A 56,897-nucleotide genomic window follows, 5' to 3' on the forward strand; every position below is an offset into this window, starting at 1 on the left:
GGCAAGACGCGCTGCACTGATCTTTTCCTGCACCGCCATGAAGCGGGCGCGGCGTTCTTCTTTCACCTCTTCCGGAACGTGATCCGGCAGGGCGTTGGCCACGGCGCCCTCAACTGACGAGTAGGCGAAGCAGCCGACCCGGTCCAGCTGCGCTTCCTGAAGGAAATTCAGGAGCTCTTCAAATTCTGCTTCGGTCTCACCGGGAAAGCCAACTATGAACGTGCTGCGCAGCGTGATGTCCGGGCATGCGTCCCGCCAGCGCCTGATACGCACCAGATTATTCTCGGAACTGGCAGGCCGCTTCATCGCCTTCAGAATGCGAGGACTGGCATGTTGAAACGGCACATCGAGATAGGGAAGAATCTTCCCTTCAGCCATAAGCGGGATCACTTCATCGACATGCGGATAGGGGTAAACGTAATGCAATCTTACCCAAACTCCGAACTCACCCATAGCGCGCACCAGTTCGGTCATGCGCGTCTTCAGTGGCCTGCCCTGCCAGAACCCGGTGCGGTATTTGACATCGACCCCATATGCGCTCGTGTCCTGGGAAATGACCAGCAGTTCCTTCACGCCTGCGTCGACCAGGTTTTCTGCTTCCTGCATCACCTGATTGACGGGACGGCTGACCAGATCGCCGCGCATGGATGGGATGATGCAGAAAGTGCAGCGGTGATTGCAGCCTTCGGATATCTTGAGGTACGCGTAATGTCTGGGGGTAAGCTTTATTCCCTGCGGCGGAATCAGGCTGGTGTAAGGATCATGTGGCTGCGGCAGATGCATATGAACTGCCGCCATGACTTCCGGCAGGGCGTGCGGCCCCGTCACCGCGAGCACCTGTGGATGCGCCTGCTTCACGACGTCACCACCTTCTTTCGCGCCGAGGCATCCCGTGACGATGACCTTGCCGTTTTCCGCGAGGGCCTCGCCAATGGCATCCAGGGATTCCTCCACTGCGCTATCGATAAAACCACACGTATTTACGACCACCAGATCAGCGTCGTCATAGGTAGAGGACGTTTCGTAACCTTCGGCGCGTAGCTGAGTGAGGATTTGCTCCGAATCCACCAGGGCCTTGGGGCAACCGAGCGAGACAAAACCGATTTTGGGAGGCTGTTGTTTGAGAGATGACATGCAGTTGGCTATGGATGAAAAGAAGTACCGAAGGACATATTCCTGGAAACAATAAACTTCCGGCTCAAAGGCACTCGAGCTTCTTGAAGCTCATGCGTGATGGGCGAACAGGGTGCCCGCCAGCCAGATGGAGCTGATACCGAGCGTTATCAACGCAACCTGCTGAATAGTTGCGTCGATTTCCGGACGCTTGTGCAAGCCGGGAATCAAATCCGACATTGCGACATAAATCATGCTGGCGGCGGCCAGTCCCAGCAGGGAGGGGATGAGGTGATTCATATCCTGCAGCATGAAGTAGGCGGCCATGCCGCCGAGCAAAGTAGCGAAGCTCGAGAAAAGATTGAAAAGGAGGGCTTGGCGTCGAGTATAACCGGAATTGAGCAGAATCAGAAAATCACCAGCTTCCTGCGGGATCTCATGGGCGATTATGGCGATGGAAGTGACAATACCCAGTTGCACGTCCGCCATGAACGCTGCGGCGATGAGTATGCCATCGACAAAATTATGAAAAGTGTCGCCCAGCATGATCATCATGCCGCTGCGGCCATGGTCATGCTGATCCTGGGCCGGGGCCGCAACCAGTGCCGTTCCTTGCAGAGGATCATGCGCCTCGCATTCTTCCGCGTGGCAGTGGCGCCACAACACCAGCTTTTCCAGAATGAAGAATAACAGGATGCCAAACAGTACCGTGGCAGTCATCCGCGCGGGATCTTTCGAGAGTTCCAGCGCCTCCGGCAATGCATTGAGAAAAGCGGCTCCCAACAGTGCGCCGATAGCATATGAGACCAGCATTTGCACCCACGAGGCCCGCGTGTTAAGCGTCAGCGCAGCGGCAAACAAAACGCTTAACGTACCGCCGAACAGGCTGGTTAGAATAATCCAGGTGAGAATAGACATTAGCAGCGCGTCGTGGGAAAGGCGGGATTATACGCTCTTGCAAGGTGCTGCTTGAGGCGATAATGCGATAGCAATAGGACGTGGTGGCATTGATGCGTATTCATGAGCCGCGGCAATACCACGAAGTTCAAGTGTTGTCTTGCTGAACCAGCCAGATCAATCCTGCCATCCGTCCGGTAAGGCCATCCCGGCGATAAGAAAAGAATCTGGCCGGGTCGCTAAAGGTGCAATACATTCCACCGTAGACCTCGGTTACGCCAACGCTTGCCAATCGTTGCCGCGCCAGCAGAAAAAGATCGGCAAGCCATTTGCCCTCATGACAAGGATTGGACGGAACGAAGGCCAGGGCGGCGTTCTTGTCGTGTGAGATAAACGCTTGGCGTACCTCTTCGCCAACTTCGAAGTGATCGGATCCGATTGCCGGGCCGAGCCATGCCATGATGGGGGTATCCAGGGGACCTATCGCCGATATTGTGCGTTCGATGATTCCGTCGGCCAATCCGCGCCAGCCCGCATGGATCACGCCAACCAGGGACCCGGCGTGATCGCACAACAGTACCGGCAAGCAGTCGGCTACGAGTACTGCGCAGACATTTTCCGGGCGCCGGCTGAAGGCGGCATCACCCTCACCGGGGGCCGTGCAATCATCCTCATCGACATTGACGGAAATCGTGCCGTGCACCTGTTTCAGCCATCCAGGTTCGGCTGGCAGAAACCGTCGCAGGAGGGCGCGGTTTTGCTTGACGGTCAACGGGTCGTCACCAACATGATCGCCCAGATTGAGACTGGCATAAGGTGAGGGCTGGCTGCCTGCGCCCCCATTACGCGTGGTGAACAGTGCTTTGACACTGCATGGTGCAGGCCACTCCGGAATGATCCAATCGTTCATGTTTTTGCCGGATGGATGGAATGGAGTTTTCGATCGCGATTCTCGCGCAGCATCAGTAGAAGGCGGTTCATATCTTCAGGCAACGCCGCTTCCCACGCCATCCTGACGTCACGTTGCGGGTGGCTCAATTCCAGCCTTTGGGCATGCAGTGCCTGCCTTGGAAAGCCAGGGAGCGACGGTCCGGCATTCTGGATAATCCTTTTCGGCTTGCCTCCATATACCGCATCTCCCAGAAGCGGATGACCGATGGAGTGCATGTGCACCCGAATCTGATGCGTGCGCCCGGTTTCCAGACTGCACCGGAGCAAAGTACAGTCATCGAATTTTTCCAGTACCTCGTAATGGGTACGCGCTTCCTTGCCGCTCGCGACAACAGCCATTTTCGTGCGCTGTACCGGATGCCGTCCTACCGGCGCATCAACCCATCCGCCAGCCGGCACCCGGCCCAGCACAAGCGCAAGATAATCGCGTTTCACGGTGTGTTTTTGCAATTGCCGCACCAGGCTGGTTTGGGCTTCCAGCGTTTTCGCCACAACCAGCAAACCGCTGGTATCCTTATCCAGGCGGTGAACAATACCTGCACGAGGTATTGCGCTCAATTGCGCGGCGTGATGCAACAACGCATTCAGCATGGTTCCCCGCCAGTTTCCGCTGCCGGGATGCACCACCAGCCCCGCAGGTTTATCAATGACAATGAGCGCTTCGTCTTCGTAAACGATATCCAGTGAAATGGCTTCCGGTACAAAGCCGGTTTCGATGGGATGGCGCGCGGGTTTGACCTCGATCTTTTCTCCGCTCCATACCTTTTGTTTGGGAACGGCTTCAGTTCCATCGACTCTGATACGTTTCTCCCGAATCCAGGTCTGCAGGCGGCTGCGGGACCAATCCGGCAGCAGTTGCGCCAGAGCCTGGTCGAGCCGTGCGCCGGCATGATTCGAGGGAATGGTCAGTTCAATGATGGTTTCAGCAGGTTCAGGCATCAAGGGCTTTGCGCTATAATGGTCAAATCTATTTTTACCAGCAGACGAATTCATTATGTCGCGTAGTGTAGCTTTATTTCTGCTGTTGTTGCTATCCGGGTGCGGGCTCTTCCCGAAGGAACTGAAGGATTCCAAGAGTTGGTCCGCCAGCAAGTATTATTCCGAGGCAAAGACGGAATTGAATGAGGGGAATTACCAGGCCGCCATCAAATTATTCGAAGCACTGGAAGCCCGTTACCCCTACGGGCGCTATGCGCAGCAGGCGCAACTCGAGGTCGCCTATGCGCATTACAAGGATGGTGAACCGGCCACGGCTATTGCCGCCGCTGACCGGTTTATCAAGCTTCATCCCAATCATGCGAATGTGGATTACGCTTATTATCTCAAGGGCCTGGCAAATTTCAATGACGACCTTGGGTTGATGGGTATTGTGTCGGAGAGAATTCTCGGTCAGGACATGAGTGAGCGAGATCCGAAGGCATCCCGCGAATCATTTGAAAATTTCAAGGAACTGGTTACCCGTTTTCCCAAAAGCAAGTACGCGTCCGATGCGGTGCAGCGTATGAAGCATCTGGTTAACGTGGTGGCATTGAACGAAGTGCAGGTCGCGCGTTACTACATGAAACGTGGCGGCTATGTGGCCGCCGCCAACCGTGCCCAATATGCCCTGAAGGAATACCCGCAAACCCCCGCGACAGAAGAAGCACTATTCATCATGGTCAAAGCCTACGATGCGTTGGGAATAACCAGCTTGCGCGACGACGCTGACCGGGTGATGAGAAAGAATTTCCCCGGCAGTCGATTCTTGTCCGATTCCACCGGGTCGGATGGTGAGCCCTGGTGGAGATTCTGGTAAGAAGAGAGGTGGCAGGCGGATGGTTACAGGCCCCGCGGGAGAGTATTTTTTACCAGGATGTGCGGTCTCAAGGATTCAAGCTGAAGAACCAAGCGCGGCTTTTTCCGTCAAGGGCTCGTCTTCCGCAGCTTCATCCTGCAAGCGGATTGCCATGACATCGCACTTGGCGTGATGCAGGACGTCACTTGCTGTTGACCCGAGCAATAAGGCGAGGCCATGGCGTCCATGTGAGCCAATAACTATCAAATCCATATGCTCCTGCTCCGCGAGGCGAACAATTTCCTTTCCCGGCACACCCCACACCATCCATCGGCACTCCGCGTCGACCTTCAGCTGGTCACCGATTTGCTTCAACTTTGATTTTTCCGTTTCCAGCAATTCGTATGTCGAACGTTCATTCAGAGGAATTACGGTTCCATAAGCGGTGTCAGGCATCGGGATATTATCCAGCACGTGAATAATGCTCAATTTCGCCCGAAATATTCGGGCTAGATGCGTCGCCTTGCGGATGACATGATTTCCATGTTCCGAAAAATCCAGTGCAATTAAAATATGATGATAATTATCCATTTTTCATTTCGGAAAACAAGAATGAAGATAGCTCAGTAGAAGACATCAAGCCGGAGAGAGTACAAGATCGGATAAGACCGGTTGTTCCACGATGCCGCCAACAAGTGCAGGCGGGATACAGTGAAATATAATGCTTGCAGACAGTTGGATAGCAGATCAACGTACGGCCTTGGGAGTTGCGCTACGCGCAGAGCCATCTACAAGCGTCTGCTGAGGTTCAAGCATCGTTTTCAAAACTTTCCAGACATTTTCCGCGATTTTTTCTTGTGCCTGAGCCGTAGGATGTATTCCATCAGCCTGGAAAAATTCTCGCTTGTTACCAAAGCCGTCCAAAAGGAACGGTACCAGCTTGACTCCATAGCGTTTGGCCAGCTGCGGGTAAATATCCTGAAACTTTTGCGTGTACGCCATGCCATAATTGGGCGGCAGTTGCATGCCGGCCAACAGCACCTGGGCTTTATTTCGCTGGCAGGCTTCGATGATGGCCGCGAGACTGCCGAAAATGGACTCAATGGAGGCCCCGCGCAACCCATCATTGCCGCCAAGCTCGACAATGACGATATCCGGGCGATGGGTTTTGAGTGCGTGCTGGATGCGGGTCCGCCCACCGGCAGCCGTTTCGCCACTGATGCTGTTGTTGATCAACTTTGTCTGCGATTGCGCTTGCACCCGCTGTTTGAGCAGATCGACCCACCCCGCATCGCGAGGCAGGCCGTAGCCAGCGGACAAACTGTCCCCAAACACCATAATAGTAGGGGTTCCGGATGCGGTAGCAGGTCCCGGTGGGGCTGCTGCGCCTGAGTTGGCGCCAATACTTGACAGGATAAAGAGAATAACCAGGAAACTTTTCATGACAGATAACCTTGTTGTACGGCCCATTGTGCAGGCAATCGGGTTGACCAAGCAAGTAAGCACCGGTGATGAGCAGCTTACAATATTGGAGAATATCAATCTGGAGGTAAATGCAGGTGACTCCGTTGCCATAATCGGAGCATCGGGTTCAGGCAAGTCTACTCTGCTGGGGTTGCTGGCAGGATTAGATACTCCTTCCGAGGGGAAGGTTCATCTTGACGGCGAGGATATTTTCTTGCTGGACGAAGATGCCCGGGCCGCGTTGCGCGGACGCATGCTGGGGTTCGTGTTCCAGTCATTTCAACTGTTACCTGCATTGACCGCGATTGAGAACGTAATGTTGCCCCTCGAGCTAATTGGCGCCGGCAATGCAAACGCCGCCGCATTGGAACTGCTCGAGCGCGTTGGACTCGGAATGCGCCTTAAACATTATCCCAGACAGCTCTCCGGCGGAGAACAGCAGCGTGTCGCCATTGCCCGCGCATTTGTGACTCAACCGCAGTTGGTGCTGGCTGATGAACCGACCGGCAACCTGGATTCCGCTACCGGCGCGCAAATCATAGAACTCATGTTTGAACTGAACCGCGAGCGCGGCACGACACTGGTTCTGGTTACTCATGACGAAGCCATCTCAAGCCGTTGCGCGTGGCGCATTCGGCTGGCGGGTGGAAAAATCGCCGATTGACTCACTGCAAGAAATCTCGACTCGGCAGAAGAGCAATAATGTTGCGCCCCGTGGTATAACGCTTCATTTCTTGCCCAGCTCGAGCTTGGGTAATACAAATCCAATGGAAGCTATTCCTCGAACAAAACCAGCAGAACCGGCAAGCCGTCGTCTCCGCTTTGTGACGGTAGGCGTTTTGCTTGCCGCAGTGATTGCGGCCAGCTGGGTCTGGCGCAACCATGGCGCGACTGACGCCAGGAGCAAGGCAGTCGAGGCCATTCCAGTCATCACTGCTCCGGTTGCGCAAAGTGACGTACCCGTCATACTTGCGGCGAATGGCACGGTATCGGCTCAGCAAACCGTTGCGGTGCGGCCACAGCTTAGCGCCGTGATCAGCGCGGTGCATATCAGGGAAGGGCAGTTTGTGCAAAAGGGCGAGAGACTATTCTCTCTGGATGCGCGTACCGAGGATGCGAATCTTAACAGAACTCAAGGGCAACTCGCGAAATCCCGGGCCGACCTGAGGAATGCAGAGCGCAACCTCGAGCGGCAACGCGAGCTCTTCCGGCAGAACTTTATTTCGCAAGCCGCGCTGGATGTGGCCGAGAATCAGGTCGATGCCCTTCGGGGTCAGCTTGCGGTGGATGAGGCCACGGTTCAGGCGAACCGCATTGCTCGTGGTTTCAGCGAGATTACAGCGCCTATTGCCGGGCGCACCGGTGCCGTGCCGGTGTACCAAGGGAGTCTGGTGCAGCCAAATGATGTTCTGGTGAGCATCACGCAGATCAACCCGATCAATGTCAGTTTTACCCTTCCGGAACGCGAGCTTGTGCCATTGCAGCAGGCGCGCGCAAAAGGCGAAGTGCCCGTGAATGTGGAGCTTGTCGCGGGAAAACAAACCAGAACGGGCCGGCTTGTATTTATCGATAATGCAGTTGATACGGCGAGCGGCACAATCGCACTGAAGGCGGAGTTTCCCAATGCGGATAAAAGTCTTTGGCCCGGCATGTACGTTACCGTGACGCTCGCGGCGCGGGTGCTGGCGAACGCTCTGACGGTTCCGGTACAGGCGGTCCAGAATGGTCCGGAAAACAAGTTTCTATACGTCGTGGGTGGGGATGGCCAGGTAAGTTCTCTTCCGGTCGATGTGGTCCTTATCCAGAATGGATTTGCGGTAATAGAAGGAGAAGCGGTTACTCCAGGGCTGCGTATTGTCGTGGAAGGCGCGCAGAATCTCAGGCCGGCCAGCACGGTGACTGAAGCCAGGGCCTACGGCACGGAGCCTGGAGCCAACGGCACTGATGCAGGTAGATGAGAAAGGCGGCCTGCCAGCGCATTTCCGGCACAAGCGTCAAAAGTGGCGAATAAACGATGAATCTGTCCGAGTTATGCATCCGCCGCCCGGTAATGACGGTACTGCTGTCAGCTTCCGCTGTCGTAGCCGGTATCATTGCTTACGGAGGCTTATCCATAGCCGCACTGCCAAGTTACGATTCTCCGACCATTTCCGTCACTGCGGCCCTCCCGGGCGCCAGTCCAGAAACCATGGCTTCTTCCGTGGCAACGCCGCTGGAGCGGCAGTTTTCGATGATCTCCGGCCTTTCGGTAATCAGTTCGACAAGTACGCTGGGCAATACGGCGATTACCCTGGAATTCGATCAGGACCGGGATATTGATAGCGCATCCATAGACGTCCAGGCTGCCTTGCTGCGCGCGGAGCGGTCGCTCCCGATGGAGATGACCATTCCGCCATCCTATCGCAAGATTAATCCCGCAGATTCCCCAATCGTTTTTTTGGCCTTGACTTCGCCATCCATGTCGCTGTCGGAGTTAAACAGTTTCGCCGAAGACCTCATTGCTCCCACGCTGTCGACGCTGACTGGCGTGGCGCAGGTACAGATCAACGGGCAGAAAAAATACGCGGTGCGCGTACGGGTAAACCCCGAAGCGCTCGCTGTACGCAACTTAACCCTCGATGATATCGCCGCAGCGCTGAGCACAGCCAACGCCAACTCTCCGATCGGTACCCTGGAAGGGCCGCGTCAGACGCTTACCATACAGGCCAATCGCCAGCTCAGTGATGCCGCAGCGTTTGCAAAGCTCATCGTTGCGACATCTCCCAGTGGAAATCCGGTAAGGCTTTCCGAAGTGGCACAGGTTGAAGACAGCATACAATCGCTCAAGACGGCGAGCTGGGTTAATGGGGAGCGTGCGATCACGCTATCGGTGCAGCGGCAGCCGGGCGCCAATACCGTATCGACGGTTGACGCAGTCAAGGCTGCAATACCCGGACTGGTGGCGCAGATGCCTTCTTCGGTTCAGCTCAGGCTGACCAGTGACCGCTCGGTTTCCATCCGCGATTCGATACATGATGTGCAGGTAACGCTGGGGATAACGATTATCCTCGTTCTGCTGGTGATTTTCCTGTTCCTGCGAAAGGCTTCCGCCACACTGATCCCCGCGCTATCACTGCCAATTTCACTGCTGGGAACAGTAGCGCTGATGCGTGTCCTGGGATACAGCCTGGATAATATTTCGCTGCTGGCCATCACTCTCGCGGTCGGGCTGGTGGTGGATGATGCCATCGTGATGCTCGAGAATATTGTTCGTCACATCGAGCGGGGAATGCCGCCTCTGCAGGCCGCGCTACAGGGTTCAAAAGAAGTCAGCTTTACCATCATTTCGATTTCACTCTCGCTGGTGGCCGTTTTTATCCCGATTTTTTTCATGCCCGGGGTGATCGGTTTGCTTTTCCACGAGTTTGCAGCTGTCGTAGGAATAGCTGTTCTGATGTCGGCTGTCGTATCGCTTACCTTGGTGCCGGTGATGACGAGCCGCTACCTTGCGCCGCAAGAGACCGAAAGCTTCAGTCTGAAATGGACGGAATGGTTCGAGCGCGGGTTCGCTCACCTGCTCGCGGCGTATGAACGCGTACTCGATCGGGCGCTGATTCACCACCGTCTGGTGCTGGGTATTGCGTTTGGCACCTTTATCGCCACCGGCATACTTTTCATGGTCCTGCCCAAAGGTTTTTTCCCTAACGAGGATATCGGTCAGGCGCTGATCACAGTGGATGCTGTCGAGGATATCTCCTTCCCCGCCATGACCGAGCTATTGCAACGTACCGATGCTGTCATCCGCACCAATCCTTCAGTCGATACCCTGATTGTTTATGCCAGCGAAAGCAATAGCGCGCGCCTGTTCATGACCCTCAAGCCGCGTAGCGAGCGCCCGCCCATGGACAAGATAATGGAAGACCTGCGGCGCGACGTGCGCACCATCCCCGGTGTGAACGTCTTTATAAACCCCATACAGAATCTCAGGTTGGGCGGGCGTACCAGCAAGAGCCGCTATCAGTACGTGATGCGCAGTGTGCGTGCCGAAGAGTTGCGTTCCGCGGCAGATGGTTTGATGGCCCGCATGCGTAAAGATGCCATATTTCGGGACGTCACCAGCGATTCGCAATTGAAGGGTTTACAGGCACGGCTGACCATCGATCGTGACAAGGTTAATCTATTGGGCGTGCAAATGGGCGATATCCGTTCGGCGCTCTATAGCGCCTTCGGCGAGCGCCAAGTGTCAACGATATATACTTCCAGCGATAGCTATCAGGTCATCCTCCAGGTCGCCGCTGAACATCAGTACGATGAGCGCGCGTTCAACAAGATTTATCTGCGCTCCAGGAACGATGCGCTGGTACCCTTGTCGAGCGTTGCGACGGTCGAACGCGAGGTGGGCCCGATTGCAATCAATCATGCAGGCCAGCTCGAAGCGGTGACAATATCGTTCAACCTTGCTCCCGGCGCGGCACTGGGCGATGCCTCCGTCCATCTCGACCAATTCAAGCAAGAGCTGAATCTGCCAGCGAGCATTCTGACCAGCTACGCGGGCGATGCTGCGGCTTTCCAGTCTTCGCAAGCGAGCCAGGTGATCCTGATTGTCGCTGCGCTGCTGGTTATCTACGTACTGCTTGGCGTGCTGTACGAGAGTTATATTCATCCGCTCACGATTCTGTCCGGGCTGCCCTCTGCTGCCGTTGGTGCGCTGGCCATGCTGTGGTTGTTCAATCTGGAATTATCCATCATCGCGATGATCGGCATTTTGATGCTGATCGGCATAGTCAAAAAAAATGCAATCATGATGATCGATTTTGCGCTCGACGCACAGCGCAATGAAGCCATGGCTCCGCGTGAAGCGATCCGGACCGCTTGCCTGTTGCGTTTCCGGCCGATCATGATGACTACGCTCGCCGCGTTGATGGGCGCACTTCCCATTGCGCTCGGGCTTGGGGCGGGAGCCGAGTTGCGACAGCCGCTGGGGCTCGCCGTGGTGGGAGGGCTGCTATTTTCTCAGGTGATCACGCTTTTCATTACGCCGGTGATCTATCTTTATCTGGATCGCTATTCTGGCAGCGGCCCCCTCAAGCTGGAGCATGACTAAACCGCGTTGTCAGTTCATTTCACGCCCTTAAAGGACGGCAAGGGCGCTGACAGGCGTTTATTCCTGTTTATTCCTTGTATTTTCAGGGAAGTCTGCTAAAAAGTTAAATGTGAGCGTACCGATAACCGTCATTTGCCAGTCGAAGAGTTGGACGGCTTGATCAATAAGGAGACACGATAATGAGGCAGATTTACCATCGCAGCCCCCGGCTCTTCCTCCTAAGCCTGCTAGTCCTGTCCGCGACTTCATGTGCAACACCTGAACGCGCGGCACTGGTCGAAGCTGAGCAAGCCGGCCCGCCGGCTGCTTTCCAGAAGCATACACTGGCCCTTACACGTGACGCGCTTCGATTGTTGAAGGAAGATCTCATAAAAAATGCAGTGGTTCCAGACAATAGAGTGACGCTGAAAATTGATCCCGATCGTGCTTCTTGCACGGCAAAGTGCGGAGGCGGGACATCGCTGACTTGCAATAACATGCAGTGTGGCGCTGTTGACGGTGCGGGCTGCTGGGACGAGGGCACCAAGGGTCAACCAACATTCAAGCTTTGCGTAAGCGTCGAGCCGCCGCCGCAGTAGATGAATACGGCTGAGCCGGTCGGTTATCATTCGCGAATAATAATGATTTGATTTTTCTCGCTCCAAGCCAGATCGGCTGGTGGGCTGGACAGCGGCGCGTAGTGCGGGGACATGGCTGGATCAGTAAAATCGGTTCCTCAGCAAAGACTTACCCGTGATACAGTGTCATCAAGCGTTTTCGGGCTGGTAGCGGATTGGTATCAGCCAGTATTGCGGACGTTTTGCCGGGAATGCGGAAAGCGTTTCGGAGATTCCGGCTGATATCGCCGTATCATTATTTCACTTTCATTCCCGGCTGCGCGCCTTCATCCGGAGAGAGCAGATAAGGCCCTTCCCCGTCACCTGCCGCCAATACCATTCCTTCCGATATACCAAACTTCATTTTTCTGGGGGCGAGATTTGCCACCATGATCGTCAAGCGACCCTTGAGCTGCTCGGGATCATAGGCGGATTTAATGCCGGCGAATACCGTCCTCCGGTCGGATCCGGCATCAAGGGTGAGCTTGAGCAATTTATCGGCGCCTTCGACGTGCTCGGCGTTGACAATTTTTGCGACTCTGAGATCGATCCTGGTGAAATCATCAATTGTTATCATGGCGCCCGCAACGCTTTTTTCGCGGCCTCCCTCTTCTCCCGGGGACGGGGCGACGACAGGACTTTTTTCCATGGCTTGTACAGCCGGTCCGGCTTGCGATGGTGACACTGCAGATTGCAAGCTTTCCTTATTCGCCTTGACAAGCATATCGATCTGCAGGGGATCGATACGGGTCATGAGGTGCTCGTAATCGTTGATCTGATGCCCATCGGGCAATAGCCTGTTTTGCGAATTGGCGTCTTTCCAGGTAAGCGTATCGAGACCAAGAAACTGCTCCGCATTTCCGGCAAGCTCTGGCAGAACCGGCTTCAGGTAAACGGTGAGGATCCGGAACATGTTCAGCGCGACACTGCATACTTCATGCAACTCCCTGTCGTTCTGGCCATTTTTTGCCAGTATCCACGGTTTCATGCGGTCCACATACTGGTTGGCAACGTCCGCCGCCTGCATAATTTCCTTTATTGCCTTGCTGAACTCCCGGCGTTCGTAGAAATTGGCAATCGAGATATGGCGGCCCAGGAAAGTATCGCCCTCGCCAAGCTGGCAGAAAAGGAATTGATTGAACCATTTTCTGTTTGCCTCCGAAATGGTGTGCGTGAGCTTGCCGTCGAATTTCTTGATGATGAATCCCGCGCACCTGCTGGCTATATTGACGTATTTTCCTACCAGATCGCTATTGACGCGGGCAGTGAAATCATCGAAATTCAGATCGATGTCCTCCATGCTGTCGTTGAGCTTCGCCGCATAATAATAGCGCAGCCACTCCGGATTCAATCCTTGCTTCAAATAGCTTTCCGCTGTGATGAATGTGCCGCGCGACTTGGACATTTTTTGCCCGTTGACGGTAAGGAATCCGTGAGCGTAAATCTGGGTTGGGGTGCGGTAGCCCGAGAATTCCAGCATGGCCGGCCAGAACAGGGCGTGGAAGTAAAGAATATCCTTTCCGATGAAATGCACCATTTCAGTGCTGCCCCCGGGCCTAAGAAATTCGTCGATCTCCGCTTGAGAACGATTTTTCTGCCTGAAGTAATGTTTGAAGCTGCCGAAGTAGCCGACGGGAGCATCCAGCCACACATAGAAAAATTTCTTGCGGGCGGTGCCCGGGATGGGGAAGCCGAAATAGGGCGCGTCCCGTGAAATATCCCAGTCGGTCAAACCTGCTGAAAGCCATTCGTTCATTTTATTGGCGGCCTCGGGTTGGAGCCGCGGCTTCATTTCCAGGCTAACGCCGGACTGGCTCGATAATGATTCGAAGACCCATTCTTTTAGAAAAACCTTGCAGCGGGGATCCGAAAGCTTGAAGAAATGGTGTTTTGAAGCGCGGCGTTCCGGCTTTGCTCCGGAAACGGCAGAGTAAGGGTCGATCAAATCGGTCGGTGAATACGTGGCGCCACAAGCTTCGCAGGAGTCGCCGTATTGATCCCTGGCGTGACACTTCGGGCATTCGCCTTTGATATACCGGTCAGGCAAGAACATCTGCTTGACCGGATCATAAAATTGTTCGACCGAGCGTTTGGCAATCAGATCCTTCGCTTCAAGCTGGCGATAGATGTCCTCACAAAATTCCTGATTTTCGGGTGAGTCCGTGGTGTAGTAGCTATCGAAATCAACGTGAAAGCCGTCAAAATCAATTTTATGCTCCTGCCATACCCGGTCAATCAGTTGCTTGGGCGTAATGCCTTCCAGTTCGGCGCGCAGCATGATCGGCGTGCCATGGGTGTCGTCGGCGCACACGTAATGCACCTCATGCCCTTGCATTTTCTGGAAACGAACCCAGATATCCGTCTGTATGTACTCAACGAGATGCCCGAGGTGAATGCTGCCGTTGGCATACGGCAAGGCTGAGGTGACGAGAATTTTTCGCTTGGTCATCAATCGTCTATAAACAGGTGACAAACATCATTGTATCAAACTGTGGGGTCCGTCAGTCTGACGAACAAGGAAACGGAGGCGATTGACGAATGGCGCGTCGTTGTTCCGCCTTTTCCCGGGCGGCAAGGGGCTAGTCGAGCCGCATGACCCGGACGTGCGCGCCACATGCATCTTCATGTCGTCAGACTCTATCCCTCGATATTTGTTAATATCGGGGTCATCATTGGTGCCGCAGATAAAGGAGTACAGAAGTGCCGATAACCGAACAGCAAATACAACAGGCCCTGAGGGAGATTACCGATCTCAGCACCGGCAAGGATTACGTAAGCAATAACGAAGCACGTAATATCGTTATAGACGGCGATAACGTGTCGCTGGACGTCGTGCTGGGTTACCCGGCAAAAAGCGTAATAGACAGTATCCGCAAGCAGGTGGTGGACAAGCTCAAAGGCATTCCCGGTGTTGGAAGCGTGAATGCCAACGTAACGAGCAAGATTGTGTCGCACAGCGTGCAGCGTGGCGTAAAACTCATTCCAGGGGTAAAAAACATTATTGCGGTGGCATCAGGCAAGGGCGGTGTGGGTAAATCTGCCACGGCGGTGAACCTGGCGCTCGCGCTGGCCGCTGAAGGCGCATCCGTCGGTCTTCTGGACGCCGATATCTATGGGCCTTCGCAGCCCCAGATGCTGGGTATCACCGGCCGCCCCGAGTCGCCGGATGGCAAGAGCATCGAACCGATGAAAGCGCATGGGATCCAGGCGATGTCCATCGGTTTCCTGATCGACGTGGAAACGCCCATGGTTTGGCGCGGTCCGATGGTTACCCAGGCCTTGCAGCAGCTGCTGAACGACACGCGATGGGATAATGTGGATTATCTTATTGTGGACATGCCGCCCGGGACGGGCGATATTCAGTTGACGCTCGCTCAAAAAGTCCCTGTTACCGGCGCCGTTATCGTCACCACTCCACAGGATATTGCGCTGCTGGACGCCCGCAAGGGGCTGAGGATGTTCCAGAAAGTGGGTATCCCCATCATCGGTATTGTCGAAAACATGAGCACCCATATCTGTTCTCGATGCGGCCACGAAGAACATGTTTTCGGCACTGGTGGAGGGGAAAAGATGTGCAGGGACTATGATGTCGAATTTCTGGGTGCCTTGCCTCTCGACATAAAAATCCGTGAGCATACCGATTCCGGTATCCCTACGGTTGTCGCGGAACCGGAGGGACGGATAGCGGAGATATATCGCGGTGTCGCGCGCCGCCTCGCCGTCAAGATAGATGAATTATCGCTGGATCATTCTGCGTTATTCGCGAAGATCGTGATTGAGGATACCTGATTACCTTGAGTGAGCGGGCGTCAGGTGGAGGCTAAAAACCCTGCAGTTGCGCCAAATCGCGCGTGGCAATAATGCGAAGGGATTTGCATATGGCGCAATGCGCCTTGCGTATTGACGCCTCACGCTTTGAGCAGAGCCAGCGAAATCACGTGCGGGCGCATGTGCTTCGCCAGCTCATTCATGATTGACATTCACCTGGCCTTCTCCTCCTTAAAAAAATGACTATAAAGTCGGACAAATGGATACGCCGCATGGCGGCGGAACAACGCATGATCGAGCCGTTTGAGGCCAATCAGATCAAGTATACGAACGGGCATCGGATCGTGTCATACGGGACCTCGAGCTATGGCTATGACATTCGCTGTTCGGATGAATTCAAGCTGTTCACAAATATAAATTCCGCCATCGTCGATCCCAAGAATTTCGATTCCAATTCCTTTGTTGACGTGAAGAGCGATGTGTGCCTCATCCCGCCGAATTCGTTCGCGCTCGCCCGTACCGTTGAGTATTTTCGCATTCCGCGAAATATACTTACTATTTGCCTTGGGAAATCCACCTATGCCCGTTGCGGCATTATCGTGAATGTCACCCCGTTTGAGCCGGAGTGGGAAGGTTATGTCACCCTGGAGTTTTCCAATACCACCCCGCTTCCCGCCAAAATTTATGCGAACGAAGGAGTAGCCCAGGTGATTTTCTTCGAATCCGATGAAGAATGCGAGATTTCATATAAGGATCGGGGGGGGAAATACCAGGGGCAGCACGGGGTGACCTTGCCCAAAATCTGATAGCGATACGGCTCATGCGAGCGGTTGAAAGCAGGCTGGCGCCATGCATTCACTTCATGTTCGGCATTTTGTTAAAACCACAACTGTTGGTTGATAAAGTCCTGTCACTCCCCATATATATTCATTATTCTCGCTGAAAACCGAAAATGACCAAGCGGTACATGGTGGTTTTCGGACAGAATTTCGGGTGAGCCCGCAGTTTTTTTCCGGCTGGAAAAAAAACGCTTGATTCCAGCGAAATCAAGTCTATAATCCGCTTTTTTTCGGTACGCACAATTTCATAGAGAACAGGAGGTCATCATGACAAGCAAAGCAAACTATTTCGTCCCCGCTGATCTGGTAAATATCCATACTCCCGTAACGTAGCGCCTCCTACAGAAAGGATGACTCTCATGCAAATGCGTACCACCGCTCTACGGCGCAACGTAGAAGCCGACGAAATATTCGACACCCACCCCGAAGTCACTCTCGATTTTGAACATGTCCAGGCAGCCCTGAAAAAAGGCTATAGCAAGCCGTTCCTGCTGGTTGACACCAACATTGTTCGAAACAAAGCCCGCCGCTTCAAAACAGCCATGCCAAAGGTGCAGCCGCATTATGCGGTGAAGGCGAATCCCGATCCGCGCGTGCTGCGAACCATGATCGAGGAAAGCGTCGGATTTGAAATTGCCTCCATTTCGGAGCTGGACCTTCTGCTCGGCCTTGGAGTGCCCGCAGCGGATATTTATTACAGTAATCCCATGAAGTCGCGCGCTTATCTGGAATATGCGGCGTCCAAGGGCGTGGAGTGGTATGTGCTGGACAGTGTCGAGGAACTGCGCAAGATCGTGAGCGTCAAACCGGATGCAAAAATGTATTTGCGCATTGATACCCCCAACATAGGGAGCGATTGGCCATTGGCGGGCAAATTCGGTACGCATACCGCCGAGATCGAGGGCATCGTTAATGAAGCCGCTAAACTCAAGGCAGATCTTGCGGGAGTGACATTCCACGTGGGTTCGCAATGCCGTAATCCGCAGAACTGGCGGGTGGGCATCGAGCGGGCAAAAAAAGTTTTTGCGGATATGCGCCAGGTTGGGTTGACGCCGCGTTTGCTCAATATCGGTGGCGGCTATCCCGTGCGTCATGTCAAGCCCATTCCATCAATAGAGATAATAGCGGAAGTCGTAAATGCCGCGATTGCAGATCTGCCGGAGGACATTCGGGTCATGGCCGAACCAGGACGCTACCTTGTATCCGATGCGGCGTATTTCGTTTGCCGCGTGGTCGGCACGGCAACGCGTAACGGCAAACGCTGGATGTATTGGGACGCGGGTGTATTTGGCGGCGTAATCGAAGTCACGGAGGGCTTGCGGTACGAAATTCTTTCCGATCGCATGGGGCAGAATATCCCCTGGTCCATTGCCGGGCCAACCTGCGACTCGGTGGACATTCTCATGCGGGACGAAATGCTGCCGGAAGATATCGAGGAAGGGGACTTCATCTACATTCCGAATGCCGGCGCTTATACCACTGCGTACGCCAGCAATTTCAACGGGTTTCCACTACCGGATGTGGTGGTTTTGTAAGGAATCGCAGTAGAAGTCGCGACATGAAAGATGGCGGAACCCAAACGGCGGGTTCCGCCATTATTTTTTCCCGACCACCTGTCGTGTTCGTCAAACATCCGAGTGTTGTTTCCGGTCAAGCACCACAAAGTGATACGCCAGTCCGTCGTCATCCCAACGGTGCTTTTCGCGCGAGGTTTCGTCCCATTCTTCCCGATTGAATTCAGGGAAAAGCACATCGCCGTCGAAATCTTTCTGAATCTCGGTAATGTATAGCCGGTCGCACAGTGGCAGCATCTGCCGGAATATTTCGGCGCCGCCGATAACAAAACATTCAGTATTCGCGTATCCAGTGTCCGTGCCCGCGCGTATATCCTTGCCCTCCTTGTCTGTGTCTTTCCCCGACCGGCAACACGCTATCAGCGCTTCGGCTATGGAAGGCACAACGATGGCGCCCGGGACTTCATATTCAGCTTGTTTCGTGAGGATAATACAGGTGCGTCCGGGAAGCGGCTTACCGATGGATTCAAAGGTTTTGCGCCCCATGATCATGGGATGTCCCATGGTCAGGGCCTTGAAGCGCTTCAGATCAGGCGGCAAGCGCCACGGCAATGCATTATCCCTGCCGATGACGCGATTCTTCGCCATGGCTACGAGGGCGCAGAGCCTTTGCGTCATACAGCGACCAACGCCCTGATTGCGGGATAAGGGTCATACCCTTCCAGCGTAAAGTCTTCGTATTTGAAATCAAAAATACTGCTCACCGCCGGGTTCAATTTCATTACAGGCAGGTCTCGCGGTTCTCGGCTTAATTGTTCTCGCGCTTGCGTCAAATGGTTAAGGTAAAGATGAGCGTCGCCAAATGTGTGCACGAAATCCCCGGCTTTCAGATTACAACTTTGCGAGACCATTAGCGTAAGCAGGGCGTAGGAGGCAATGTTGAATGGCACGCCAAGGAAGATATCGGCACTGCGCTGGTAAAGCTGGCAAGAAAGCTTGCCGTCAACCACATAGAACTGAAACAAGGCATGACAGGGCGCCAACTTCATCTCATGCAACTCGCTTACATTCCAGGAAGAAACAATCATCCGCCGTGAATCTGGCGTATTCCTGATCTGTCCTATCACTTGCGCGATCTGATCGATATGGCCTCCGCTTGAATTCGGCCAGGACCGCCACTGCCTCCCGTACACAGGACCCAGATCGCCGTTTTCGTCTGCCCATTCATTCCAGATGGAAACGCCGTTGTCCTTGAGGTACTGGATATTGGTGTCGCCGCGCAAAAACCATAGCAATTCATAGATGATGGATTTCAGATGGCATTTCTTCGTCGTTACCAGCGGAAAACCCCGGGATAAGTCAAATCGCATCTGGTAGCCGAATATCGAAAGCGTACCTGTGCCCGTGCGATCTGATTTCTTATGTCCGTGCTCGAGCACATGTTGCATGAGTTCAAGATACTGGCGCATTGCGGGGTCGAGGGAATGACAGGAAATATAGGAGGTGGAGAGCCAAGCCAGCAGAAATCCCTGCCGGCAAACCTATTAAGGATATCAGATGTATTATAGTATCATTTTCCCCACTAATTTAAGGTAGCCAATGCTCGCGTCTCTGATACAAAATGCTGGTCCAATAAGTACGCCAAAAAAGCCCACGCACATTCTGGTCGTGCTGCCTCGGCTGGATGCTTTGGGGAAGGGATCGTCGGATAAGTCATCAGGCAAGCGTCAGGATAAGCCGGATTTTTTTGGCAAGGGCGTACTTGAAATTTTATTATCGCGGCGAAAAATGCAGCTTGGGGAAATGGCCGGCTCACCGCTGGCGGCCAATCTCGAAAATGGTTCTCTATGCGTGTGGGTGATGGTGGATTTGAGCGAGCCCCCATTCGAGCAGCAAACAGTCATACGAAAAGCCCTCCAATTACTGCTGGAGGAAAATCCCGCAGAAATACATCTTGCGATTTATGGCAGCGACAGTCAAAGGGGGCCACTTGCGCAGTTGGCGGTGTATGCTGCCTGGATCAACGGTCCAGTTTTGCCATCGCGAAAAACGGGCAAGAAAAACACGTGCAGGCAGGCGCTCACCGGAATCGTGCTGCATGGATATGAGGACGCGGACAATTTCGCGCTGCTTCATGCCAAAGCGGAAGGCAATCTGCTCACCCGGGAGCTCACAGTATTGCCACCCAATGAATTGACCCCTTCGTTTTATCGCCAATATGTCAAGAAACTTGCAGCCAGCGAGGGCTGGAAGCATCAGGATTTCGATGTGAAGGCACTGCGTAAAATGGGGGCAGGGGCATTTGTTGCAGTGGCCCAGGGCAGCGATCCGGAGGATGCGGCTATCGTGCATTTGAAACGACGGGTCAAAAGTGCAAGCAAAAGTGTGGCTCTGGTGGGAAAAGGCATTTGTTTTGATACGGGAGGTCATAATCTGAAGCCGGCCCGTTACATGCAGGGCATGCACGAGGATATGAATGGTTCGGCTGTCGCTCTGGGTTTATTACTGGCTGCAACGCGCGCCGCCCTGCCGCTGAATATCGATTGCTGGCTTGCCATCGCCCAAAACCACATCAGTCCTCGCGCTTACAAGCAAAACGACGTTATATCCACGCTGAACGGCACCACCGTCGAGATCATTCATACCGATGCGGAAGGACGGCTGGTACTGGCGGATACGCTGTCGCTCGCGGCAAAAGAGAAGCCGGATGTAATGATCGATTTCGCAACGCTGACAGGGAGCATGCATACAGCGCTTGGGTCGCATTACAGCGGTATTTTCGGCAATCGCGACGAGTTGATTCAAAAGGCGTTAATAGCGGGAAGATCGTCTGGGGAGCGTACCTGTGCATTTCCGATGGATGCCGATTATGAGGCGGAGCTGGAAAGCAAGATTGCGGACACCAAGCAGTGCACCCTGGAGGGCGACGCAGATCACATTCTTGCGGCACGATTTCTCAGCCGATTCGTGGACGGCATACCCTGGTTGCATATGGATCTCTCAGCTAGCAGCCACAAGGGCGGGTTAGGCGCGGTTGGGAGTGACGTCACCGGTTTTGGGGTTGCATGGGGCATTAAAATGCTGGAGGAGATTCTGGCCTCGGAATAAAATCCTTCCAGTCTTATAAGCCATTCGCGAGTGGATCCATAAAATACCAGGCGCAAATCGGCTCAAACTATCTGTAGCACGATTTTGCCCGTGGTATGACCCGCTTCGATCAACTGGTGCGCCTCTGAGGCGCTTTCCAGTGGAAGCGCAAGGCCGATATGAACCTTGAGGATGCCCTGCTCGAACAGCTTGGCTCCACGTTCAAGGATACGAGTTTGCATGATACGGGCTGGATGCAGACCGAAATAGAGCGGTGCGGCCATTTGCACATAACCGATGCACAGGTTGCGCAGCCTTGCCGTGTTGATTTGCTGGGCGGTGCATGTGGTCGAGAGCAGCGTCACCAAGCGGCCATACAGCCGGGTTGCTGCAAAGGATTTGCAAAAAGTTTCTCCGCCTATCGTGTCCAGCGTGAGTCTCACTCCCAGGCCATCTGTCCAGTTCAACGTCGCTTCAACAAAATCTTGCGCGCTATAGTTTATTGCCAGCTCCGCGCCGAGCGATTGCACAAGCTCTGCCTTCCGCGAATTGGATATGGTCGTGGCTACCCGTGCATTGAAGTAATGAGCGAGCTGAACTGCAATATGGCCGACCCCCCCGGCACCGGCATGTATCAGAGTGGACTGGCCATCCCTCAAATCGCCGCGGTTTACCAGTGCTTCCCAGGCGGTAATCAGCGCCAGCGGTATGGCCGCCGCTTCCAGCATGGAGAGATTACCGGGTTTCAATGCCAGATAGTCTTCCTGTACCACCGTATATTCCGCATACGTTCCCGGCCCGTTGCCTAAGCCATTATTGAAAAAAAACACTTCACTGCCTGGTCGTACGCGGGTAACCGAACTGCCAACCGCTTCAACCACCCCTGCACCATCGCAGCCCAGAATCGAAGGCAGCTTATCCGGATAGTACATATTAAGCTTGCGTACCTTTGTATCTATCGGATTCAAGCCGGCAGCATGCACCTTGACCAGCGCGTCATATGGGTTGGTCAAGGCGGGTACGGGAATATCGGCGGCAATCAGCACATCAGGTTCCCCAGGCGCATCCATCAGGACGGCTCTCATGATCTCCCCTTGTTCTTGCCCCATGCCCAGCGGGTAATCTGCCGCCACCGGCTGACCGCTTGCCTGGGTTCATGCTGTGTGCTATCTGCCCGATCGCCCGCTGTACTCAGCTTTACCTGCGCATGGATCTCGTGCAAGGTCAGGCCGCCGGGACCTCTGAGTGCATTCGCTTCGGGCTTGCCCGGGTTGTCTGGGTCGGGTTTTTCCATGATCAGATTACGTACGACTGGCCGGGCTCGCGTGGTAGAAGCAATATGTTAAACTCGAGGCCTTGATTTTGCGAGAAATAAAATGTCCGGGAATACCATTGGCAAGCTTTTTTGCGTCACCTCGTTTGGCGAGTCTCATGGCCCAGCTATTGGTTGCGTAGTCGATGGTTGTCCTCCGGGGATGGAACTATCCGCTGAGGATATCCAGCGGGATCTGGACAGGCGTAAACCCGGTACTTCGCGCTATGTGACCCAGCGGCGCGAATCAGATACGGTAGAAATTCTCTCAGGGGTATTCGAGGGCAAGACCACGGGGACGCCTATTGCCCTCCTAATTCGCAACGAGGACCAGCGCAGCAAGGATTACAGCAAAATCATGGAGACTTTCCGCCCCGGTCATGCGGACTATGTTTACTGGCAAAAATATGGAATACGCGATTACCGGGGGGGCGGGCGTTCCTCGGCACGGGAAACAGCTGTGCGGGTTGCGGCTGCGGCCATTGCCAGAAAATGGCTACACGCGAGGTATGGGGTGGTAATACGCGGCTTTATGGCACAATTGGGGCCCGTAGAGATTCCCTTCAAGCAATGGGATGCGGTAGACAAGAACCCTTTTTTTGCCGCTGACCCCGATCTGGTGCCCACCCTGGAAGAGTTCATGGATAAGCTGCGCAAATCCGGCGATTCGATTGGCGCGAAAATTTGCGTAGTGGCGGAAGGCGTGCCGGCCGGCTGGGGCGAGCCGGTGTATGACCGTCTGGATGCTGAAATTGCTTATGCCATGATGAGCATCAATGCGGTAAAAGGCGTGGAAATCGGCGCCGGGTTCGCCGCTGTGGTTCAAAAGGGAACAGAGCATTCCGATGAGGTCACTCCGGAAGGGTTTTTGAGCAACAACGCGGGCGGAATATTGGGCGGAATTTCCAGCGGTCAGGATATTGTCGTAAATATTGCCGTGAAGCCGACTTCCAGTATCCGTTTGGGGCGACGCTCGATAGATAAGACCGGCGAACCTGTAGTGGTGGAAACGCACGGCCGGCACGACCCTTGCGTAGGGATCCGCGCCACGCCCATAGGCGAGGCAATGCTGGCTCTGGTTCTGATGGATCATGCCTTGCGCCACCGCGCGCAAAATGCGGACGTCGTATGCGCTACTCCGAAAATTCCTGCCAAGGCCGGCCTGGAAGAAAACCTCGCATCCGGTGTCCCGGGCTTGCAGTCGTTTGCGGAAAACCCGGAGCCTGATGAAGCCTGAAGCAGGACATCCGAATTTCGGTCATGCTGTCTGCGAAGTTGGCCGTTCGGCATTGCTCAGGCATCGCGAGCTCTTGAAGTGAACCTGACCGCGAGACTCCCGTTCACCCCTTCAAGAAATCCCTGAATGGCGTATCGTCTGCCGGGATGGGCGATCCTATCAAAAAACCTTGCGCGTAATCTATTTGCATGTTTTCCAGGATGGAAAGGGTCGCAGCGTTTTCCACGAACTCGGCCGTTGTTTTTTTGCCGAATCCTCTCGCTACGTCACATAAGGCCTTTACCAGTATTTGATCATCCGGGTTATCAGCCAGGTTCCGTATAAACGAGCCGTCGATCTTCACCACGTCGATCGGGAGTTGCCTGATGTAATAGAAGGAGGAGAAGCCGACCCCGAAATCATCCAGCGTGAAACTGCAACCCAGCTTTCTGATCTTCTCCATCAGTTCCCGGGCGGCAGGCAGATCCTCAAGGGCCGCGGTCTCGGTTATTTCAAACATGAAGTTTGAGGGATCCGCGCCATACTGTTCGAAAGCGGCCCTCAGGATCGGCAGCAACTCGGGATCATGAAAGGCATGGGCCGAGAGGTTGATCGAGAAACGGACATGGTGGCCTCCGTGCTGAATTTTCGCTGATTGCGCAATGGATTTTCGTAACACCATATGATCGATTGCGTGAATAAGACCGGTTTGTTCTGCCGCGGGTATGAAAAAGTGCGGGGCAAGTATGGTTCCGTCATCGTCAAGCATGCGCAGCAGTACTTCGTAATGATCGATGGTCTTATTCCCGATATGCATAATGGGTTGGAAGTAAGACAGGAACCGTTCGTGCAGAAGAGCATGCTCGATCTTCTCTTTCCAGTACACCAGCGTATGCATGCGCTCGCGGGTTTTCTCCTCATTGGAAAACAGGTGCCAGCCCCCCCGCCCTGCTTCCTTCGCCTGATACATGGCGAGGTCCGCTGCCGCCAATAGATCGTGTACGTTGTTCCCGTGCTCGGGAAAAAGCGCAATGCCAACGCTGGCTGAAGCTTTATGTGTCCGGTTGTTTATCGCAATCTTTTCCTCGTTCAGGCAGGCAAGCGCATTCTTCGCGACTTCTATCGCTCCATCCGCAGTAGTTTGCGGCAGTATCACCGCAAATTCATCACCTCCCAGGCGCCCGAGTATATCGACGCTGCGTATACTGCCATGCAACATGCCGGCTACCATCTTCAATAAGGCATCGCCGGCCTGATGCCCACTGGTATCATTTATATATTTGAACTGATCCAGATCGAAAAAAAGCAGGGCGCCGGAATGCTTGTAGCGTGCGGCCAGGTTCAGCATCTGCTCCAACTCTTCCTGAAAACGCCGCCGATTGAAAAGGTCGGTAAGTGGATCGTGGTCGGCCAGCCAGGCAAGCCGTTTTTGTGTGCGCTTGTGTTCGGTCATGTCGAGACCTACGGATAATATCGAAGGGTCATTCTCGGTATGCCGCGTAAGGCGGGAATGCAACCAGAGAATATTTCGTATCGATGCATCCCTGCATATGACGTTGGATTCGTGACGCAATTGATCCCTTCGCTCGGAACGCACTTCCCTCAAATGACCGGGGAGGTCGTGCAAGTCTCCATCAAGCGCAAGAAGATCGATGAAGGATTTTCCTTGAAGTTCTTTTTCCGTATATTGAATGAGCATTTCCCCATGGGCATTGAGCGTAAGAATTTCGCCGTTGACGTTTTGTGTGATCACGATCACCTGGGCAATATCCAGCAGATTTGTAATGAAATCTCGTTCCTTGCTTAATTCATCCATCTTTCCGTCTAATATCCGCGTCCGGTCCGCAACCTCTTCCTCCAGTTTTTCCAGCTGATAAGACAGGGCAACCGCTGTTTCATCAAGCATGTCAATTTCATCTTTCAGCCATCGCTTCTCGGCGCGGGAATGAAGCTGGGAGCGGAAATCCTTGAAACTGCGGCGGGCCAGGAGCGGCAAGGTGAAGACAATGTGCTTGAGCCGCGACAATGGCTTTGTGAGAATGATAAACAACAATATCTCGGAGAGCACTAATCCCGCCAATCCTATTATCATATTCTGCTGGGTCGAGTTGCGGATGGTCTGGATGGTCGAGGTGATATCGGTCACGACAATAAACAGCGCCTGACCGGTTGTATTCATTCTTTCCACCGAAAGCGGTTCGATGTGCAGATGCTGGTTGCCCAGTGAAACCTGAACTCCATTCTTAAGATGATTTGTGTCGGGATACTGCTTCGAGACCTGATCGAGAATCGCTACATTCATTTCCCTGCTGTGGGCCGCCACCTTGGCTCCCCAGCTTGAAATTTTCATTTCCTTGCTTTTCGGGGCATCGCCTTCTTCCTTGACAAGCAGAGCGATATCGGCGCCGGAGATATGCTGGAATTCCAGAACGGCGTCGACCAGAGGTACGCCAATGACAACAACACCAACACGGTTACCTTCTACCAGCAAGGGCGCGACGGCGAATTGCATGCAGCTTTTCTGACACATGAGAGGACTGGAAGGTTGTTCTCGCTCATTGACCTGGCGGACCCAATCCAGCATTGCAGCGTCATGCGCACCAGACTCGGAAGCGCCCCAGCTTGCCAGCAGCTGATTTGAATGATCATAAAAACGTATCAGTTCGATGCCCTTGTTGAGCTGCAATGGTGCCCAATAGGGTTCGAACGTCTCGGCGATTTTTGTTCCATCATTTGCCAGAAGGTCGGTACCCATTCCTTCCAGAAAAGGTATCAACTCTGCAAACTGATGCAGATTTTTCGATATTTGATCTATCAGGCCTTCCACTTCGCTGGCGTAACGCCGATGTTGCACGCTTCTCTGACTTTCAAAATCATTCATCAAGCTCACATAGGTAATTCCAGTGAACGAAGCGACAATTGCGATCAGTATCAGGCTGCTCAGCACCAGAACTTTTGACTTCAGGCCCCAGAATTTGCGCGATCCGGCGCCGGTGGAGTCACCGTTTCGAGCCTTGTTAGTGTGGGGATCCTGGTTCATCAGAGGTTACCGTTAGAACCGAAATGAGCCAAGGATCGAAAAAAGATCCCAGCGCTGAGACATGTCAGCAGGGTTGGGATTATCCAGGGTAGAAAGCCAGCCAGTACCGTTCACATGGTGATATTCCGCCCGCAGCATAAACTCGGGTGTAATGTTCCAGCGAAGACCGACAGTAATGTCCTTGGCGAAGCGATTGTGTGCATGCCGACCATCCCCGGTCCCCGAAGCCGCCCACTTTCTCCCCTGGCGGTCATTGCTATCCATATACAAAACATCGTAACGGGCAATCGCCTCCCACTCGGGTGTTAGCCGATAGACACCTTGAAAGTAATAGCTTTCCCCCGAAATATCCATATCTGGCATCGCGCCAAAATTTTTGTACTGGAGGTTGCGGAAGGCATATTCGGAGGTAAGGCTCCAGCGCTCGGCGTTATATTGCGCGGAGAAGATAACAGGAACGAAGTGAATAGAACCTTCCCCTGGAGAGTAGCTCATATTCAACTGAGTTGCGCTTGCTGCGAACCGTATGCGCCCGCCATCCAGTTCGTAGTTCACCCTGCCGATATATGACATCTCCGGCGCCAAATGGCCCTGCACTAACTGGCCGAACACAGCCGCCTCTGCTTCATCGCCCCTGACCAGTGGACGCGCAACCCCGGCCTGGAAAGAAATATCGCCCATCTCCGAACGGCGCTCGCCATACAGGTGCACGCCATCCGCGGCCAGCGCAAGCTTACGGGTGCGGTCAAAATAGATCGATTGCGGTAATAGAATGCTGGGCCGTGTAAAAGGCACATCCCGGGTATCGTTGTAGAAGCCGAGCGGGTTTTTCATTCTTCCCAGGCGTATCCCGAATTGACTGGTTTCGCCGGAGAAAACGGTATAGTCAATAAATCCATAATCGAGCCGGATATTGCCCTCGCTGCCTTTGCCTGCCCAGCGTGACAACATCTGGGCGGAGAATTGCAGCCTGGGTAACGGCCTCATGGAGGCGTTCAGCCCCAATTCACGGAAATCAAAGCTGCCGCTACCAGAACTGCTTTTACCGAAAACGTTATTATCCGAACTCATTAGCCACGACTGGCTTGCGAAACCATGAATCTGCAGGTTGTGCGGCAATTTTTCGGCCTCGGCCGCACAAGACCACAGGAGAACCTGCCCCATAACAAGCGTGGCAGTCCATCGATGGCTGCGAGCGCCGTTATTTGATCTGGAGTACATTGACTCTGCCATCCGTCCTGGATTTATTCAAATAGCCAATTGCCCCGGGTGTTGCTGCAACCTTGGCGAGCATTTCCTCGGAGGTGCCTACTGTATTGGGCGCTTGACCTGTGCCGGAGAAGACCAGGCGGTCCTAGGCCGAGCGAAGCTGATAGGGAAAGACATTCAACTTTTCCTTGGAAAATGCGGCATGCGAGGCCGCATCGTCCGGCATCACGAATACTTGTATGGCTGTGCCGTCCGGCCATGCATGGAGGCGCATGCCGAAAATGGCGCGCAAGGAACTTTTGGATATCGTTTTCTCGCTAACGCCGGGGTGCACCACGACCTCATATTGATCCGTTGCATGAGCAATGCCTGTACCGCATGCCATGCTGAGCAGCAAGCATGCGAAAAAGACAAGACGGCCAATATTTTTTTTAATGGTCACGATTTACTTTATTCATCACCATCTGCGCGCCGGGTTGATGGCTGACTGGAGCCGCTGGTGGAGAGGCAGAGAATGGGCGGATGGAAATTTCGAAGCGCAGCGGTCGTGGCATTGCGGCGGGAGGTGGCTCGCTTCCAAGCGATTACCGCCCTGGGTCTGAATTATTAAAATTTTCTTGCTGATACTTGTAAGGAGTCGTCCTCTGGTCCTATCCGGATTTTGCCAAAATCCGTCATCAGTTCCCAAAACTCTTTATTGTTTATGTACATCCTGTCCAGTAATTGGATCAAATTGATATAGTAGGGCCGGCGCGGACCATGATGATTGATTAGCGGGCCAATGACGTCGAACTGCAAGCCGAAGTGGCCCAATAGTCTGTTCAATGAAGGCTCCATTACCGAAAGGCATTGAGTGACATTATTTTTGGAAGACATGCGTATTATGCCAACCACAAGCGCGAGAACAGGATGGGGAAACCGTCGTTGTTTTGTAGGAGCCCACCCTTCGATATTTACGGCGCTCTTGTAGGCATGGAGCAATTCGTCACGGCGACGAGTAAACCGGCGTACAACGACCAGGCGAGATATCTCGGCAGTGTTTTGGCGCGTCAACTTGCTTCTATCAATGAGGACCGGATCAATTTCCATATGCTTTTCAGTCGGGAAGAGCCTTGCTGGATCGAGTGGGTCCTGCAGGATCAAACGCGCGGTACCCACAAATTCGCCAGTTGGACGATGCCGCAACAGTATATGAGATGAATGGCGGTCATATTCGTCGCTTTCCATCTCGTCAGGGTAATTCGAAGCTTCGAAGCCCGGAGCACGCTGCTCGATACAATACACCTGGTATCGCAGATGAAATACCTCGCGCAGCAATGCCGGGGAATCAGCGTCGACCACCTCAAAGTATTCGTTAAACGCGGCCACCACGTCGTTTGTCTGGATGAGCTCAGGTGACTTTAATGGAAATTGTAAAACTCGAAAATCACTCATTTTCAATCCATTATTTAGCTATATGCAAGTTGATCCGCTTGTAGTCGTCTACTTGCCTGAAGGGATAGACTGCAGGATGATCAGTATCGCGGGAAAGGGTCATTTATTACGATTGCATAATGAAAGTATTTAATCTCGCGCCATCCGCACCGAATTGGCTCGCCTCACGTGAAAAATGACAACAGGCCTTCACTTTCTCGTTACTTATCGAAGTTGCAAATCTTGTCGGCCGCATGCCTCCAGGTACTGGATGTTTCTCCGAGGAGATCAATGATTAACGGCCGGAATCCGCTCCACTTTACTGCAGCACGATGCGTGGAATTTCTTGCCTGCAATTTTCGATTCATGGCCGTCTTGCGGCAATAGTTCCCGTCTCACTTGTCGAGGGGGAGTGAAGAACTTGTTAAATCTGGCTTCCAGCCATTTAATTCCGGGCTATCAACGGTGTGAAGGGCAAAACTCGCAGGTTCGACCGTTATTTTGACTTGAGTTTATCGATTACGCTATAAGACATTGGATCCATCTTTATGCATAGCTGTAAAATTGTACAGCTAGAAATTAGCGGAATCAGCGGCAATCGGTGTCGTGGCTAGTTTAAAGACAGAGGATGTTCGTTTCGCCTTGGTATTCCAGAAAGAATCTCTGAAACCGGTATATTTTCTCTGATAAAAATCTGACCACAATAAGCCGGAGCGAATGGCCGACCCACGCAATGCGGCACAAGGTTCTTTCCTTGAAAACCTAAAGCTGGATGAACTATCTTCGCTGGCTGCTATAATGAATAGCGGGTATAACCGAAGCAGGGATTTTCAGGTTGACATCAGAAGTTCAGAAGTTTTCATGTGCCGCAGCTTGACCCAGGCTGTGATCGAAGTACAGGCGTATGAGGAAATGGCGTAGAGCCACCCTCTGAAAGGATCTGGAGTGACCCCGCGCCGGAAGATCCGATGCGAGAATTTGCATGGTGCCCAGAAGAGGACTCGAACCTCCACAGTGTTGCCACCGCTAGGACCTGAACCTAGTGCGTCTACCAATTCCGCCATCTGGGCAATGGTGAATCTTGTCCGGATATCAGACAGAGGCGCAATTTTATAGGAAATTATTGCTTTGTCAATTAAGAAGAAACGCAAATTACGCGATCTTGACCCTCAGCTTGAGCGTGAAAAGGCTCGTTACGGCCACGCATTGCCCAGCAGGGAATTCATACTCCAGGCCCTCGAAGATCAGGGGGTCCCGGTCAACGAGAACGTCCTGCAAAACCTGCTCGAAATCACTGAAGAAGAAACCGAAATTTTCGGCCGCCGCGTGTCCGCCATGCTACGCGAAGGCCAGATCATGCGTAATCGCAAGGGTGATATCTGCGTGGTGGAGAAGCTCGATCTCATCAGGGGGAGGGTTCAGGGTCACCCCGACGGCTTCGGCTTCCTGATACCCGACGATAGTAGTCCGGATTTATTTCTGAGCGCCAAGGAAATGCACAAGGCGCTGCATGGCGACAGGGTGATGGTGCGCGAAACCGGCGTGGACAGGCGGGGACGCAGGGAAGGAACCATCGTCGAAGTGCTGGAGCGCGCCGTTACACAGTTAGTCGGACGATTGCACGCCGATCACGGAATTCTGTTTGTAGAGGCGGAGAACAGGCGTATCAGCCAGGATATTCTGATACCTGGAGAAGAGTCCATGGGCGCCCGGGCGGGCCAGGTAGTAATGGTCGAAATCATCCAGCAGCCAAGCAAACACGCCCAGCCCATTGGTCGTATCGTCGAAATTCTGGGTAACTATACATCGCCCGGGATGGAGATCGAAATCGCCTTGCGCAAGCATGAATTGCCTCATCAGTTTCCGCCTGAGGTGGACAAACGTTCCGCCAAATTCCCGGACAAAGTTCTGAAAGCAGATCTGAAGGAGCGGGAGGACATCCGGCATTTGCCGATGGTGACGATAGACGGCGAAACCGCGCGGGACTTCGACGATGCGGTGTATTGTGAGCGCGACGGAAAGGATTACAAATTATATGTCGCCATCGCTGATGTCAGTCACTACGTGAGTTCCGGCGATGCGCTGGACCGGGAGGCATTCAATCGCGGCAACTCCGTGTACTTTCCTCGCCGCGTTATCCCGATGTTGCCTGAGGTGCTCTCCAATGGCCTGTGTTCGCTTAACCCGCAAGTCGAGCGCTTGTGCATGGTATGCGAGATGAATCTCGACACGAAGGGCGGTTTTCGTGAATACCGCTTTTACCCGGCGGTAATGTTTTCCCATGCCCGCCTCACGTATACCAAAGTTGCCGCAATGCTGGAGAATCCCAAGGGCGAGGATGCACAGCAATATAAAAATCTTTTGCCGCACATCAAGTTGCTCTACAAACTATTCAAGGTATTGTTGAAGGCGCGAGGCAAACGGGGTGCGATCGATTTTGAGACTATTGAAACCCAAATGATTTTCAACGATCAGGGCAAAATCGAGCGTATCCTCCCCGTGAAGCGCAACGATGCTCATCGGCTGATCGAGGAATGCATGCTTGCGGCCAATGTATGCGCCTCGGATTTTTTGCAGAAGCACAAACAGCAGACGCTCTATCGCATTCATGAAGGCCCTACACCCGAAAAGCTGCTTGCATTGCGTGATTTCCTGAAGGAATTCGGCGTGCAGTTAAGCGGGGGCGACGAGCCCGGAGCGAAGGACTATGCCAAAACGTTGACCAGAATCAAAGACAGGCCTGACGCGCAGCTGCTGCAGACGGTAATGTTGCGATCCTTGCGCCAAGCGGTTTACAGCCCGGACAACGTAGGGCATTTCGGCCTTGCATACGAGTCCTATACCCATTTCACGTCGCCTATCAGGCGCTACCCCGATCTGCTGGTGCACCGCGCAATCAAGGCAGTGTTGAGCGACACGGTGTATTCTCCCGGCAACTGGCATGAACTGGGCGAACATTGTTCACAGACAGAGCGCCGTGCGGACGATGCCACCCGCGATGTAGAGACATGGCTTAAATGCTATTACATGCAGGACAGGATTGGCGAATGCTTCGATGGCGTTATCAGCGGCGTAACCGGCTTTGGCCTGTTCGTCGCGCTGGATGGCATTTATGTGGAGGGCCTCGTACATATTTCGGAGTTGCCCAGTGACTATTTCCACTTTGATGCCGCGAAGCATATGCTGCTGGGCGAGCGTAGCGGCAAGCGCTATCGTCTTGGGGACCGGCTCAGGGTCAAGCTGGTGCGCGTCGATCTTGAAACAAGCAAGATCGATTTTGTTCTGGACGGAAATGGTGCGGCAAGTCGCACAGCCGAGAGTTGACCGGAAGAAGATGGTTTCGAGTCTCCGATCGGTCTGAGCTGACGCTCCCCCCTTTCACCTATTCAATTCCCCCGTTTGAATGTCCAACACTCGCCTTATATTCGGGTTTCACGCCATTACCAGCCGTCTCCGGCAGAATCCCGCGAGCGTCACGGAAATCTTTCTTGATGCCGGACGACGTGACCAGCGTGCGCGTGACCTGGCGAAGCTTGCTGAAACCCAGGACGTGCGGCTGATTCCGTGCGATGACGCGAGGCTTGCGGGAATGGCGGGTGGTGCGCGTCATCAGGGGGTTGCCGCTTGTATAGACGCTTCTCGCAGTTATATCGATATCGAAGACGTGCTTGACACTCTTGTCGAGCCGGCTCTGCTTCTGGTATTGGACGGGATACAAGACCCGCATAACCTGGGCGCATGTTTACGCGTCGCGGATGCCTTCGGCGTTCATGCCGTCGTCGCGCCTAAAGATCGCGCGGTCGGGCTCACCGCTACTGTTCACAAGGTCGCGAGTGGAGCAGTCGATGCGGTGCCATATATTTCCGTTACCAATCTGGCCCGTACCTTGCGGGAACTGAAACAGCGCGGCGTATCGATACTTGGAGCCACCGCGGATGCGGATAGCAACCTCAACGCTGCCATTCTGGATGGACCGATCGCATGGGTCCTGGGCGCGGAAGGGAAGGGCATGCGCCGCTTGACACGCGAAACCTGCGACCAGCTTGTCTCCATTCCCATGCTGGGCAGCGTCGAGAGCCTCAATGTCTCCGTGAGCGCCGGTATCTGCCTGTTTGAGACCCGCCGGCAGCGCAGTGCCAAAGAGCCTTGAATAGAGACGCGTCGAACGCGTGCTTCATCCGCTTGGACTTGGTAGCCGCATTCAGGATAAAATTGATATTCTCACCCCGGTTCAGTATAGTACTGGCCTCATCAACCCTTGCCTCACTGTGTTCGCATCACAGGAGGCTTAACCCATAAGGAGACTGCATGCGACATTACGAAATCGTTTTTATTGTCCATCCTGATCAGAGCGAGCAGGTTCCTGCGATGATCGAGAGATACCGCAGCATAGTGACCGCCAGGAATGGCCAGGTTCATCGACTGGAAGATTGGGGACGCCGGCAGCTCACCTACCTGATTCAGAAGGTTCACAAGGCACATTACGTGCTGATGAATATCGAATGTGATCAGGAAACACTGGATGAACTGGATCACTCGTTCAAATTCAACGATGCGATATTGCGTCATCTCACCATCAGGATGGACGGGCCGGTAACTGCTCCATCCCCCATGATGCGCGAAGAAAAGGCCAGGCCAGCCGCGCCGGCGGCAGAGGAGCTTAAAGAAACCACGCTTGCAACATAAGCTGGCAGCTTAGTTGGACTGCAACCAGACTGTCATTTGCGGCAAGATCATCGAAATCGGCGGTCTACGGTATACACCAGCGGGAGTGCCGGTCACCGAGTTCAGGATCATTCACGTATCGCGTCAAATCGAAGCAGGTAAGCCGCGCCGGGTAGAGTGCGAGGTTGCCGCAGTGGCGTTGGCCCATATGGCTGAAAGCATATCCCGCACAGCGCCCGGCACGATGGTGAAACTGGGCGGTTTTCTGGCAAAAAAAGGCCGCATGAGTTTGCAACTGGTGCTGCATGTGGACAAGATCGATCTTATTGAAATTTAAATATAGAGATCATTTAAAGGGAACAGGAAAAAGTTATGGCTCGTTTTACATCAAGACGTAAAGATGGGAAGGATAAAGACAAGGACAAGAAAGCAAACCGTCCGTTGTTCAAGCGCAGAAAATTTTGCCGTTTCACTGCAGAAGGCATCACGACAGTGGACTATAAGGATGTCGAGTTATTGAAAGATTTCATCAACGAGAACGGCAAAATCATCCCTGCCCGCATCACCGGGACAAAATCGCGCTATCAGCGTCAACTGGGTATAGCGGTTGAGCGTGCTCGCTTCCTGGCATTGCTCCCTTATACCGATTTACACTGAGGGTGATGATATGCAGATCATATTGATGGAAAAAGTCGTCAATCTCGGCCAATTGGGCGATGTTGTCAAAGTAAAAAACGGGTATGCGCGAAATTTTCTTATTCCGACAGGCAAAGCAAAGCGGGCAACGCCGTCAGCCATTGCCGAGTTCGAAGCAAGACGTGCTGAACTGGAAAAAACTCAGGCGGAAGTATTGTTTGCTGCTCAGGCTCATGCCGCCAAACTGGATGGATTGATGGTGCAGATTACCCAGAAAGCCGGTGTGGATGGCAAACTGTTCGGTTCGGTCACCAACGCCGATATCGAGGAGGCGCTTAAAGCCCAAGGGTTTGAGATTGAACGAGCAATGATACGGATGCCCGAAGGACCCTTGAAACAAGTGGGGGATCATGCGGTGGCTATCGCGTTGCACAGTGAAGTAGTGGCCAATATTGTTGTGTCCGTTCTGGGCGAAGCGACTGCCTGAAGAACCAGTTCACAAGACAGCGAAAAAGGGCTGCTGGCAGCCCTTTTTTGTTTTTCCATATCGCCATACCGCCCGGGTGGTAAAATCTTCATCCTCTCGTAACAGATCTGGATTCCATGGCTCAATTCCTCACCGCGGCCACCAGCGATCAATTGCTTGAATCGTACAAGATGCCGCCGCATTCGGTTGAAGCGGAGCAATCCGTGCTGGGCGGGTTGATGCTGGATAATTATGCCTGGGACAAGGTGGCTGATGTTATCACCGAGGATGATTTTTACCGGCAGGACCACAGACTCATCTATCGCCACATCTGTAAACTGGTTGAGCATAGCAAACCTGCTGACGTTGTGACTGTCGCCGAGTCGCTTGAAATATCCGCCGAACTGCAAAATGTAGGCGGATTGGCCTATGTTGGAATAATCGTTCAGAATACGCCCTCCGCAGCGAACATCCGGCGTTACGCGGAAATCGTGCGGGAGCGGGCAGTGATGCGCAGGCTTGCGCAAGTCGGTTCGGAGATATCGGACTCGGCGTATAGCCCCGCGGGGCGCTCGGCCTCGAATCTTCTGGACGAAGCCGAAGCAAAGGTGTTTGAGATTGCCGAGGCCGGCGCTCGGGGAAAGCAAGGCTTTGTCGATATCCAGCCGCTCCTCAAGCAGGTCGTGGAGCGTATAGAGACACTTTACAATCAGGACAATCCCAGCGATGTCACTGGAATTGCAACCGGATTTCATGATCTCGACCAGAAAACCTCCGGCTTTCAACCGGGCGACCTGATCATTGTCGCGGGCAGGCCGTCGATGGGCAAGACTGCTTTCTCGCTTAACATCGCCGAGCATGTAGCTTTGATGCTGGAAAAACCCGTCGCAGTGTTCAGCATGGAAATGGGCGGGGCGCAGTTGGCAATGCGGATGCTGGGATCGGTCGGACGCCTCGATCAGCACAAGGTCCGAACCGGCCGTTTGCAGGATGAGGACTGGTCCAAGCTGACCCATGCTTTGGGCAAGCTGAGCGACGCGCCACTGTTTATTGACGAAAGCGCGGCATTGAATGCGCTGGAACTGAGAGCGCGGGCGCGGCGGCTTCATCGTCAGCAGGGCGAACTGGGATTGATCGTGGTGGATTATCTACAGCTTATGTCCGCCAGCGGGCAGGGTGAGAACCGGGCTACGGAAATCTCTGAAATATCGCGCTCGCTCAAAGCATTGGCAAAGGAACTCCAGGTTCCCGTTGTCGCCTTGTCGCAATTGAATCGCAGCCTGGAGCAGCGCCCGAACAAGCGGCCAGTAATGTCCGATCTGCGGGAATCGGGCGCCATAGAACAGGATGCGGACCTGATTCTTTTTATCTACCGGGATGAGGTCTACAATCCCGAAACACAAGATAAGGGCGTAGCCGAAATCATTATCGGCAAACAGCGGAACGGCCCCATTGGTAAGGTAGATCTTACTTTCCTGGGCGAATATACCAGATTCGAGAGTTATGCCAAATCCGGGCATTATTAAAAGCTTCGGACAGGTGCTATTATCTCAGACCGTAGCGGCTTACAAAACCTCTGCCGCGTAATCTGCCAAACGCGAGCGCTCGCCCCGTTGCAGCGTTACGTGTCCGCTATGGTTCCACCCCTTGAAGCGGTCCACCACGTAAGTCAGCCCTGAACTCCCCTCGGACAGATAAGGTGTATCAATTTGGGCAATGTTGCCCAGACATACTACTTTGGTAGCGGGACCGGCTCGGGTGATAAGCGTCTTCATCTGCTTCGGCGTAAGGTTTTGAGCTTCGTCGATTATCAAAAACTTGTTGATGAAAGTGCGTCCACGCATGAAATTGAGAGATTTTATCTTGATGCGCGAGCGGATCAGATCAAGCGTGGCGGCGCGCCCCCAGTCTCCTGCGCTGTTGTCCGTCTTGTTGAGTACATCCAGATTGTCTTCCAGCGCGCCCATCCATGGCGTCATTTTTTCTTCCTCGGTTCCCGGCAGAAAACCGATATCCTCACCTACCGGCACGGTAACGCGCGTCATGATGATTTCGGAATAAACCTTGTGCTCGAGGGTTTGCATCAGTCCGGCCGCCAGAGTAAGCAAAGTTTTGCCTGTACCCGCCTGACCCAGCAGCGTAACAAAATCCACATCGGGATTCATCAGCAGATTCAGCGCGAAATTCTGTTCACGGTTACGTGCGGTGATGCCCCACACATTGTTTTTATGATGAGTGTATTCCTTGAGAGTTTGCAGAACCGCTGTTTTGCCACTACGCTCCTTGACCTGCGCATAGAATGGCTTGTCATGCTCCAGGTAGACGAATTGATTGAGCAGGAAGCTCGCGCATAATGGCCCGCTCACGCGATAAAACGTAGAACCGGATTGCTGCCACGATTCCATTTCCTTGCCGTGCCTGTCCCAGAAGTCCGCCGGTAATTCCTGTATTCCCGAAAAGAGGAGATCGGTATCTTCCAGAACCTTATCGTTGAAATAATCCTCCGCCGCCAGTCCCAGCGCACGCGCCTTGATACGCATGTTGATATCCTTGGAAACCAGTGTAACAGTCCGGTTCTGATAGGTTTCGTGCAAGAACTTTACCACGCCGATGATCTGGTTGTCGGCGCTCCCGCTCGCCAACCCCATGGGCAAATCGCTGCTGATAGCGTCGGTCTGGAGGAACAGCCTGCCGGTTGCACTCTTGCTGCCGTGCGGCTGCAACGGAATACCTTCGTTAATATCGCTTATCGCGCTGCTGACAATCTCGTCCAGAAAACGACTGGCCTGCCGGGCATTGCGGGCAACCTCGGACATTCCTTTTTTATTATTGTCGAGCTCCTCAAGGATGACCATGGGAATATAGACATCATGTTCCTGAAAGCGGAACATGCTGGTGGGATCATGCATCAGCACATTGCTGTCAAGCACGAATAGCTTGGGGTTGCTTTGTAGATGCCGGACTGCTGTAACGGAAGAAGGCCGTTTTCTAGGACCCATTGTTTACCTTGGGCAAGGCTTTCACGAACTCCAATACTTCCTGAACGTGACCCGTTATCTTCACACCCCGCCATTCCTTTCGTAATACGCCCTTTGCGTCTACCACGAAAGTACTGCGCTCGATTCCACGGACCTGCTTGCCGTACATGTTTTTCATCTTCATGACGTCGAACAGCTTGCAGACTGTTTCGTCAGCGTCGCTCAGCAGCTCGAAAGGAAAATCCATTTTCGTCTTGAAATTTTCGTGCGATTTGATGCTGTCTCGCGAGATCCCCACGATATTGCAGTCGAGCCTCGTGAAATCGGGGTAAGCGTTACGGAAATCCTGCCCCTCCGTGGTGCAACCGGGCGTGTTGTCCTTGGGATAAAAATAAATTACCAGGTTTTTTCCGACGGCTGCGGATAAACGAAAAGTCTGATTGCTGGTGGAAGGAAGCTCGAAATCGGGGATGGGTTGGTTTAACATGGAAAGGGATGTGTTTTAAAAGGACCTGCCTTGATTTTCATTTTGCATGTTACCAAAAAGATCGCATAAAGCAAATGTCGGGGTTTGCTGCAGCAACAGGGAAATAAACCCTGATGTCGACGACGGTGCGTATCTATTCAGAAATACCTGATTGTCCTCGTCTTGCGTCCGCCCAGCAATTAGGTGTTTCGAACAGGCGTACCTGTTCCAGCCTGAGGTGATTGCCATAGCTGTCCTGATAGGCTGCATCAAGTACGCGGAAGGCGGTGAGAGCGAGATTTTCGGCTGTAGGGGGCGTATCAAGCACTACCGTTTTATGATCCTCCAGAGATTGAAGGAATTCCAGTAACCTTACGTCTTCGGAATATACCAGGAACGCATGATCCCACTTATCCACCAGGGTAGTGTTGGCAATGCGTTTTATTTCCGAATAGTCCATTACCATTCCTTGCTCGGAAATGCCCGCGTCGGTGATAATATCCCCCGAGAGGGTGATTTCAATAGCATAGCGGTGCCCATGCAAGTGGCGGCATTGGCTATTATGGGAAGGTATGCGATGGCCGGCGTCGAATTCCAGCCTGCGAGTGATCAACATTACTGGAATTGTAACATTGCAGCGAACCGCTAAACTATTACATATTACCGACCACAACCGCGACGTTGCGGGGATGACATACATCTATCCCGTATTGTCGCGTCGAGCCGGCGGCGTCTCGATAGGTGTCAATCTTAATCCCAACAACGCCTGCAACTGGCGATGTGTCTATTGCCAGGTCCCGGACCTGAAACGCGGCACGGCGCCTAAAATCGATCTGGAAAAGCTCGAAGCGGAGTTAAGAATTTTTCTGCATGAAGCGCTTTATGGAGACTTCATGCAAGTGCAGGTACCGCCGGACGCAAAGCGCATCAATGATATTGCGTTTTCCGGCAATGGCGAGCCCACCAGTGCCGGCGAATTCGAGCATGTGGTTGAGTTGATAGGGCGCATCAAAGCCGATCATGACCTGCCCGAGGAACTTAAACTCGTGCTGATCACCAATGGCAGCCTGATAGATCGGCCGGGGGTCCAGGCGGGGCTGCGGAGAATGGCGGAGCTCAACGGCGAGGTCTGGTTCAAACTGGATAGTGTTACCCGCGAAGGCAGGCAGCGCGTGAATAGCACCCGGATGAGCCTGAGCAGGATGCGAAAAAACCTGCAACTAGCCGCCTCCTTGTGCCCTACCTGGCTGCAAACCTGCGTGTTCCAAATCGATGACGAGCCGCCGGCCAGGACCGAACTGGATGCTTATTTAACATTTCTGGAAGAATTCTTGCGAGGGGGCGGGCTACTCAGAGGTGTGCTGTTATATGGCCTTGCACGCCCGTCCATGCAACCGGAAGCTCCACGGCTGAAAAAAGTCGACCAGGAGTGGATGGAAGCCTTTTCAAGGGAAATTGAATCTCTCGGGCTTGCTGTCAAGCTTAATCCGTGAGCTTGCGGTTATCTTGCTTCTCGATCCCCCAGGTGATACTCAGCGAAACGAACAGAAAATTGTGCCGGGCCCGGATTGGGTCGGTATTTTATTGCTTACTTCGCTTTGGCCGCCTTCTTCAGGCTCTTGTATAAATCAGGATCCTGGCTTTTCAGCATCGCGGCTACAATCAAGTCATCTTTTTTGATTTTGGTGAGATCAATATGCTCAATATGCACAAGTCGTACGAGCTCTCTTACCGGCCTTGGCATATTTCGTCCGCTTTCATAACGGGAGCCCCCGCTTTGAGTGACACCGACTTTACTCCAGAAGTCATGCTGGTTAAGACCCAATTTACGACGGATTTCACGAGGATTGGATATTTCTTCGAAGAGTTTCATGTGTCGGCTCTCAATAGGTTATTAGTTGGTGTTATGTTATAGGATTATTGCACATACATAAATTTAATTTGTTTTCTTATTCTACGCAAGTACTAAGTGGGCCCCCTTTGGGTTCCGCAAGGATTATTCGAGTTCAGCGCTTGTCATATTGCATGGGAGTAAGCCCATGAATAAGAATCGTCCGATTTGCCGGCAAAACGCACCCCTCGGACAGGATTCGTTCAGCGGTTCCCGGGTTTTCTTTCCACTAATGAGGTAAAATCCGGAAGCAAAACTCCGATTATCATACTCAATTCCTGATTCCGGCTGTTCACGGCATTAAATTGATCCAGCATACAACTTGCTTTTGCTGGCAACAGGATTATTGTTCTTATTATTATAGAAGCGTTGTCATCGTGACACTTATTGTCCAAAAATACGGCGGTACATCGGTCGGCAGTACTGAGCGCATTAAAAATGTCGCCCGTCGCATAGCGAAATTTCAATCTCGTGGTCATCAGGTCGTAGTGGTAGTGTCCGCTATGAGCGGCGAAACAAATCGCCTTATTGCCCTTGCCCGGGAATTCCAGGCTCATCCCGATCCCCGCGAGCTGGATGTCATGGTTTCAACCGGCGAACAGGTATCCGTCGCCCTACTGTCCATGGCGCTGATGGATCGGGGTGTCAGGGCCAGGAGCTATACCGGCGCACAGGTGCGGATACTTACCGACAATGCCTATACAAAGGCACGCATATTAAAAATCGATGAGGATAAAATACGCGCGGATCTCGAGGCCGGTTATGTCGTAGTGGTAGCTGGATTTCAAGGCATGGACGAGAGCGGAAGTATTACCACTCTGGGCCGCGGGGGGTCCGATACCACGGCGGTTGCGCTGGCGGCGGCGCTTGCAGCCGGTGAGTGCCAGATTTATACCGACGTGGATGGCGTTTATACGACCGATCCACGCATCGTTCCGGAAGCCCGCAAACTCAAGACGGTGACCTTTGAGGAAATGCTCGAAATGGCGAGCCTGGGTTCGAAGGTTTTGCAAATTCGCTCGGTCGAATTCGCGGGCAAATACAAGGTTAAATTGCGGGTCCTGTCCAGCTTCGAAGAGGACGGCGAGGGTACCCTGATTACTTTCGAGGAAGAAGAAAATATGGAGCATGCGATTATCTCGGGTATTGCGTTCAATCGCGACGAAGCCAAGATTACTGTGCTGGGCGTGCCCGATCGTCCCGGTATTGCTTATCAGATTCTCGGCCCGGTGGCTGACGCCAATATTGATGTGGATATGATTATTCAGAACGTCGGACATGATGGCTTGACTGACTTTTCGTTTACGATAAATCGCAGTGAATTCGCCAGAACCATGGACATCCTGGAGAATCAGGTTCAACCCCACATTGGCGCAAGAGGTGTGATCGGCGGAGATAAAATAGCCAAGGTATCGGCGGTGGGTGTCGGGATGCGATCCCATGTGGGCATCGCCAGCAAGATGTTTCGAGCACTCGCGGAAGAAGGCATTAATATTCAAATGATTTCCACTTCGGAAATAAAGATTTCCGTGGTAGTGGACGAGAAATACATGGAACTGGCGGTACGCGTGCTGCATAAGGTGTTCGAACTGGACCATGTGTCCTGAGAACTCGCCCATGCTCCGACAGGTTTGATGCCCGATATATCCAGGCAGTCCACCGTTTGACCTGCGAGTCATAAACCGCTATTCTGTTGTGGGTTTTTGTGGAGAGATGGCCGAGTGGTCGAAGGCGCTCCCCTGCTAAGGGAGTATAGGCTCAAAAAGCTTATCGAGGGTTCGAATCCCTCTCTCTCCGCCAATAAGTAATTCCATCCATTCAGTAATTCCAACTCCATTGATTCCCGTAGAAAACTATTTCCCGTAGTTTCTTTTTACCTGGATTTACCACCTTCTCCCCTTGGGTTCGGGCAAGCTAGCGACCTGCAAAGGCTGATATCGCCATATTAGTATAGTAGCCCCGGTAGGCTCGCCTTCATCAAAATTTCCACTTCCCGGCTTCGGTTCCCATCCGGTCCGATCCGGCAAGCTGCCGCATCGTCATCCAACCGCCACGCCGCACGTTAATGAACTGAAGTCTGTCCGTGCTCTTATTCGCCCTGCGATGTAATGATTGCGACTTTTTCTGGTCATAGGAACTCCACACATACAGGCTAGCTGCATGAAAAAGCTCAAACTACTATGTTTCTCATGCTTGATCGTCGCCTTGCTCGGGTTGATCCCGGGCGAAGCGGCAATAGCTTTTGACGGAGACGATGGTGGGTTCGATGAAGGCTTTGATGGGGGGGACGACGCGGGCGGAGAAGCCGCCGACGGCGACCGCGGGGAAGATAGCGATGAAGAACAGGATGATCATCAAGGACAGGACCGCGATAAAGACGGGCGCGCCGGCGAACATGGCCATCACCATGGCCACAGGCACCACGGAGCGGGCGGACATACCCATATTATCCATGGATGGCCTGCGTTCGGGTTTGGTCCGGCTTTCGGTTTCGGCGCCTTCGGATATGCGCCACAGCCGTATGGATATTCTCCGGGAGGTTTCCGGCCCACTCAACCGGGCGTCGTATATGTTGAAAAAAAAGAGGATACCCCTCAGGCGGTCCCCACATCTCAAACAAATCATTGGTATTACTGCCGGGAAGCGGAAGGTTACTATCCCGAGGTAAAGGAATGCCCCGGAGATTGGGAGCAAGTTCCGGCGCAGGCAGGATCAGATGATCAGGAGTAGCGTCAACTGGCCCCCAATCTCCAACAGGGCCGGGGGTCGAAGGTTGAAGTAAGTGTTCAAGTGAAGCGCCGTGAGGATGTCTGACCGTTCACCGGCTTTTTCTTGTTAACTGCTTTCTTTACTGATAATCTAGACATTCGTCGTTTCGTGTCCACCCTTGTTTCTTCTTGCATTTCAGACTGGGATAGCATGATTAGACCTCCGGTCGAACCGTTTGTCTGCGGCATATCAGTGCTTACCGTTCGAAGTGCAAAATGTAAGCCTTGATTGTCGCAGGTCGCAGCCAAGCCGGATACGACAGTGCCGCTCGTCCCGGTGACGAGCGTGCAGTGCATGCTAGAGGAGAAGTGCATTGGAGTTCGCCTACCCCCGGCCACAGATGCAGCGCTCGAATTGGACTTCGCTTAACGGCACGTGGCGTTTTTGCTACGACGACGCACGCGAGTTTGCGCTCCCTTCGCAAATCAAGACTTGGCCGTTGAAGATTACGGTGCCTTTTTCGCCCGAATCGCAAGCGAGCGGTATCGGCGATCGCGGCTTTCATCCGCTGTGCTGGTATGAACGGGACTTCGACTGTGCACCCTCGCCGGGGCGTGTGATTCTGCGATTCGGCGCCGTTGATTACGCCGCCCGCGTGTGGATCAATGGATGCCTGGCTGTCACGCACGAAGGGGGCCACACCCCCTTCTGGGCCGACATCACACACATGCTTAACCCATCTAACGAGCAGACCGTGACGGTGCAGGTGGATGACGACCCGCATGAGTTGGCAAAGCCGCGTGGCAAGCAGGATTGGCAACTGGAGCCCCACTCCATCTGGTATCCCCGAACTACGGGAATCTGGCAGACGGTCTGGCTCGAACGGGTGCCGGACAGCTATATCGAGAAAATCCGCTGGACGCCGGAGCTCGACACGTACGCAATTGGTTTCGAGGCCAGGGTTATAGGAGACTGTGCCGACGACTTTACTGTGGATGTCTGCTTGCGCAATGGCGAGCAACTGCTTGCACATGACCGCTACAAGGTGCTGGACCGGGAAGTAGACCGGGTTATCGTGCTGTCTGATCCCGGCATCGACGATTATCGCAATGAATTGCTGTGGAGTCCGGAACGGCCCACGCTGCTCGACGCAACCATCCGGCTCATGCGTGGGGAAGAGGTGGTGGACGAATTCATCTCGTACACTGCGTTGCGGTCAGTGCATATCCTGCGAGACCGTTTCATGCTTAATGGGCGGCCCTACCCTCTGAGGCTCGTGCTTGACCAGGGCTATTGGCCTGATACTTTGATGACTGCTCCCGGCGACGATGCCTTGCGCCGCGATGTCGAGCTTGCGAAGGCCATGGGCTTCAACGGCGTGCGAAAGCACCAAAAGATTGAGGACCCGCGATATCTCTACTGGGCCGACAGGCTCGGGCTCGTGGTATGGGAGGAGATGCCCTCTGCATATCGTTTCACGCGCAGCGCCATCAAGAGGACGGTGCGCGAGTGGGCAGAGGTCATCGAGCGCGACTACAGCCATCCCTGCATCATCGTTTGGGTTCCTTTCAACGAATCCTGGGGCGTCCCCGATCTTACCGCCGTGGGCAAGCAGCGGCATGCTGTCGAGGCGCTGTATCACCTGACGAAAACGCTGGATGCGACACGCCCAGTTATCGGCAACGACGGATGGGAAAGCAGCGCCACCGACATCATCGGCATTCATGATTACGATGCGAACGTCGAGCACCTGCGACAGCGTTATGGCGCGGAGGTCCAGCCCGAGCAACTATTCGATCGGCGGCGCCCAGGGGGACGAATCCTCACGCTCGACGGCTACCCGCATCGGGGTCAGCCTATCATGCTCACCGAGTTTGGCGGCATCTCCTTCACCATGTGTCCCCAGCCGGACGTCGAGGATTCCTGGGGCTACACCGTTGCCAGAGATAGTGATGAATTTTTGCGGATGTACGGCAAATTGATGCTCACTGTGATCCAGACCGCGCTCTTCAGTGGTTTTTGTTACACTCAATTCGCTGATACTTTTCAGGAAACGAATGGACTGCTTTGCTCGGACCGCACCCCGAAAATCCCCATCGAGGAAATTGCAAAGGTGACCAGTATTTCGCGCACTCACATACCTGGAGGCGTCTAAGCGATGTATTCGCTTGATCTCACCAAGCCGGACGGGCGCGCGCTGACACTATATGCCCGCCATCCGCTCGACCCGAAAATCGTCGCCCCGAGCCCCTTCCCCGAACCGCTGAATGCAAGCCCTCACTTGCGGTGGCATCCGTTGCGCGGCGAGTGGGTGACCTACGCTGCCTATCGGCAGGGGCGCACTTTCCTGCCGCCCCCGGAATACAACCCGCTTGGCGTGACCACTGACCCGGCCCATCCGACAGAAGTACCGGCAGGTGGCTGGGACGTGGCGGTTTTCGATAACCGGTTTCCCTCGCTGGGTGGTCCCGACGCTGAAGAGCCCCCCGAATTGATCGTGCCGAGTGCGCGGGCAGCGGGTCACTGCGAAGTGGTGGTATTTACACAGGATGCACGCGGTTCGCTTGGAGGTTTGACGCTCGCTCACATCGAATTGCTGCTGCAAGTTTGGGGAGACCGCACGCTCAGGATGGTACAGAGGGGCGATATCGCCTACGTGTTGCCATTTGAAAATCGTGGCGCGGAGGTCGGCGTTACGTTACATCATCCTCATGGTCAGATATATGCCTACCCGGTCGTGCCTCCTGTGCCGGCACGAATGCAACAGGAAGCACAACGTTATTACCGGGGAAAAGGATGCGGCGTGCTGCAAGATTTCATCGCGGGGGAGCGGCATGCCGGTTTACGCATGCTTTATGAAGGTGCTCACGCAGTAGCTTTCGTTCCTGTTTGCGCCCGCTACCCATATGAAGTATGGGTAGCTACTATCGAGCCGGTTGAAAGCTTCATTCAGCTCACTCCCGATCAGCGTGCTGACCTCGCGCGGGCACTCAAGACAGTGCTGCTGAAATACGATGGTTTATGGCAACGGCCATTTCCGTATTTGATGGCGTGGTACCAGGCGCCTACCGACGGTGAACCTCACCCTGAATCGCATCTGCATGCGCAGTTCTACCCCCCGTACCGCACGCGCGACCGTCTCAAATACCTGGCCGGTACCGAAATTGCAGCAGGCTTCTTTGCCATGGACGCGCTACCGGAAGAGAAGGCCGGGGAATTGCAACGGGTAGAGATTGCACTCGAATGAATACCTCTCACGGTTGGCGGAACACTCCGGCCGGAAACACCGGCAATCCTGCAATACTCATCTGGAGCTCTGATGTGCAGTTTTGAGGCGGTGTTCGGTGCTCCGCCTGGGGTTGTAGCGCAAGCGCCCGGCCGGGTCAATCTGCTGGGCGAGCACACGGATTACAATGACGGCTATGTGTTACCTATCGCTATCGAACAGCAGACGACGGTTAGTATGCGGCACAATGATCAGGGTGAGTTCGCGCTGCACTCGGAAATGCTCGGCAGCACCGTTCGTTTCACGCTCGATACTCTCCCTGCAGAACATTTTGCTACCTACGTATATGGATGCCTGGTGGAAGCCCGTGCCGATGGCATCCATACGCCACCGCTGGATATTCATGTTCAATCAGATGTACCCATGGGAGTGGGCCTATCCTCAAGTGCGGCGCTAGAGGTTGCGACGTTGCGCGCATTGCGGGCTTTGACCGACCAGCCGCTGGACGACGTACGCATTGCACAATTGGCGCAGCGGGCTGAAATCAGACATGCGGGCGTGCGATGCGGCATCATGGACCAGATGGCTTCAAGCCTTGCGGACACGAAAAGTGCGCTGTTTCTCGATACGCGCACACTGGATCGGCGGCTTGTTCCGCTGCCGCCCGAATCGGCGGTACTGGTGCTTTATTCGGGCGTGGCCCGCACCCTTGCCGGGAGCGGTTACAACCAGCGCCGGGCGGAGTGTGAAGAAGCGGCGCAGCGGCTTGGCGTGGTTTCGCTGCGTGATGTTGACGATATCTCGGCCGCCGATACTCTGCCTGAGCCTTTGTGCCGCCGGGTACGTCATATCATTAGCGAAAATGCCCGGGTGCTGGTTGCGGCCGCTTGCTGCAGTGCCGGGGAATTCGGCGGCCTGATGAACGCATCCCATGCCAGCCTGCGCGACGATTATGAAGTCTCGGTGCCCGAGCTTGATCAATTGGTGGCGTTATTACAGGCCCATCCTAACGTGTATGGGGCCCGCTTGACAGGCGCCGGGTTTGGTGGCGCGTGCGTAGCCTTGTGTGAACCCCAAGCATTGAACGAGGTTTCCCAGGTAGTGCTGCAGGACTATTCCGATGAAGGCTTCACTGGGCGCGTGCTTGTACCGTCATTGTCCAGCACAGTTTAACGGGATATCGGTAGGTCGTTCTGCCGCGCCGGTCATTCGCCGCACCTTTATTTCACGATTATGACATTCCCGTTAAATGATTCGATGTACGCAATGGTGCTGGACGCGCCGGGACATCAGGTTCAGAAGCGTCGTTTACCTCGACCGCAACCGGCTGTCGATGAGATGCTGGTCAAGGTGTCGGCCTGCGCTGTTTGCCGGACGGATCTGCACGTGGTTGACGGCGAGTTGCCCCATCCGAAACTGCCCATCGTCCCAGGCCATGAAATTGTGGGACGAGTGGCTGCGTGTGGAACAAATGTTCAAAATTTTTCTATCGGCGACCGGGTCGGTATTCCCTGGCTAGGCTGGACCTGTGGCGTATGCCCCTACTGTCTCAGCGGCTATGAAAACTTGTGTACCAAGGCGAAATTTACCGGTTATGAGATTGATGGAGGTTATGCGGAATACACTGTTGCCGATGCGCGTTATTGTTTTCGTATCCCGGATGACTATAGCGACATCGAGGCGGCGCCCCTGTTATGTGCCGGATTGATTGGCTATCGCGCGTTGAAAATGACTGGCGACGCCGAGCGAGTTGGAATTTACGGCTTTGGCGCCGCCGCCCACATAGTGGCTCAAATCCTGGGCTATCAGGGGAGGAAATTATTCGCGTTCACGCGCGCGGAGGATACGATGGCTCAGGACTTTGCCGCCCGGATGGGCGCAGCATGGGCGGGCGGCTCGAACACGACGCCTCCCGAAGAACTTGACGCCGCTATCATATTCGCGCCTGTAGGCGCTCTCGTGCCCGCCGCCCTGCGAGCAATTCGTCCAGGGGGAATCGTCGTGTGCGGCGGTATTCACATGAGCGACATTCCCGCCTTTCCTTATGACATCCTGTGGCGAGAAAAAAGCGTGGTCTCGGTCGCCAATCTTACCCGCCGGGATGCCGAAGAATTTCTGGCAATGGCGCCGAAAGTGCCAATCAGAGTGACGACCGAATCGCTGCCGCTAAGCCAGGCAAATACCGCGCTGTCAAGGCTGCGTGAGGGCAAGTTAAGAGGTGCGGCAGTGCTTATTCCGGATTTTTAGCTTGCCAAATATTTGAGTTCCCACTAACTCCGCTTGGGAATAAAATCAACGTCCCAACAGTTCACCGAAAGGTTTAAGGAACTCGACACGGTCACAGATTACTTTTGTGATTGCGAGCAGGGGCGCACCCAGCAGTAAACCTGCTATCCCCCACAGCCAGCCGAAAAATAACAGTACGATAAATAGAACCGCGGGGTTAACACCTGCAAATCTACCCTGTAACCAAGTGGTAAACACCATTCCCACTACCCCTGAAATAAGCAAAAACACGCTCGCGACCAGAAGCGCTTGAGGAAGCGATCCGAATTGGAGCAAAGCCGCAACGCTGCTGGCAAGCGCGGTTCCCACCGTCCCCAGATACGGAATAAAATGCAATACCCCCGCAGCAAATCCCCACACGCCGGCATGCTCGAGTCCGATCATTTCAAACGCAAGCCAGGTAAGAACTGCAATCAAGGTGTTTGATATCAGCATGACAAGCAAGTAACGTTGAACTTGCTCGTCCACTTCCTCAAGTATCCGGACGGCGTCTTTCTTCTGCGTTAGCGATGGCCCGACAAACTGCACCAGCTTGCGCCGGAAGTGTGTACCCGAGGCCAACAGAAAATAAGTAAGCAACAGCACGATTGGAGCCTGTGCCGCGAACCCGACCAGCAAAGCGGTTTGCGTGAGCATAAAATCACGCACCCATGCGGTGGTTTCCGATTCCCGGGTTACTACCTGAACGTCCTGCGGCTTCATTCCTGAGTCAACCACGGCGCGTTGAAGCTCATCGGCAGCCTCCTGGACACGGTGCATCGCATTTGCGCCACCGCTGCGAAAGGCATTCAAACTCTGCCGCACCTTGCGCGCTGCATCCGGAAGTTGCTCGATCATTTCCGCCGCATCGCCACTTAAAGAGAATGTCATCCAGGAAGCGCCTCCGACAAGGGTCGCTAGTAAGAATGCAGCCCCTAATGCCCGTGGAACATGATATCGCTCGAACCAGTCCACGATCGGCCGCAATGTGTAACTTACAAGAATGCCAAACAATAATGGAACGATGAAAGCACGTGCCAGATAAAGCGCGGCAATCAGAGCGATTGATGCAAGTATCCACAAAGCCGTTGCGCTTCTTTCATCGGGAGTCGTCCCCGGAGGCGTTATTTCCTCGCTGACGGCACGCACAACAACTTCGGAGTCCGTCACAGTTAATTTGGTATCCTTTTCTTCTGAAGGCGGATTCATGGGATTCTTTATCCAGTTGGATGGCGGTTATGGTGCGTACGGTACCATTGAATGCAGCGAAGGTGCTCACCGTACACAGCAAAGATTGATGCAGGGCACTGAATGCCAATGCTTTGACCTGGCGGTACACCGATCTGGTATAATGGTGGACGGTGTTCTTGAATACCAAGCAAGTTGGCCAGCTTTAGCGCCCGTAGCTCAGTTGGATAGAGTACTTGGCTACGAACCAAGGGGTCGTGGGTTCGAATCCTGCCGGGCGCGCCACGAAAACAAGGGGTTAGGCATAAGTCTAGCCCCTTATTTTTTAGATTCCGGCCGATTATCGCTAAATGCCGGGAATGCGTAAAAGGAAACCGATCATGCCTACCAATATCTATTGCTACCATTGTCACATCCAACATTCACGCGATGAAATGCGCCTGGTCGTTACAAAGACGGGTAAACGCTGGCGATGCGAGCGCAGCATAAAGAGCGCCCAGGCCGACAGGAAAACACGGGATGCTTTTGGGCGCAGTATTTCCGCTTTGAATAAAGCAGAGGCTCAGGCAAATATCAGGATGAGGTCGAAAGACTGAACAGCTAAAACTGTTGATTACCAGGTGGAGAATTTCGTATTTTGCTTCACTTGATTTTTATCTGATAGAGTTTTCTGATCGCTTGTTGTATCCACCGATACCTGGGCCAGCGCAGCACCGCGCATGGTTCTCAGGGTGAGGTATCGGTGGATTTGCTTCAGGTACGTAACATCGGATCGATATCCTGGCTTCGGGCTCGCGCCAATATCGGATGGGCAATGTGCCGATGCATATCAGTTGGTCCGGACTACTCTTTCATGCAGACTCTCGCCTTACCAGGGATAGACTCGCGTCGGCAGTCAGGCCGCCAAGAAAGCGCTGGAACCGCGAATCTCCCATCAGCACCGTACGGACATCAATTACAAGACGTAAACGTCCGCTTTCCAGCCTCAGAAGCTTCAAATAACTCGGGAAGGCATGATTTGCGGGTACAGCAATGCCGTTGCCGGGACGTTCGGCCGGGTAGCTTACCCATTCAGGCACCAGGCCGGATTGCCGTATGGCGGCTTCGGATTCCTCGAATACATATGTGGTAATTCCGATCGCAATACTCGTCCAGGAGCTGATCGGTACAAGTGGCTGCGTTTCCTGAGAACTGGACTGCGCGGCTTGTGGCGGCTCGCGCTTGGGTTTGGCGTTCATAAAACTCCTCTGTAGCGGTGCAAAACTCGCTCCTCTCCACGTGGATTGAGTGGCGGGAATGGGATCCAGGTAAAAAAACGGCATTCGAATCCGCCATATCGAGGCGAATATCGGGAAGACGTCGGGCGTATTTTATGGGTTTTAACGCTTGTTGCCTATTGGACTGAAGTACAACCACGGGGCTGTCGCAGGAGAGGGTTGTCCGTCCCTGACTTATCCGGACGGGTTCTCTCGCTTGAGCCGTCCGGCAGGAGCCAATGCATTTACCACGGCTGACGGCAAGGGCAACAATTGACCGCATGAGGCGGCCGCGATCAATTCACCGGACAGTCCCGCCGTTATAATGCCGCGAGTGCCGTGGCCAAGGCTGGTATAGAGCCTGGGCGACAGTTCTCCCACCAGGGGCATGGCGCCGGGAACCGAAGCTCTTACCGATGCCCGGCCGCCCAATTGCCGGGCGTCGAACGAATCGCGATCCGTTACCCTTGCCAGATCCGCGGACATTTCCGCCAGCCTGGACAAGTTCTCCTCGTGGTCTGATGCGCGCAAGTCAATTGACTCATCATTGAAGCCATGTGTCGCTCCCACCATGTGCATTCCTTCGATGGAAGGAACCAGATAGCCACTCGCGCATACAACGGTGCGAAGGTTTTCGCTATTAGGCGTTGGAGGTAGCGCAGTGATCTGCCCCCGGACCGGAGTCAGCGGCAAGCATGCCAATGGCGCAAATGACTTTACCTGATACGCAGTGCATACGACGACCACTTCTGCCTCATAAGACCAGGTTTGCTCACACTGGTTCCTTCCCTGCACACGCCAGCCACTGTCCGCCGCTGTCAACGACTCAACGAGATGTCCTATGTGGTGGGTAATGGTTTGGCTCTCTGCCAGGGCCGCGCACATTTTGGGCGGAACCAGCCAACCGCCCGCGGGAAACCAGAGGCCCCCATGCGTAAGTTCGATCCCGGCCAGAAGGGACGCCTCAGCCGCATCCACTCTTTTTAATATATGTGACGGCCAGTCGAGGGCTGCCAGCTTACCGATCCGCTTTGCTTCTTCCCCGGAAAATGCTAACTGCAATTCTCCACATTCGGCGCGGACGGTACCATCGACAGGCAGTTTTTCATCAAGCAATGCAAGCGCGTGCCCATAGGAAGCGAGCACGAAGCGTTGCAGGGAGTTCATGCCTGCGCTCAGGCGGGTATGCAGTATACCGCAGGGATTGCCTGAGGCCCCTGTAGCCAGTGCGGAAGCACGTTCGATCAACTTGACGGAAATGCCGCGCATTGCCAATGCTGAGGCAGCGGCACAGCCGGCCAGGCCTCCGCCGATAACAATAGCTGTTGCAGGAGTGGTTCGTATTGAGGGCGAGCCGGGAAGATGACCCTGCAACATTTCGCGCTTACGGCCGAAGCCAGGCAACTTGCTTACCTGAAAGCCAGCTTGCGCAAGGCCGCGCCGTACCTCCCCTGCACAGGTATAGCTTGCAAACGTGGCACCCGGACGGGAAGCGCGCACAACACTTTCGAAAACCTGCTGCGTCCACATTCCGGGATTGCGTGCGGGTGAAAAGCCATCCAGAAACCAGGCATCTATGCCGCTGCGGGTTTCAGCCAGCGCGTCGGCTACATCGCCTATCACCAGCGTGAGACGTACCCGTCCGCAAGCAAAGCTCCACCGATTCCAGCCCGGTACGCGACGGCGCCAGCGCGCGATGAGTTCGTCCGCATATTTCCGCAACTCCGGCCAAAGCGCCAGCGCGTTGCTCAATTCCCCATCGTCGAGCGGATATTTTTCGACGCTGAAAAAATCCAGGCTGCATCCCAATGAGGACAAGGATGGGGCGACTTCATCGAACAGTTGCCAGGCGCATAAAAAGCTAAGCCCGGTGCCGAATCCTGTCTCGCCTATCGCGAATCCGTCGCCATGGGGCAACGATGCAAAGCGTTCAGCGAGCCGGTTACCTTGCAGGAAAACGTGTCGTTTCTCCGCTAATCCGGAATCCCTGGAAAAATAGACATCGCCGAAGCGGGTGGAAAACGGCTGGCGATTTTGCCATTCAAGCATGTGTCAAGGCATTCAATCCATTTTGCTTATATGCCTGTGCAATTTGACCGTATCCCTGCTTTTTTTTCGCATTCGAAGGTTGAGAAATTCCACACTGACTGAAAATGCCATTGCAAAATAAATGTAGCCTTTCGGGACGTGTACTTCGAAACCTTCGGCAATCAGTGTCATCCCTACCAATATCAAAAAAGAAAGCGCAAGAATCTTGATGGTCGGGTGGGCTTCTACGAAATCACCTATGGGCTTGGCTGCCATCAGCATAACCAGTACCGCCAGAATGATGGCGATTGCCATCAAGCTGATATGCTCAACCAGACCAACAGCGGTTATGACAGAATCCAGCGAGAATATAATATCAAGTATGGCGATCTGCAGCAGTACAGTTCCCATGGTGGCGGCCACGATCGTCTTGCCGCTTTCTTCTACGCCTTCGAGGCTGCTGTGTATTTCATGGGTGGCTTTGTAGAGCAGAAACAGGCCTCCTCCGATTAGTACGACATCCCGCCCTGAAACCGAATTGCCGAATAAGGTAAACCAGGGCTTGGTTAAGCCCATCACCCACGAAATCGAGAACAGCAAACCAAGGCGAGTAATCATGGCAAGGCCAAGACCCAGCCTTCTCGCGAAATTACGTTGAGCTTCGGGAAGACGGCCTACCAGAATCGAGATGAAAATAATGTTGTCTATACCCAGGACAATTTCCAGCGCAGTTAACGTGGTTAACGCTATCCACGCTTCCGGACTTGTCAGCCACTCAAACATCGGTTTCTTCCATTTTCAGCTTGTCCCGTCAGTATCTATTTTAATTTGAACGCCGCAATAGGGTTCTGCTCGTTTTAACCTAAATCAGGTAGTTGAACGGGCGTTGAGTGTGCATTTTTGAGATGCAGGGGCCGTTCACCATAAAGCTTCTTTTTGGATTACTGAGTTGGGTTTCGCGGATCGCGATGAGGAACATTTGTGCAGCGATAATGGGGAAACGACGCTGTTTTCAGCTTTTATTTTATCACGCCCAGGCTTACCGCGAACCAGCAATGGGGGTCGGTCCAGGTATGTTCCAACTGGAAACCGCCGTGCTGGAGCAAGTCCCCCAGGCGCTCCAGGGTGTATTTATAGCTGTTTTCCGTATGAATACGCTCACCTTGACCGAACCGTATCGTCGTATCAAGGGCATCGACTCTGACTGACTGGGAACGCGCGCTTTCCAGATGCAGTTCGATCCGTGATGCCGCCTCATTCCAGAATGATACATGGTAAAAGGCCTCAGGCTCAAAATGGCCGCCCAGTTCGCGATTGATCCGGATGAGAAGATTTTTATTGAACGAAGCCGTTATTCCCGCGCTGTCATTATATGCGGCTTGCATGACGCCGCTATCCTTCACGAGATCGACCCCGAGCAATAGCTGATCTCCACTCGACAGGTGCTGCGCGACATTTTGCAGCAGGGTGATAGCGTCGACATGTTCCAGGTTGCCGATACTCGAACCGATGTACAAAACCAGGCGTGGCCGGGCCTGCAGTTCGAGAAAGGCCAGGTCTTCAAAATCCCCAATCTGGGGATGCACGTTCACCGCCTGTAATTCTTTTTCCACTTCGTCTTTCGCCAGCTTCAGTGCAGCATCGGATACATCGAGGGGGAAGTAATTTACGCTGAATTGCCGCCGCAGCAATGAACGCAACAGAATGCGCGTCTTGGTGGCAGTGCCGGCACCGAGTTCGCCGACAGAAACGTTCTTGCCGAGCCGGGAACATATTTCGTCTGCATGGGTCATCAATATGGCGGCTTCTGTACGTGTCGGGTAATACTCTGGCAAACACGTAATTTGCTCAAACAAAGCCGAACCTTCTGCATCATAGAGCAGCTTCGGCGGCAGGCTTTTAGGCGTGCGGGAAAGGCCTTCCAGCACGTCCCCGGCTATCTCAGAAACCGGAATCGACGCCGGAACCGGTACCCGCTTCAATTGTTCGGGCCTGATCATAGGCTAACTCCATCATGAGCCAACCGTATTCCGGAGAACTGCCAGCGCATCTGTGGAAGAAAAAAGTTGCGGTAAGATTTACGTATATGCGATTGGGGCGTAACGCAGGACCCACCGCGTAAAACCATTTGGTTACACATGAATTTGCCGTTGTATTCGCCTTCAGCGCCTTGGGGTGAGCAATAACCCGGATAAGCGGAGTAGGAACTTGACGTCCACTCCCATGTGTCTCCAAAGATCTGTTGCAGGTCACCCTGTTGTGCTGCCTGGGCAAGCGGCCTGGGATGATAATTTTCGTTTTCCAGCAGATTCCCGGATATTCTGGCGGTGTTCCCGGTGGAACCGGCGGCAACCTCCCATTCGAACTCGGTGGGGCAAGCGCGCACCCGCCCACCGGGCAAACGCATCAGCTTCGTAAAAGCTCACGTGGCATACCGGTTCGGCGGGGTTTAGCGGCAGCATGCCCCGGCATGTGAACTGCGTCCAGTCATTCCCTGCCTGTTCCCAATAAAGCGGCGCGGTCCATCCGTTCTCGCAAACGTGATCCCATGCGTCCGAGAGCCACAATTCTGCACGGCTATAACCACCATCGGCCATGAAGGCAAGGTATTCCTTGTTGGTAACAAGCCGGGATGCAATACGGAATGGGTTTATATAGGTGTAATGCCGAGGTAATTCGTTGTCAAATGCAAAGCCGCATGAATCGTGCCCAGATTCGTGAATACCGCCATCGAAACAGCACCACGCCAACGGCGGCGCAGCAGAAGCTTCAACAATGCGAACCTGGCCTGGCTGATAACCGGGCCGCAGGGGATTGACCCAGAATGCATGTTTGATATCAGTTACGATTAACTCCTGATGTTGCTGCTCGTGGTTCAATCCCAGTTCGAGCAATCGCAAAACCTCGACAGAAGCGCCACAATGGAGTAGTTCATGGATGCTGTTATCAACGTGGGCACGATAAAGGCGAACCTGATCAAGGGTCGGGCGGGAGAGCGTTCCACGTATGGTGCGATGGGGGTGCCCTCCCAGCCGTTTGTAGTATGAATTAAACAGGAAGCCGAATCGCGCATTGAACGGAGCATAGCCCTCCATATGCGGCGTCAGGATAAATGTTTCGAAGAACCACGTCGTGTGCGCGATATGCCACTTTGCCGGGCTCGCGTCAGGCATGGATTGAACCATTTGATCCTCTGGCGACAGCGGTTCCACGAGATTCAACGTTTGGCTTCGAACTTCGTCGTATTGCTCTAGCCATTTGCGTAGTAGCGAAGATTCGGTATGTCGACTGGAAGTTTCCGGCATGGTTATCTCGTTGTTGAATTCTTCGAATGGATTGCGACGCTATGTTCCAATAGTTTTTGGCAAGCTGTTCCCGAATACCCCTGCTGCGTGAATCCATTCTTCTAATTAACAGTTCGCCAATGGCATTAGTCGTGTCATGGATTTTCCATAAACCTGAGTGATCGCTCTGTGCGCTGTCAGACATACGAAGCAGCCCGGCACACGTTGCTCGGGCCATGAGTCTTGCTGCGGCAGAAAAAAACTGCCTTTGTACGATACCGCACTGACCCGATCTCGTTGCTGAAGCATCCTGTACCCGTCTGAAGCGCTTCAGAATTGAATCGGAGCGAACAGGGATGAAATAAGAGCATCTGAAATCTGAAGAAGAAGCATTGAGATCCACCTACTTTTACAGGAGACAGACCATGAGCTACGAAGATCGCGATACTTACGGCATGTACAAAAGCGAAACGTACAAAAGCTATGACGAGAAGGGGCCGGGTCCTCGCCTGATGGGGGCCGACACCCTCATCGGAGAAGATGTGTATAACCACAAAGATGAA

53 protein-coding genes and 3 tRNA genes (2 of these 56 only partly in view) are annotated in these 56,897 nt (G+C 53.8%); 29 read left to right on the plus strand and 27 right to left on the minus strand.

The window, feature by feature from the left end; genetic code table 11:
• The 4 genes from rimO to rluD form a co-directional block, all read right to left on the minus strand.
• Positions 1-1,134 carry the 5' portion of a 30S ribosomal protein S12 methylthiotransferase RimO gene (rimO, locus tag BMZ14_RS10755; RefSeq protein ID WP_074797405.1) on the minus strand. The gene continues 210 nt to the left of window position 1, outside the view, so 1,134 of the gene's 1,344 nt are visible here — the first part of the coding sequence; its start codon is at positions 1,132-1,134; the stop codon falls past the left edge of the window.
• Positions 1,135-1,224: 90 nt separating this feature from the next.
• Positions 1,225-2,031, minus strand: coding sequence for a ZIP family metal transporter (locus BMZ14_RS10760; RefSeq protein WP_074797407.1), 807 nt, complete (start codon positions 2,029-2,031; stop codon positions 1,225-1,227).
• Between the two features lie 127 nt (positions 2,032-2,158).
• Positions 2,159-2,920: a peptidoglycan editing factor PgeF gene (pgeF, locus tag BMZ14_RS10765; RefSeq protein ID WP_074797409.1), complete on the minus strand. Its 762-nt coding sequence runs from the start codon at positions 2,918-2,920 to the stop codon at positions 2,159-2,161.
• Positions 2,917-3,900, minus strand: coding sequence for a 23S rRNA pseudouridine(1911/1915/1917) synthase RluD (gene rluD, locus BMZ14_RS10770; protein ID WP_074797601.1), 984 nt, complete (start codon positions 3,898-3,900; stop codon positions 2,917-2,919). The genes pgeF and rluD overlap by 4 nt, the downstream gene beginning before the upstream one ends.
• Positions 3,901-3,955: 55 nt before the next feature.
• Between rluD and BMZ14_RS10775 the strand changes: the two genes are divergently transcribed.
• On the plus strand, positions 3,956-4,756 hold the full coding sequence (locus BMZ14_RS10775) for an outer membrane protein assembly factor BamD (protein ID WP_074797411.1): 801 nt from the start codon (positions 3,956-3,958) through the stop codon (positions 4,754-4,756).
• A gap of 75 nt (positions 4,757-4,831) precedes the next feature.
• On the opposite strand, the gene BMZ14_RS10780 is transcribed toward BMZ14_RS10775, so the two are convergent.
• Together BMZ14_RS10780 and BMZ14_RS10785 are read right to left on the minus strand one after the other, a co-directional pair.
• A complete protein-coding gene (locus BMZ14_RS10780; protein WP_074797414.1) occupies positions 4,832-5,326 on the minus strand; it encodes a universal stress protein in 495 nt (164 codons plus the stop codon).
• Between the two features lie 156 nt (positions 5,327-5,482).
• Positions 5,483-6,178: an arylesterase gene (locus BMZ14_RS10785; RefSeq protein WP_074797416.1), complete on the minus strand. Its 696-nt coding sequence runs from the start codon at positions 6,176-6,178 to the stop codon at positions 5,483-5,485.
• Between BMZ14_RS10785 and BMZ14_RS10790 the strand changes: the two genes are divergently transcribed.
• The 4 genes from BMZ14_RS10790 (at position 6,177) to BMZ14_RS10805 (ending at position 11,860) form a co-directional block, all read left to right on the plus strand.
• Complete coding sequence (locus tag BMZ14_RS10790; protein ID WP_074797418.1) at positions 6,177-6,863, plus strand: ABC transporter ATP-binding protein; 687 nt, start codon at positions 6,177-6,179, stop codon at positions 6,861-6,863. The genes BMZ14_RS10785 and BMZ14_RS10790 overlap by 2 nt on opposite strands.
• Entirely contained in the window at positions 6,796-8,157 is a 1,362-nt protein-coding gene (locus tag BMZ14_RS10795; protein WP_256208572.1) for an efflux RND transporter periplasmic adaptor subunit, read from the plus strand. The genes BMZ14_RS10790 and BMZ14_RS10795 overlap by 68 nt, the downstream gene beginning before the upstream one ends.
• Positions 8,158-8,213: 56 nt before the next feature.
• Positions 8,214-11,282: an efflux RND transporter permease subunit gene (locus tag BMZ14_RS10800; protein WP_074797420.1), complete on the plus strand. Its 3,069-nt coding sequence runs from the start codon at positions 8,214-8,216 to the stop codon at positions 11,280-11,282.
• Between the two features lie 179 nt (positions 11,283-11,461).
• The gene (locus tag BMZ14_RS10805; RefSeq protein WP_074797422.1) at positions 11,462-11,860 is read left to right on the plus strand and encodes a hypothetical protein; all 399 of its coding nucleotides are present in this window, start codon (positions 11,462-11,464) and stop codon (positions 11,858-11,860) included.
• A gap of 274 nt (positions 11,861-12,134) precedes the next feature.
• Here BMZ14_RS10805 and metG read toward each other — a convergent pair whose 3' ends face one another.
• Positions 12,135-14,327 carry a methionine--tRNA ligase gene (metG, locus tag BMZ14_RS10810; protein ID WP_074797424.1) on the minus strand — a complete coding sequence of 731 codons (2,193 nt, stop codon included), beginning with the start codon at positions 14,325-14,327 and terminating at the stop codon, positions 12,135-12,137.
• 251 nt (positions 14,328-14,578) lie between these two features.
• On the opposite strand from metG, the gene apbC reads away from it, so the two are divergent.
• From apbC to BMZ14_RS10825, 3 genes are all read left to right on the plus strand, one after another.
• A complete protein-coding gene (gene apbC, locus BMZ14_RS10815; RefSeq protein ID WP_074797426.1) occupies positions 14,579-15,667 on the plus strand; it encodes an iron-sulfur cluster carrier protein ApbC in 1,089 nt (362 codons plus the stop codon).
• A 218-nt stretch (positions 15,668-15,885) separates the two neighbouring features.
• A complete protein-coding gene (gene dcd / locus BMZ14_RS10820) occupies positions 15,886-16,452 on the plus strand; it encodes a dCTP deaminase (RefSeq protein WP_074797427.1) in 567 nt (188 codons plus the stop codon).
• Between the two features lie 392 nt (positions 16,453-16,844).
• Entirely contained in the window at positions 16,845-18,020 is a 1,176-nt protein-coding gene (locus tag BMZ14_RS10825; protein ID WP_074797429.1) for a type III PLP-dependent enzyme, read from the plus strand.
• 90 nt (positions 18,021-18,110) lie between these two features.
• On the opposite strand, the gene BMZ14_RS10830 is transcribed toward BMZ14_RS10825, so the two are convergent.
• Both BMZ14_RS10830 and BMZ14_RS10835 read right to left on the minus strand, forming a co-directional pair.
• Positions 18,111-18,677, minus strand: coding sequence for a dihydrofolate reductase (locus BMZ14_RS10830; protein ID WP_074797431.1), 567 nt, complete (start codon positions 18,675-18,677; stop codon positions 18,111-18,113).
• On the minus strand, positions 18,674-19,468 hold the full coding sequence (locus tag BMZ14_RS10835; RefSeq protein WP_074797433.1) for a thymidylate synthase: 795 nt from the start codon (positions 19,466-19,468) through the stop codon (positions 18,674-18,676). The genes BMZ14_RS10830 and BMZ14_RS10835 overlap by 4 nt, the downstream gene beginning before the upstream one ends.
• Before the next feature lie 130 nt (positions 19,469-19,598).
• On the opposite strand from BMZ14_RS10835, the gene BMZ14_RS10840 reads away from it, so the two are divergent.
• A complete protein-coding gene (locus BMZ14_RS10840; RefSeq protein WP_074797434.1) occupies positions 19,599-21,107 on the plus strand; it encodes a M17 family metallopeptidase in 1,509 nt (502 codons plus the stop codon).
• Positions 21,108-21,169: 62 nt separating this feature from the next.
• On the opposite strand, the gene BMZ14_RS10845 is transcribed toward BMZ14_RS10840, so the two are convergent.
• Together BMZ14_RS10845 and BMZ14_RS10850 are read right to left on the minus strand one after the other, a co-directional pair.
• On the minus strand, positions 21,170-22,171 hold the full coding sequence (locus BMZ14_RS10845) for a zinc-dependent alcohol dehydrogenase family protein (RefSeq protein ID WP_074797436.1): 1,002 nt from the start codon (positions 22,169-22,171) through the stop codon (positions 21,170-21,172).
• On the minus strand, positions 22,168-22,380 hold the full coding sequence (locus tag BMZ14_RS10850) for a hypothetical protein (RefSeq protein ID WP_074797438.1): 213 nt from the start codon (positions 22,378-22,380) through the stop codon (positions 22,168-22,170). The genes BMZ14_RS10845 and BMZ14_RS10850 overlap by 4 nt, the downstream gene beginning before the upstream one ends.
• An 82-nt stretch (positions 22,381-22,462) precedes the next feature.
• Here BMZ14_RS10850 and aroC point away from each other — a divergent pair, with 82 nt between their 5' ends.
• The gene (aroC, locus tag BMZ14_RS10855) at positions 22,463-23,635 is read left to right on the plus strand and encodes a chorismate synthase (RefSeq protein WP_074797440.1); all 1,173 of its coding nucleotides are present in this window, start codon (positions 22,463-22,465) and stop codon (positions 23,633-23,635) included.
• Between the two features lie 103 nt (positions 23,636-23,738).
• Here aroC and BMZ14_RS10860 read toward each other — a convergent pair whose 3' ends face one another.
• The 4 genes from BMZ14_RS10860 to BMZ14_RS10875 all read right to left on the minus strand — a co-directional run bounded on the left by BMZ14_RS10860 (position 23,739) and on the right by BMZ14_RS10875 (position 29,297).
• Positions 23,739-26,654 carry a bifunctional diguanylate cyclase/phosphodiesterase gene (locus tag BMZ14_RS10860; protein WP_074797442.1) on the minus strand — a complete coding sequence of 972 codons (2,916 nt, stop codon included), beginning with the start codon at positions 26,652-26,654 and terminating at the stop codon, positions 23,739-23,741.
• A 12-nt stretch (positions 26,655-26,666) separates the two neighbouring features.
• Complete coding sequence (locus tag BMZ14_RS10865; protein WP_074797444.1) at positions 26,667-27,875, minus strand: porin; 1,209 nt, start codon at positions 27,873-27,875, stop codon at positions 26,667-26,669.
• A 133-nt stretch (positions 27,876-28,008) separates the two neighbouring features.
• The gene (locus BMZ14_RS15490) at positions 28,009-28,305 is read right to left on the minus strand and encodes a hypothetical protein (RefSeq protein WP_256208573.1); all 297 of its coding nucleotides are present in this window, start codon (positions 28,303-28,305) and stop codon (positions 28,009-28,011) included.
• 164 nt (positions 28,306-28,469) lie between these two features.
• Positions 28,470-29,297, minus strand: a complete 828-nt coding sequence (locus BMZ14_RS10875; protein ID WP_074797446.1) for a PEP-CTERM/exosortase system-associated acyltransferase — start codon at positions 29,295-29,297, stop codon at positions 28,470-28,472.
• 696 nt (positions 29,298-29,993) lie between these two features.
• Here BMZ14_RS10875 and BMZ14_RS10880 point away from each other — a divergent pair.
• Entirely contained in the window at positions 29,994-30,197 is a 204-nt protein-coding gene (locus BMZ14_RS10880; RefSeq protein WP_074797448.1) for a hypothetical protein, read from the plus strand.
• 62 nt (positions 30,198-30,259) lie between these two features.
• On the opposite strand, the gene BMZ14_RS10885 is transcribed toward BMZ14_RS10880, so the two are convergent.
• Positions 30,260-30,346 (minus strand) — tRNA-Leu (locus BMZ14_RS10885).
• Between the two features lie 58 nt (positions 30,347-30,404).
• Here BMZ14_RS10885 and rnr point away from each other — a divergent pair.
• From rnr to dnaB, 7 genes are all read left to right on the plus strand, one after another.
• Complete coding sequence (gene rnr / locus BMZ14_RS10890; protein WP_074797450.1) at positions 30,405-32,600, plus strand: ribonuclease R; 2,196 nt, start codon at positions 30,405-30,407, stop codon at positions 32,598-32,600.
• A 79-nt stretch (positions 32,601-32,679) separates the two neighbouring features.
• Complete coding sequence (gene rlmB / locus BMZ14_RS10895; protein ID WP_074797452.1) at positions 32,680-33,426, plus strand: 23S rRNA (guanosine(2251)-2'-O)-methyltransferase RlmB; 747 nt, start codon at positions 32,680-32,682, stop codon at positions 33,424-33,426.
• A gap of 158 nt (positions 33,427-33,584) precedes the next feature.
• Positions 33,585-33,962: a 30S ribosomal protein S6 gene (rpsF, locus tag BMZ14_RS10900; RefSeq protein WP_074797453.1), complete on the plus strand. Its 378-nt coding sequence runs from the start codon at positions 33,585-33,587 to the stop codon at positions 33,960-33,962.
• Between the two features lie 13 nt (positions 33,963-33,975).
• Positions 33,976-34,278, plus strand: a complete 303-nt coding sequence (gene priB / locus BMZ14_RS10905; RefSeq protein ID WP_074797455.1) for a primosomal replication protein N — start codon at positions 33,976-33,978, stop codon at positions 34,276-34,278.
• A gap of 35 nt (positions 34,279-34,313) precedes the next feature.
• Complete coding sequence (gene rpsR / locus BMZ14_RS10910; RefSeq protein WP_074797456.1) at positions 34,314-34,598, plus strand: 30S ribosomal protein S18; 285 nt, start codon at positions 34,314-34,316, stop codon at positions 34,596-34,598.
• Between the two features lie 10 nt (positions 34,599-34,608).
• Positions 34,609-35,064 carry a 50S ribosomal protein L9 gene (gene rplI, locus BMZ14_RS10915; protein WP_074797458.1) on the plus strand — a complete coding sequence of 152 codons (456 nt, stop codon included), beginning with the start codon at positions 34,609-34,611 and terminating at the stop codon, positions 35,062-35,064.
• A gap of 116 nt (positions 35,065-35,180) precedes the next feature.
• A complete protein-coding gene (gene dnaB, locus BMZ14_RS10920; RefSeq protein WP_074797460.1) occupies positions 35,181-36,569 on the plus strand; it encodes a replicative DNA helicase in 1,389 nt (462 codons plus the stop codon).
• Between the two features lie 39 nt (positions 36,570-36,608).
• Here dnaB and BMZ14_RS10925 read toward each other — a convergent pair whose 3' ends face one another.
• From BMZ14_RS10925 to queD, 3 genes are all read right to left on the minus strand, one after another.
• Complete coding sequence (locus BMZ14_RS10925) at positions 36,609-38,042, minus strand: PhoH family protein (RefSeq protein WP_074797462.1); 1,434 nt, start codon at positions 38,040-38,042, stop codon at positions 36,609-36,611.
• On the minus strand, positions 38,032-38,508 hold the full coding sequence (locus BMZ14_RS10930; RefSeq protein WP_074797464.1) for a peroxiredoxin: 477 nt from the start codon (positions 38,506-38,508) through the stop codon (positions 38,032-38,034). The genes BMZ14_RS10925 and BMZ14_RS10930 overlap by 11 nt, the downstream gene beginning before the upstream one ends.
• A gap of 133 nt (positions 38,509-38,641) precedes the next feature.
• On the minus strand, positions 38,642-39,103 hold the full coding sequence (gene queD / locus BMZ14_RS10935; RefSeq protein ID WP_074797467.1) for a 6-carboxytetrahydropterin synthase QueD: 462 nt from the start codon (positions 39,101-39,103) through the stop codon (positions 38,642-38,644).
• A gap of 16 nt (positions 39,104-39,119) precedes the next feature.
• On the opposite strand from queD, the gene BMZ14_RS10940 reads away from it, so the two are divergent.
• Entirely contained in the window at positions 39,120-39,980 is an 861-nt protein-coding gene (locus BMZ14_RS10940) for a radical SAM protein (RefSeq protein WP_256208575.1), read from the plus strand.
• A 95-nt stretch (positions 39,981-40,075) separates the two neighbouring features.
• On the opposite strand, the gene BMZ14_RS10945 is transcribed toward BMZ14_RS10940, so the two are convergent.
• Positions 40,076-40,360 carry a helix-turn-helix domain-containing protein gene (locus BMZ14_RS10945; RefSeq protein ID WP_074797469.1) on the minus strand — a complete coding sequence of 95 codons (285 nt, stop codon included), beginning with the start codon at positions 40,358-40,360 and terminating at the stop codon, positions 40,076-40,078.
• A gap of 395 nt (positions 40,361-40,755) precedes the next feature.
• Here BMZ14_RS10945 and BMZ14_RS10950 point away from each other — a divergent pair, with 395 nt between their 5' ends.
• The 7 genes from BMZ14_RS10950 to BMZ14_RS10980 all read left to right on the plus strand — a co-directional run bounded on the left by BMZ14_RS10950 (position 40,756) and on the right by BMZ14_RS10980 (position 48,560).
• A complete protein-coding gene (locus BMZ14_RS10950) occupies positions 40,756-41,985 on the plus strand; it encodes an aspartate kinase (protein WP_074797472.1) in 1,230 nt (409 codons plus the stop codon).
• 100 nt (positions 41,986-42,085) lie between these two features.
• Positions 42,086-42,178, plus strand: a tRNA-Ser gene (locus BMZ14_RS10955).
• Positions 42,179-42,538: 360 nt separating this feature from the next.
• Entirely contained in the window at positions 42,539-43,108 is a 570-nt protein-coding gene (locus BMZ14_RS10960; RefSeq protein WP_143071968.1) for a hypothetical protein, read from the plus strand.
• Positions 43,109-43,460: 352 nt separating this feature from the next.
• Entirely contained in the window at positions 43,461-45,242 is a 1,782-nt protein-coding gene (locus BMZ14_RS10965; RefSeq protein ID WP_218145020.1) for a glycoside hydrolase family 2 protein, read from the plus strand.
• 3 nt (positions 45,243-45,245) lie between these two features.
• Positions 45,246-46,334 (plus strand): galactose-1-phosphate uridylyltransferase, encoded by a 1,089-nt coding sequence (gene galT, locus BMZ14_RS10970; protein WP_074797478.1) that lies wholly within the window; start codon positions 45,246-45,248, stop codon positions 46,332-46,334.
• Between the two features lie 72 nt (positions 46,335-46,406).
• Positions 46,407-47,486: a galactokinase gene (gene galK / locus BMZ14_RS10975; RefSeq protein WP_074797480.1), complete on the plus strand. Its 1,080-nt coding sequence runs from the start codon at positions 46,407-46,409 to the stop codon at positions 47,484-47,486.
• Between the two features lie 60 nt (positions 47,487-47,546).
• Positions 47,547-48,560: a zinc-dependent alcohol dehydrogenase family protein gene (locus tag BMZ14_RS10980; protein WP_218145021.1), complete on the plus strand. Its 1,014-nt coding sequence runs from the start codon at positions 47,547-47,549 to the stop codon at positions 48,558-48,560.
• A gap of 45 nt (positions 48,561-48,605) precedes the next feature.
• Here BMZ14_RS10980 and BMZ14_RS10985 read toward each other — a convergent pair whose 3' ends face one another.
• On the minus strand, positions 48,606-49,787 hold the full coding sequence (locus BMZ14_RS10985) for an AI-2E family transporter (protein WP_074797486.1): 1,182 nt from the start codon (positions 49,785-49,787) through the stop codon (positions 48,606-48,608).
• A gap of 187 nt (positions 49,788-49,974) precedes the next feature.
• Between BMZ14_RS10985 and BMZ14_RS10990 the strand changes: the two genes are divergently transcribed.
• Both BMZ14_RS10990 and BMZ14_RS10995 read left to right on the plus strand, forming a co-directional pair.
• Positions 49,975-50,051: transfer RNA gene (locus BMZ14_RS10990), tRNA-Arg, on the plus strand.
• 95 nt (positions 50,052-50,146) lie between these two features.
• On the plus strand, positions 50,147-50,362 hold the full coding sequence (locus tag BMZ14_RS10995) for a hypothetical protein (RefSeq protein WP_074797487.1): 216 nt from the start codon (positions 50,147-50,149) through the stop codon (positions 50,360-50,362).
• A gap of 255 nt (positions 50,363-50,617) precedes the next feature.
• On the opposite strand, the gene BMZ14_RS11000 is transcribed toward BMZ14_RS10995, so the two are convergent.
• From BMZ14_RS11000 to egtB, 6 genes are all read right to left on the minus strand, one after another.
• Entirely contained in the window at positions 50,618-51,004 is a 387-nt protein-coding gene (locus BMZ14_RS11000; protein ID WP_074797489.1) for a hypothetical protein, read from the minus strand.
• Positions 51,005-51,217: 213 nt separating this feature from the next.
• Positions 51,218-53,071: a bifunctional tRNA (5-methylaminomethyl-2-thiouridine)(34)-methyltransferase MnmC2/FAD-dependent 5-carboxymethylaminomethyl-2-thiouridine(34) oxidoreductase MnmC1 gene (mnmC, locus tag BMZ14_RS11005; protein WP_074797491.1), complete on the minus strand. Its 1,854-nt coding sequence runs from the start codon at positions 53,069-53,071 to the stop codon at positions 51,218-51,220.
• Positions 53,072-53,083: 12 nt separating this feature from the next.
• A complete protein-coding gene (locus BMZ14_RS11010; protein WP_074797493.1) occupies positions 53,084-53,833 on the minus strand; it encodes a TerC family protein in 750 nt (249 codons plus the stop codon).
• 236 nt (positions 53,834-54,069) lie between these two features.
• The gene (gene egtD / locus BMZ14_RS11015) at positions 54,070-55,050 is read right to left on the minus strand and encodes an L-histidine N(alpha)-methyltransferase (protein WP_074797495.1); all 981 of its coding nucleotides are present in this window, start codon (positions 55,048-55,050) and stop codon (positions 54,070-54,072) included.
• Positions 55,047-55,370, minus strand: a complete 324-nt coding sequence (locus tag BMZ14_RS15495) for an SUMF1/EgtB/PvdO family nonheme iron enzyme (protein ID WP_256208588.1) — start codon at positions 55,368-55,370, stop codon at positions 55,047-55,049. The genes egtD and BMZ14_RS15495 overlap by 4 nt, the downstream gene beginning before the upstream one ends.
• Entirely contained in the window at positions 55,300-56,355 is a 1,056-nt protein-coding gene (egtB, locus tag BMZ14_RS11020) for an ergothioneine biosynthesis protein EgtB (protein ID WP_256208577.1), read from the minus strand. Before egtB ends, BMZ14_RS15495 begins: the two co-directional genes overlap by 71 nt.
• Before the next feature lie 404 nt (positions 56,356-56,759).
• On the opposite strand from egtB, the gene BMZ14_RS11025 reads away from it, so the two are divergent.
• On the plus strand, positions 56,760-56,897 hold the beginning of the coding sequence (locus tag BMZ14_RS11025) for a PRC-barrel domain-containing protein (RefSeq protein ID WP_074797497.1). Its footprint extends 402 nt past the window's final position; the window shows 138 of its 540 coding nt (coding positions 1-138); its start codon is at positions 56,760-56,762; its stop codon lies beyond the right edge, outside the window.

Source organism: Nitrosospira briensis (genome assembly GCF_900115125.1).
Lineage (GTDB): Bacteria > Pseudomonadota > Gammaproteobacteria > Burkholderiales > Nitrosomonadaceae > Nitrosospira > Nitrosospira briensis_A.

What these genes read in the sequence shown, in the direction of transcription:
- BMZ14_RS10845 (WP_074797436.1), bottom strand. Translation starts at nt 22,171, where the DNA reads ATGAGAGCCGTCCTGATGGATGCGCCTGGGGAACCTGATGTGCTGATT.
- BMZ14_RS10805 (WP_074797422.1), top strand. Translation starts at nt 11,462, where the DNA reads ATGAGGCAGATTTACCATCGCAGCCCCCGGCTCTTCCTCCTAAGCCTG.
- BMZ14_RS10945 (WP_074797469.1), bottom strand. Translation starts at nt 40,360, where the DNA reads ATGAAACTCTTCGAAGAAATATCCAATCCTCGTGAAATCCGTCGTAAA.
- BMZ14_RS10830 (WP_074797431.1), bottom strand. Translation starts at nt 18,677, where the DNA reads ATGACGCAAAGGCTCTGCGCCCTCGTAGCCATGGCGAAGAATCGCGTC.
- BMZ14_RS10760 (WP_074797407.1), bottom strand. Translation starts at nt 2,031, where the DNA reads ATGTCTATTCTCACCTGGATTATTCTAACCAGCCTGTTCGGCGGTACG.
- BMZ14_RS10960 (WP_143071968.1), top strand. Translation starts at nt 42,539, where the DNA reads ATGAAAAAGCTCAAACTACTATGTTTCTCATGCTTGATCGTCGCCTTG.
- BMZ14_RS10785 (WP_074797416.1), bottom strand. Translation starts at nt 6,178, where the DNA reads ATGAAAAGTTTCCTGGTTATTCTCTTTATCCTGTCAAGTATTGGCGCC.
- metG (WP_074797424.1), bottom strand. Translation starts at nt 14,327, where the DNA reads ATGACCAAGCGAAAAATTCTCGTCACCTCAGCCTTGCCGTATGCCAAC.
- BMZ14_RS10875 (WP_074797446.1), bottom strand. Translation starts at nt 29,297, where the DNA reads ATGAGTGATTTTCGAGTTTTACAATTTCCATTAAAGTCACCTGAGCTC.
- BMZ14_RS10800 (WP_074797420.1), top strand. Translation starts at nt 8,214, where the DNA reads ATGAATCTGTCCGAGTTATGCATCCGCCGCCCGGTAATGACGGTACTG.
- galT (WP_074797478.1), top strand. Translation starts at nt 45,246, where the DNA reads ATGTATTCGCTTGATCTCACCAAGCCGGACGGGCGCGCGCTGACACTA.
- rlmB (WP_074797452.1), top strand. Translation starts at nt 32,680, where the DNA reads ATGTCCAACACTCGCCTTATATTCGGGTTTCACGCCATTACCAGCCGT.
- BMZ14_RS10880 (WP_074797448.1), top strand. Translation starts at nt 29,994, where the DNA reads ATGGCCGACCCACGCAATGCGGCACAAGGTTCTTTCCTTGAAAACCTA.
- egtB (WP_256208577.1), bottom strand. Translation starts at nt 56,355, where the DNA reads ATGCCGGAAACTTCCAGTCGACATACCGAATCTTCGCTACTACGCAAA.
- BMZ14_RS10860 (WP_074797442.1), bottom strand. Translation starts at nt 26,654, where the DNA reads ATGAACCAGGATCCCCACACTAACAAGGCTCGAAACGGTGACTCCACC.
- mnmC (WP_074797491.1), bottom strand. Translation starts at nt 53,071, where the DNA reads ATGCTTGAATGGCAAAATCGCCAGCCGTTTTCCACCCGCTTCGGCGAT.
- galK (WP_074797480.1), top strand. Translation starts at nt 46,407, where the DNA reads ATGTGCAGTTTTGAGGCGGTGTTCGGTGCTCCGCCTGGGGTTGTAGCG.
- pgeF (WP_074797409.1), bottom strand. Translation starts at nt 2,920, where the DNA reads ATGAACGATTGGATCATTCCGGAGTGGCCTGCACCATGCAGTGTCAAA.
- BMZ14_RS10850 (WP_074797438.1), bottom strand. Translation starts at nt 22,380, where the DNA reads ATGGAAAAACCCGACCCAGACAACCCGGGCAAGCCCGAAGCGAATGCA.
- BMZ14_RS10825 (WP_074797429.1), top strand. Translation starts at nt 16,845, where the DNA reads ATGCAAATGCGTACCACCGCTCTACGGCGCAACGTAGAAGCCGACGAA.
- BMZ14_RS10985 (WP_074797486.1), bottom strand. Translation starts at nt 49,787, where the DNA reads ATGAATCCGCCTTCAGAAGAAAAGGATACCAAATTAACTGTGACGGAC.
- aroC (WP_074797440.1), top strand. Translation starts at nt 22,463, where the DNA reads ATGTCCGGGAATACCATTGGCAAGCTTTTTTGCGTCACCTCGTTTGGC.
- BMZ14_RS10790 (WP_074797418.1), top strand. Translation starts at nt 6,177, where the DNA reads ATGACAGATAACCTTGTTGTACGGCCCATTGTGCAGGCAATCGGGTTG.
- rluD (WP_074797601.1), bottom strand. Translation starts at nt 3,900, where the DNA reads ATGCCTGAACCTGCTGAAACCATCATTGAACTGACCATTCCCTCGAAT.
- egtD (WP_074797495.1), bottom strand. Translation starts at nt 55,050, where the DNA reads ATGATCAGGCCCGAACAATTGAAGCGGGTACCGGTTCCGGCGTCGATT.
- BMZ14_RS10995 (WP_074797487.1), top strand. Translation starts at nt 50,147, where the DNA reads ATGCCTACCAATATCTATTGCTACCATTGTCACATCCAACATTCACGC.
- BMZ14_RS10840 (WP_074797434.1), top strand. Translation starts at nt 19,599, where the DNA reads ATGCTCGCGTCTCTGATACAAAATGCTGGTCCAATAAGTACGCCAAAA.
- BMZ14_RS10835 (WP_074797433.1), bottom strand. Translation starts at nt 19,468, where the DNA reads ATGCGCCAGTATCTTGAACTCATGCAACATGTGCTCGAGCACGGACAT.
- rpsR (WP_074797456.1), top strand. Translation starts at nt 34,314, where the DNA reads ATGGCTCGTTTTACATCAAGACGTAAAGATGGGAAGGATAAAGACAAG.
- rpsF (WP_074797453.1), top strand. Translation starts at nt 33,585, where the DNA reads ATGCGACATTACGAAATCGTTTTTATTGTCCATCCTGATCAGAGCGAG.
- BMZ14_RS10980 (WP_218145021.1), top strand. Translation starts at nt 47,547, where the DNA reads ATGACATTCCCGTTAAATGATTCGATGTACGCAATGGTGCTGGACGCG.
- BMZ14_RS10930 (WP_074797464.1), bottom strand. Translation starts at nt 38,508, where the DNA reads ATGTTAAACCAACCCATCCCCGATTTCGAGCTTCCTTCCACCAGCAAT.
- rplI (WP_074797458.1), top strand. Translation starts at nt 34,609, where the DNA reads ATGCAGATCATATTGATGGAAAAAGTCGTCAATCTCGGCCAATTGGGC.
- queD (WP_074797467.1), bottom strand. Translation starts at nt 39,103, where the DNA reads ATGTTGATCACTCGCAGGCTGGAATTCGACGCCGGCCATCGCATACCT.
- dnaB (WP_074797460.1), top strand. Translation starts at nt 35,181, where the DNA reads ATGGCTCAATTCCTCACCGCGGCCACCAGCGATCAATTGCTTGAATCG.
- BMZ14_RS10780 (WP_074797414.1), bottom strand. Translation starts at nt 5,326, where the DNA reads ATGGATAATTATCATCATATTTTAATTGCACTGGATTTTTCGGAACAT.
- BMZ14_RS10795 (WP_256208572.1), top strand. Translation starts at nt 6,796, where the DNA reads ATGACGAAGCCATCTCAAGCCGTTGCGCGTGGCGCATTCGGCTGGCGG.
- BMZ14_RS10865 (WP_074797444.1), bottom strand. Translation starts at nt 27,875, where the DNA reads ATGTACTCCAGATCAAATAACGGCGCTCGCAGCCATCGATGGACTGCC.
- BMZ14_RS10925 (WP_074797462.1), bottom strand. Translation starts at nt 38,042, where the DNA reads ATGGGTCCTAGAAAACGGCCTTCTTCCGTTACAGCAGTCCGGCATCTA.
- BMZ14_RS11010 (WP_074797493.1), bottom strand. Translation starts at nt 53,833, where the DNA reads ATGTTTGAGTGGCTGACAAGTCCGGAAGCGTGGATAGCGTTAACCACG.
- BMZ14_RS11000 (WP_074797489.1), bottom strand. Translation starts at nt 51,004, where the DNA reads ATGAACGCCAAACCCAAGCGCGAGCCGCCACAAGCCGCGCAGTCCAGT.
- dcd (WP_074797427.1), top strand. Translation starts at nt 15,886, where the DNA reads ATGACTATAAAGTCGGACAAATGGATACGCCGCATGGCGGCGGAACAA.
- BMZ14_RS10775 (WP_074797411.1), top strand. Translation starts at nt 3,956, where the DNA reads ATGTCGCGTAGTGTAGCTTTATTTCTGCTGTTGTTGCTATCCGGGTGC.